Source organism: Micromonospora sp. NPDC018662 (assembly GCF_044391475.1).
GTDB lineage: Bacteria > Actinomycetota > Actinomycetes > Mycobacteriales > Micromonosporaceae > Micromonospora.
Map to the genome: position 1 here is coordinate 1 of NZ_JBISAC010000019.1, position 56,648 is coordinate 56,648.

51 protein-coding genes (1 of these 51 running past the window's edge) are annotated in these 56,648 nt (G+C 73.2%); 32 read left to right on the forward strand and 19 right to left on the reverse strand.

The annotated features are described in order from the left end of the window. Both ACH495_RS30840 and ACH495_RS30845 read right to left on the reverse strand, forming a co-directional pair. Positions 1-1,190, reverse strand: a 1,190-nt coding sequence (locus ACH495_RS30840; RefSeq protein ID WP_396861234.1) for a hypothetical protein, incomplete at its 3' end; no start/stop codon positions are given. A 235-nt stretch (positions 1,191-1,425) separates the two neighbouring features. Next, entirely contained in the window at positions 1,426-2,901 is a 1,476-nt protein-coding gene (locus ACH495_RS30845; protein ID WP_396861288.1) for an aminopeptidase P family protein, read from the reverse strand. 113 nt (positions 2,902-3,014) lie between these two features. Here ACH495_RS30845 and asnB point away from each other — a divergent pair, with 113 nt between their 5' ends. Next, a complete protein-coding gene (asnB, locus tag ACH495_RS30850) occupies positions 3,015-4,976 on the forward strand; it encodes an asparagine synthase (glutamine-hydrolyzing) (RefSeq protein WP_396861235.1) in 1,962 nt (653 codons plus the stop codon). 57 nt (positions 4,977-5,033) lie between these two features. On the opposite strand, the gene ACH495_RS30855 is transcribed toward asnB, so the two are convergent. After that, complete coding sequence (locus ACH495_RS30855) at positions 5,034-6,164, reverse strand: lytic polysaccharide monooxygenase (protein WP_396861236.1); 1,131 nt, start codon at positions 6,162-6,164, stop codon at positions 5,034-5,036. A gap of 329 nt (positions 6,165-6,493) precedes the next feature. Between ACH495_RS30855 and ACH495_RS30860 the strand changes: the two genes are divergently transcribed. Next, positions 6,494-7,423 (forward strand): carbohydrate kinase, encoded by a 930-nt coding sequence (locus tag ACH495_RS30860; RefSeq protein WP_396861237.1) that lies wholly within the window; start codon positions 6,494-6,496, stop codon positions 7,421-7,423. Between the two features lie 47 nt (positions 7,424-7,470). Here ACH495_RS30860 and ACH495_RS30865 read toward each other — a convergent pair whose 3' ends face one another. Beyond that, on the reverse strand, positions 7,471-8,709 hold the full coding sequence (locus ACH495_RS30865) for a multidrug effflux MFS transporter (RefSeq protein ID WP_396861238.1): 1,239 nt from the start codon (positions 8,707-8,709) through the stop codon (positions 7,471-7,473). Positions 8,710-8,789: 80 nt separating this feature from the next. Here ACH495_RS30865 and ACH495_RS30870 point away from each other — a divergent pair, with 80 nt between their 5' ends. Further along, complete coding sequence (locus ACH495_RS30870; RefSeq protein ID WP_396861239.1) at positions 8,790-9,281, forward strand: MarR family winged helix-turn-helix transcriptional regulator; 492 nt, start codon at positions 8,790-8,792, stop codon at positions 9,279-9,281. On the opposite strand, the gene ACH495_RS30875 is transcribed toward ACH495_RS30870, so the two are convergent. Then, positions 9,254-10,084, reverse strand: a complete 831-nt coding sequence (locus tag ACH495_RS30875; RefSeq protein ID WP_396861240.1) for an MBL fold metallo-hydrolase — start codon at positions 10,082-10,084, stop codon at positions 9,254-9,256. The two genes, ACH495_RS30870 and ACH495_RS30875, sit on opposite strands and share 28 nt — an antisense overlap. Then, positions 10,081-10,485, reverse strand: coding sequence for a thioesterase family protein (locus tag ACH495_RS30880; protein ID WP_396861241.1), 405 nt, complete (start codon positions 10,483-10,485; stop codon positions 10,081-10,083). Before ACH495_RS30880 ends, ACH495_RS30875 begins: the two co-directional genes overlap by 4 nt. A gap of 115 nt (positions 10,486-10,600) precedes the next feature. Between ACH495_RS30880 and ACH495_RS30885 the strand changes: the two genes are divergently transcribed. Then, positions 10,601-11,659: a phosphatase PAP2 family protein gene (locus tag ACH495_RS30885; RefSeq protein WP_396861242.1), complete on the forward strand. Its 1,059-nt coding sequence runs from the start codon at positions 10,601-10,603 to the stop codon at positions 11,657-11,659. A gap of 61 nt (positions 11,660-11,720) precedes the next feature. Here ACH495_RS30885 and ACH495_RS30890 read toward each other — a convergent pair whose 3' ends face one another. From ACH495_RS30890 to ACH495_RS30900, 3 genes are read right to left on the reverse strand one after another with little or no spacing between them, the layout of a single operon-like run. Then, the gene (locus ACH495_RS30890; protein ID WP_396861243.1) at positions 11,721-13,136 is read right to left on the reverse strand and encodes a PH domain-containing protein; all 1,416 of its coding nucleotides are present in this window, start codon (positions 13,134-13,136) and stop codon (positions 11,721-11,723) included. After that, positions 13,133-13,660: a PH domain-containing protein gene (locus ACH495_RS30895; RefSeq protein WP_396861244.1), complete on the reverse strand. Its 528-nt coding sequence runs from the start codon at positions 13,658-13,660 to the stop codon at positions 13,133-13,135. The genes ACH495_RS30890 and ACH495_RS30895 overlap by 4 nt, the downstream gene beginning before the upstream one ends. Before the next feature lie 52 nt (positions 13,661-13,712). Then, positions 13,713-13,940, reverse strand: coding sequence for a hypothetical protein (locus ACH495_RS30900; RefSeq protein WP_396861245.1), 228 nt, complete (start codon positions 13,938-13,940; stop codon positions 13,713-13,715). A gap of 242 nt (positions 13,941-14,182) precedes the next feature. Here ACH495_RS30900 and ACH495_RS30905 point away from each other — a divergent pair, with 242 nt between their 5' ends. The 7 genes from ACH495_RS30905 (at position 14,183) to ACH495_RS30935 (ending at position 21,220) form a co-directional block, all read left to right on the forward strand. Then, the gene (locus ACH495_RS30905; protein WP_396861246.1) at positions 14,183-15,286 is read left to right on the forward strand and encodes an AAA family ATPase; all 1,104 of its coding nucleotides are present in this window, start codon (positions 14,183-14,185) and stop codon (positions 15,284-15,286) included. Beyond that, entirely contained in the window at positions 15,265-16,224 is a 960-nt protein-coding gene (locus ACH495_RS30910) for a DUF58 domain-containing protein (protein ID WP_396861247.1), read from the forward strand. Before ACH495_RS30905 ends, ACH495_RS30910 begins: the two co-directional genes overlap by 22 nt. Then, positions 16,221-17,171, forward strand: coding sequence for a VWA domain-containing protein (locus ACH495_RS30915; RefSeq protein WP_396861248.1), 951 nt, complete (start codon positions 16,221-16,223; stop codon positions 17,169-17,171). The genes ACH495_RS30910 and ACH495_RS30915 overlap by 4 nt, the downstream gene beginning before the upstream one ends. Before the next feature lie 567 nt (positions 17,172-17,738). After that, on the forward strand, positions 17,739-18,443 hold the full coding sequence (gene fabG / locus ACH495_RS30920; RefSeq protein ID WP_396861289.1) for a 3-oxoacyl-ACP reductase FabG: 705 nt from the start codon (positions 17,739-17,741) through the stop codon (positions 18,441-18,443). Positions 18,444-18,470: 27 nt separating this feature from the next. Then, on the forward strand, positions 18,471-19,238 hold the full coding sequence (gene fabI, locus ACH495_RS30925; protein WP_396861249.1) for an enoyl-ACP reductase FabI: 768 nt from the start codon (positions 18,471-18,473) through the stop codon (positions 19,236-19,238). Positions 19,239-19,372: 134 nt separating this feature from the next. Then, entirely contained in the window at positions 19,373-20,404 is a 1,032-nt protein-coding gene (locus ACH495_RS30930) for a ferrochelatase (protein WP_396861250.1), read from the forward strand. A gap of 36 nt (positions 20,405-20,440) precedes the next feature. Further along, the gene (locus tag ACH495_RS30935; protein ID WP_396861251.1) at positions 20,441-21,220 is read left to right on the forward strand and encodes an HAD-IIA family hydrolase; all 780 of its coding nucleotides are present in this window, start codon (positions 20,441-20,443) and stop codon (positions 21,218-21,220) included. Positions 21,221-21,238: 18 nt separating this feature from the next. On the opposite strand, the gene ACH495_RS30940 is transcribed toward ACH495_RS30935, so the two are convergent. After that, positions 21,239-22,033 carry a hypothetical protein gene (locus ACH495_RS30940; protein WP_396861252.1) on the reverse strand — a complete coding sequence of 265 codons (795 nt, stop codon included), beginning with the start codon at positions 22,031-22,033 and terminating at the stop codon, positions 21,239-21,241. Positions 22,034-22,194: 161 nt separating this feature from the next. Here ACH495_RS30940 and ACH495_RS30945 point away from each other — a divergent pair, with 161 nt between their 5' ends. Further along, positions 22,195-23,007, forward strand: a complete 813-nt coding sequence (locus ACH495_RS30945; RefSeq protein WP_396861253.1) for a DUF3097 domain-containing protein — start codon at positions 22,195-22,197, stop codon at positions 23,005-23,007. Between the two features lie 215 nt (positions 23,008-23,222). On the opposite strand, the gene ACH495_RS30950 is transcribed toward ACH495_RS30945, so the two are convergent. After that, a complete protein-coding gene (locus ACH495_RS30950) occupies positions 23,223-24,533 on the reverse strand; it encodes a serine hydrolase domain-containing protein (protein WP_396861254.1) in 1,311 nt (436 codons plus the stop codon). An 89-nt stretch (positions 24,534-24,622) separates the two neighbouring features. Here ACH495_RS30950 and ACH495_RS30955 point away from each other — a divergent pair, with 89 nt between their 5' ends. The 5 genes from ACH495_RS30955 (at position 24,623) to ACH495_RS30975 (ending at position 30,175) form a co-directional block, all read left to right on the forward strand. Continuing rightward, positions 24,623-25,096: an NfeD family protein gene (locus ACH495_RS30955; protein ID WP_396861255.1), complete on the forward strand. Its 474-nt coding sequence runs from the start codon at positions 24,623-24,625 to the stop codon at positions 25,094-25,096. 4 nt (positions 25,097-25,100) lie between these two features. After that, positions 25,101-26,207, forward strand: coding sequence for an SPFH domain-containing protein (locus ACH495_RS30960; RefSeq protein WP_396861256.1), 1,107 nt, complete (start codon positions 25,101-25,103; stop codon positions 26,205-26,207). Between the two features lie 129 nt (positions 26,208-26,336). After that, entirely contained in the window at positions 26,337-27,131 is a 795-nt protein-coding gene (locus ACH495_RS30965; RefSeq protein WP_396861257.1) for a hypothetical protein, read from the forward strand. Between the two features lie 102 nt (positions 27,132-27,233). Then, positions 27,234-29,435 (forward strand): transglycosylase domain-containing protein, encoded by a 2,202-nt coding sequence (locus ACH495_RS30970; RefSeq protein ID WP_396861258.1) that lies wholly within the window; start codon positions 27,234-27,236, stop codon positions 29,433-29,435. Positions 29,436-29,617: 182 nt separating this feature from the next. After that, complete coding sequence (locus ACH495_RS30975) at positions 29,618-30,175, forward strand: dihydrofolate reductase family protein (RefSeq protein ID WP_396861259.1); 558 nt, start codon at positions 29,618-29,620, stop codon at positions 30,173-30,175. A gap of 18 nt (positions 30,176-30,193) precedes the next feature. Here ACH495_RS30975 and ACH495_RS30980 read toward each other — a convergent pair whose 3' ends face one another. Beyond that, positions 30,194-32,032 (reverse strand): thiamine pyrophosphate-requiring protein, encoded by a 1,839-nt coding sequence (locus ACH495_RS30980; protein ID WP_396861260.1) that lies wholly within the window; start codon positions 32,030-32,032, stop codon positions 30,194-30,196. A gap of 110 nt (positions 32,033-32,142) precedes the next feature. On the opposite strand from ACH495_RS30980, the gene ACH495_RS30985 reads away from it, so the two are divergent. Genes ACH495_RS30985 through ACH495_RS30995 form a run of 3 tightly spaced genes read left to right on the forward strand, consistent with a single transcriptional unit; the run spans position 32,143 to position 36,176 of the window. Continuing rightward, on the forward strand, positions 32,143-32,952 hold the full coding sequence (locus tag ACH495_RS30985) for a TrmH family RNA methyltransferase (protein WP_396861261.1): 810 nt from the start codon (positions 32,143-32,145) through the stop codon (positions 32,950-32,952). Positions 32,953-32,994: 42 nt separating this feature from the next. Then, complete coding sequence (gene argG / locus ACH495_RS30990; RefSeq protein ID WP_396861262.1) at positions 32,995-34,446, forward strand: argininosuccinate synthase; 1,452 nt, start codon at positions 32,995-32,997, stop codon at positions 34,444-34,446. 53 nt (positions 34,447-34,499) lie between these two features. Then, a complete protein-coding gene (locus ACH495_RS30995; protein WP_396861263.1) occupies positions 34,500-36,176 on the forward strand; it encodes a PucR family transcriptional regulator in 1,677 nt (558 codons plus the stop codon). Positions 36,177-36,256: 80 nt separating this feature from the next. On the opposite strand, the gene ACH495_RS31000 is transcribed toward ACH495_RS30995, so the two are convergent. After that, the gene (locus ACH495_RS31000) at positions 36,257-37,606 is read right to left on the reverse strand and encodes a hypothetical protein (RefSeq protein ID WP_396861264.1); all 1,350 of its coding nucleotides are present in this window, start codon (positions 37,604-37,606) and stop codon (positions 36,257-36,259) included. A 48-nt stretch (positions 37,607-37,654) separates the two neighbouring features. Between ACH495_RS31000 and murD the strand changes: the two genes are divergently transcribed. The 7 genes from murD to ACH495_RS31035 all read left to right on the forward strand — a co-directional run bounded on the left by murD (position 37,655) and on the right by ACH495_RS31035 (position 44,774). Further along, positions 37,655-39,004 (forward strand): UDP-N-acetylmuramoyl-L-alanine--D-glutamate ligase, encoded by a 1,350-nt coding sequence (gene murD, locus ACH495_RS31005; protein ID WP_396861265.1) that lies wholly within the window; start codon positions 37,655-37,657, stop codon positions 39,002-39,004. 9 nt (positions 39,005-39,013) lie between these two features. Next, a complete protein-coding gene (locus tag ACH495_RS31010; RefSeq protein ID WP_396861266.1) occupies positions 39,014-39,784 on the forward strand; it encodes a protein phosphatase 2C domain-containing protein in 771 nt (256 codons plus the stop codon). A 142-nt stretch (positions 39,785-39,926) separates the two neighbouring features. Then, positions 39,927-40,307, forward strand: a complete 381-nt coding sequence (locus tag ACH495_RS31015) for a hypothetical protein (protein ID WP_396861267.1) — start codon at positions 39,927-39,929, stop codon at positions 40,305-40,307. A 59-nt stretch (positions 40,308-40,366) separates the two neighbouring features. Then, on the forward strand, positions 40,367-41,380 hold the full coding sequence (locus ACH495_RS31020) for a UDP-N-acetylmuramate dehydrogenase (protein WP_396861268.1): 1,014 nt from the start codon (positions 40,367-40,369) through the stop codon (positions 41,378-41,380). Between the two features lie 203 nt (positions 41,381-41,583). Beyond that, on the forward strand, positions 41,584-41,925 hold the full coding sequence (locus ACH495_RS31025; protein WP_396861269.1) for a CATRA system-associated protein: 342 nt from the start codon (positions 41,584-41,586) through the stop codon (positions 41,923-41,925). Then, positions 41,922-43,376 (forward strand): CATRA conflict system CASPASE/TPR repeat-associated protein, encoded by a 1,455-nt coding sequence (locus ACH495_RS31030; RefSeq protein WP_396861270.1) that lies wholly within the window; start codon positions 41,922-41,924, stop codon positions 43,374-43,376. Before ACH495_RS31025 ends, ACH495_RS31030 begins: the two co-directional genes overlap by 4 nt. A 30-nt stretch (positions 43,377-43,406) precedes the next feature. Then, the gene (locus tag ACH495_RS31035) at positions 43,407-44,774 is read left to right on the forward strand and encodes a hypothetical protein (RefSeq protein WP_396861271.1); all 1,368 of its coding nucleotides are present in this window, start codon (positions 43,407-43,409) and stop codon (positions 44,772-44,774) included. Here the strand turns inward: ACH495_RS31035 and ACH495_RS31040 are convergent. The 3 genes from ACH495_RS31040 to ACH495_RS31050 are packed head-to-tail and all read right to left on the reverse strand — an operon-like array spanning position 44,767 to position 49,093. Next, positions 44,767-47,097 carry a hypothetical protein gene (locus ACH495_RS31040; protein WP_396861272.1) on the reverse strand — a complete coding sequence of 777 codons (2,331 nt, stop codon included), beginning with the start codon at positions 47,095-47,097 and terminating at the stop codon, positions 44,767-44,769. The genes ACH495_RS31035 and ACH495_RS31040 overlap by 8 nt on opposite strands. Continuing rightward, positions 47,094-48,251: a VWA domain-containing protein gene (locus ACH495_RS31045; RefSeq protein ID WP_396861273.1), complete on the reverse strand. Its 1,158-nt coding sequence runs from the start codon at positions 48,249-48,251 to the stop codon at positions 47,094-47,096. Before ACH495_RS31045 ends, ACH495_RS31040 begins: the two co-directional genes overlap by 4 nt. Next, positions 48,248-49,093 carry an AAA family ATPase gene (locus ACH495_RS31050; protein WP_396861274.1) on the reverse strand — a complete coding sequence of 282 codons (846 nt, stop codon included), beginning with the start codon at positions 49,091-49,093 and terminating at the stop codon, positions 48,248-48,250. Before ACH495_RS31050 ends, ACH495_RS31045 begins: the two co-directional genes overlap by 4 nt. Before the next feature lie 410 nt (positions 49,094-49,503). On the opposite strand from ACH495_RS31050, the gene ACH495_RS31055 reads away from it, so the two are divergent. Both ACH495_RS31055 and ACH495_RS31060 read left to right on the forward strand, forming a co-directional pair. Further along, positions 49,504-50,388: a hypothetical protein gene (locus ACH495_RS31055; RefSeq protein ID WP_396861275.1), complete on the forward strand. Its 885-nt coding sequence runs from the start codon at positions 49,504-49,506 to the stop codon at positions 50,386-50,388. Then, positions 50,385-51,380 (forward strand): hypothetical protein, encoded by a 996-nt coding sequence (locus ACH495_RS31060; protein WP_396861276.1) that lies wholly within the window; start codon positions 50,385-50,387, stop codon positions 51,378-51,380. Before ACH495_RS31055 ends, ACH495_RS31060 begins: the two co-directional genes overlap by 4 nt. A 30-nt stretch (positions 51,381-51,410) precedes the next feature. On the opposite strand, the gene ACH495_RS31065 is transcribed toward ACH495_RS31060, so the two are convergent. From ACH495_RS31065 to ACH495_RS31075, 3 genes are all read right to left on the reverse strand, one after another. Beyond that, the gene (locus ACH495_RS31065; protein WP_396861277.1) at positions 51,411-51,884 is read right to left on the reverse strand and encodes a DUF6114 domain-containing protein; all 474 of its coding nucleotides are present in this window, start codon (positions 51,882-51,884) and stop codon (positions 51,411-51,413) included. Positions 51,885-51,886: 2 nt separating this feature from the next. After that, a complete protein-coding gene (locus ACH495_RS31070) occupies positions 51,887-52,516 on the reverse strand; it encodes a DUF6230 family protein (protein ID WP_396861278.1) in 630 nt (209 codons plus the stop codon). Positions 52,517-52,692: 176 nt separating this feature from the next. Continuing rightward, a complete protein-coding gene (locus ACH495_RS31075; protein ID WP_396861290.1) occupies positions 52,693-53,436 on the reverse strand; it encodes a TetR/AcrR family transcriptional regulator in 744 nt (247 codons plus the stop codon). Between the two features lie 180 nt (positions 53,437-53,616). Between ACH495_RS31075 and ACH495_RS31080 the strand changes: the two genes are divergently transcribed. From ACH495_RS31080 to ACH495_RS31090, 3 genes are all read left to right on the forward strand, one after another. Beyond that, the gene (locus ACH495_RS31080) at positions 53,617-54,303 is read left to right on the forward strand and encodes a Tat pathway signal sequence domain protein (RefSeq protein ID WP_396861279.1); all 687 of its coding nucleotides are present in this window, start codon (positions 53,617-53,619) and stop codon (positions 54,301-54,303) included. A 182-nt stretch (positions 54,304-54,485) separates the two neighbouring features. Beyond that, positions 54,486-55,784 (forward strand): aspartate aminotransferase family protein, encoded by a 1,299-nt coding sequence (locus ACH495_RS31085; protein WP_396861291.1) that lies wholly within the window; start codon positions 54,486-54,488, stop codon positions 55,782-55,784. Beyond that, positions 55,781-56,648: the 5' portion of a CoA-acylating methylmalonate-semialdehyde dehydrogenase gene (locus tag ACH495_RS31090; RefSeq protein ID WP_396861280.1), read on the forward strand. 623 nt of this gene lie beyond the right edge of the window; 868 of the gene's 1,491 nt are visible here — the first part of the coding sequence; the start codon lies at positions 55,781-55,783; its stop codon lies beyond the right edge, outside the window. Before ACH495_RS31085 ends, ACH495_RS31090 begins: the two co-directional genes overlap by 4 nt.

Below are 56,648 nucleotides of genomic sequence, written 5' to 3' on the forward strand. Positions count from 1 at the left end.
TTGTCGAGGTCGAGGTCGGTGTTCTCGGCGTAGATGCCGCCGCCGTTCTCGCAGGCGGTGTTGCCGGTGATGTGGGTGAAGGAGACGGTGACGTATCCGCCGCTGCTGAACAGCCCGCCGCCGTTCTTCCCGGCGCGGTTGTCCGACAGCGAGGAGCCCTCACCCTCCTTGCCGTCCCACGCCCCGGCGATCTCCACGATGCCGCGGTCGCGGCCGGGACCGGTCGGCGTCGCGGTGCTGCCCGTACCGTGCCGCACGCCGACGTCGTTGCCGTTGGCGATGCCGCCGCCGCTGCCGCCGGCGGTGTTGTCGTCGACCTGGGACTTCTCGATCGTGAGGAGGCCCCGGTTGAAGACGCCGCCACCGTCGCCCTGCGCGTGGTTTCGCCGGACCGTGCTGTCGGTGAGCCACACCCGGCCGAAGTTGGCCACCGCGCCGCCGTCGTGCTCGGCGTTGTTGCGGGTGAGATCGACCCGCCAGAGGTGGGCCTTGCCGCCGCGCTCGACCAGCAGCGCGCCGCCGTCTCCCTCGCCCCGGTCTCCGTCCGCGTCCGCCCGGCCCGTCGTCGCCGGTCGACCCGGGTACGCGGACACCGAGGCGTTTCCACCGGAGACGGTCAGGTCCTTCAGGGTGAGGTGGCCGCCGTCGGCGACGCGGAAGATGCGGAAGGTGTCCTCGGCGTCGCGGGTGATGGTGGAGCCGTTGCCCTTGATGGTGACGTCCTGTTTGATCTCGGGCAGGCCGCCGCCGACCTTGCGGTCCTTGACGTCGAGTTCGTAGGTGCAGTTCTCGGCGAGCGTGAGGGTGCCGCCGTGGTCGCGGTTGGTCAGTTCGAGCGCGTCGACCAGGGCGTCGTCGTCGCAGGGGACCTCGCGGGCCTTGCCGTGGTCGCCCTCGCCGCCCCACTCACCCCTGTCTCGCCCCTCCCCGCCGGGCCCGTCCCCATCCTTCGGGTCGGCGGCGGGCGGGTGGTCGCCGGCCTCCCGCGGCGCGGCGGCGCGATTCTCCGCCACCCGTTCCGGATCGCCGGCCTTGTCGTCGTTGCGGGCGGCGAGGCCACCCAGCGCCGCCAGCCCGACGACGCCGGTCAGCCCGGCCACGCCGGTGGCGACCCAGAGCGCCCGCCGCCTGTTCGCCGGCGGGGCCACGATCGGCGCCCCGCCGTCGGGTGTCGTTACGTCGTTGGACATGCGCGCCTTCCACCCTTCGCTGTCTCCTCGAACGGGTCGTACCGCCATGGGCCGCACGAACGGCTACAAAACGGTTGCAGCCCCTGATCGACACCGTAGGAGAAGGATCCTCGCGAGGAGCGCGTATCCGAAGAAAGCCCGCATAAAGGGCGTTGAGGGATGGCTGTGACGCCGACGGCATCGGCCCCGCGACGCGGCAGGCGTCACGGGGCCGATGACACGAACGGTCGGTGGATCAGCCCGGCAGGCGCGGGCCCGCCTCGCGCTGCTCGGCCAGCCAGGTCTCCACCTCGTCCGAGCGGCGCGGCAGCCCGGCCGAGAGGTTCACCGGGCCGTCCGCGGTCACCAGGATGTCGTCCTCGATCCGGACGCCGATGCCGCGCAGCTCCTCGGGGACCAGCTCGTCCTCCGGCTGGAAGTAGAGGCCGGGCTCGACGGTGAGCACGTACCCCTCGCCGAGCGGCCCGTCGCGGTAGGTCTCCTTGCGCGCGTTCGCGCAGTCGTGCACGTCCAGGCCGAGCATGTGGCTGGTGCCGTGCAGCGTCCAGCGGCGGTAGACCGTCGAGGCCGGGTCCATCGCCTCGTCCACGCTCACCGGCAGCAGCCCGAGGTCCCTGAGGGCCTCGGCGAGCACCCGCATCGACGCCAGGTGGACGTCGCGGAACCCCACGCCCGGCTTGCACATGTCGATGCCGGCCTGCTGGGCGGCGTGCACCGCGTCGTAGACCTGGCGTTGCAGCGGCGTGAACCGGCCGTCGACCGGCAGTACCCGGGTGACGTCGGCGGTGTAGAGGTTGCGGTTCTCCACGCCCATGTCCATCAGCAGCAGGTCACCCGGCCGGGTGGCGCCGTGGTTGTGCACCCAGTGCAGGATCGTGGCGTGCTCGCCGGCCCCGACGATCGAGCCGTAGCCGACGTCGTTGCCGTCGTGGCGGGCCCGCAGCGCGAACAGCCCCTCCAGCAGTCGCTCGGAGATCGGCCGGTCGGCCGGCAGCGCCCGGGCCACGTCCTCGAAGCCGCGCACCGTGGCGTCGCACGCCTCCTGGAGCTGCGCGATCTCCCACTCGTCCTTGACCAGCTTCAACTCGGAGATCGCGATGGCCAGCTCCCGGTCGCGGCCCGGCTGGCCCTCGGCCCGCGTCCCGTCGTACCGGCGCACGGCGGCGTCCACCCGGGCGTCGAAGCCGCGCAGCACCCGGGTGCGCCCCGGGGCCAGCTCGGCCAGGGCGGCGTCCAGCTCGCTGAGATCGGCCGTCGGCAGGCCCAGCTCGGTCGACTTCTCGCGCAGCGTCGGCCGGCGGCCCACCCACAGCTCGCCGTGGCGACTGCGGAAGAACTCGTCGGTGGCCCGGGACGACCGCTGCCGCATGTAGAGCGTGGCCTCGCCGCCCGGCCGCAGCACGAGGACGCTGTCGGGCTCCAGGTCGCCGGTCAGGTACGCGAAGTCGCTGCCCGGCCGGAACCGGTGTTCGGTGTCGTTGGCGCGGACCTTCTCGGTGCCGGTGGGGATGACAAGCGTCTCGCCCGGGAACGCCTCGGCCAGCGCGGCCCGTCGTTTGGCGTGGTTGGGCACCTCCGGACGGGGCGTGACCGGCAGCTCGGTGTCCCGCCAGCCCTGCCGCATGAACGACAGGAACGCCTCCGGGAAGTCGGGGTCGTGCGACTCCGTGCCGTCCGCCGGTTTGCCCTGCTGCGTCCGCTCCTCGGCCATGATCTGCCCCTCCCTGAGCCCCATCGCTGGTCCCGACGGTACCGCGCACCCGGGAGCGGGGAGTGCCTGCGGTGCCGCGACGGCGCCTTCCGGCGCGTGGAAAGATGGCCGTCATGTGCGGACTCCTGGCCTTCTTCAGCGCGCGCGGCGACGCCGCCGCCCACCGCGACCACATCGCCGGCGCACTGGAGTGCCTGCACCACCGTGGCCCGGACGAGACCGGGGTCGAGGTGGTCGGCGACGCCTCCGGCCGGTACGCGGACGGCGTGTTCGCGCACAAGCGGCTGGCGATCATCGACGTGGCGCTCAGCCACGAGCCGCTGCCCTACGCGGGCGGTCGCTACCTGCTCACCTTCAACGGCGAGATCTACAACTACATCGAGCTGCGCGACGAGCTGATCCGGGACTACGGCGCCCAGTTCGCCACCAACGGCGACGGCGAGGTGATCGTCGCCGGCTACCACTACTGGGGTGAGCAGGTGCTCACCAAGCTGCGCGGCATGTTCGCGTTCGTGATCTGGGACCGGCAGGAGCGGCGGGCCTTCGGCGCGCGCGACTACTTCGGCATCAAGCCGCTGCACTACCTCCAGACCCAGGACGGCCTCTACCTGGCCTCCGAGAAGAAGGCGTTGCTGCCGTTCGCGCACGCCGCCTACCAGGGCGACGCGGGGATCGACACCGCCAACCTGAGCCACTACCTGACCCTGCAGTACGTCCCGGAGCCGGGCACGCTGCACAAGGGGATCAGCCGGATCGGGTCGGGGGAGTACCTCACCTGGAGCCCGGACGGCCGGATCGACGTGCGCCGCTGGTACCGCCCGGTGTTCCGCCCGGCCCCGGTCGCCGACGAGCAGAAGCTCTACCACGAGATCCGGGAGACGCTGCGGGAGAGCGTCCGGATGCACATGCGTTCGGACGTGCCGGTCGGTTCGTTCCTGTCCAGCGGCATCGACTCCACCGCCGTGGTGGCGCTGGCCCGCGAGTTCAACCCGAACATCCTCACCTTCACGGTCGGGTACGACGTGCCCGGCTACTCCGAGATCGACGTGGCCCAGGACTCGGCCCGGCACCTCGACGTGACCACCATCCCGACCAAGATCGGGCCGCAGGACATGATCGACGCGTTGCCGAAGATCGTCTGGCACCTGGACGACCCGGTCGCCGACCCGGCCCTGGTGCCGCTCTACTTCGTGGCGAAGAAGGCCGCCGAGCACGTCACCGTGGTGCTCTCCGGCGAGGGCGCGGACGAGTTCTTCGGCGGCTACACGATCTATCGGGAACCGCTCTCGCTCAGCTCGGTCAACGGTCTGCCGGACGGCGTGCAGAAGGGCCTGCGGGCCGTCTCCAAGGCCATCCCGCAGGGCGTCAAGGGCAAGAGCTTCCTGGAGCGCGGCACCACGCCGATCGAGCAGCGCTACTACGGCAACGCCCGGATGTTCACCGAGGAGGAGAAGCAGCACCTGCTGCGCCGCTACGACCCCTCGGTGCGCTACACCGACGTGACCGCGCCGATCTACGCCGAGTGCACCGAGCTGGACGACGTCACCAAGATGCAGTACGTCGACCTCTACACCTGGCTGCGCGGCGACATCCTGGTCAAGGCGGACCGGATCTCGATGGCGCACTCGCTGGAGGTCCGGGTGCCGTTCCTGGACCGGGAGGTGTTCAACGTCGCCGCCGGCATCCCGGTCGACCTGAAGCTCCCGCCGCGCTCCGAGGCCACCAAGTACGCCATGCGCCAGGCGTTGCAGGGCGTCGTGCCGCCGGCCATCGTCAACCGCAAGAAGCTGGGCTTCCCCACCCCGACCCGGGTCTGGCTGCGCGGCGAGATGTACGAGTGGGCCCGGCACGTGCTGGCCACCTCCGGCGCGGGCGACCTGATCGACCTGTCGTACGCGATGCGCCTGCTCGACGAGCACAAGCGGGAGGAGGCCGACCACTCCCGCAAGGTGTGGACCGTGCTGATCTTCTGCGTCTGGCACGCGATCTTCGTGGCGAAGACGCTCGACCCGGGCATCCAGCGCAACCAGTCGGCGCTGCTCACCAAGCCGGTCGTGGGCAGCATGGTCCGCTGATCCAGGCGTGTCGAAGGGCCCCCGGCGAGCTGCCGGGGGCCCTTCGCTACCGCGGTGTCACCGACCGGTGCAGGTGACCGTGGGCAGGGTGTTCTGGCCCGAGAAGTTCGCGGTGAAGCCGAACGTGGTGGTGCCCTCCGGCGCGACACTGCCGTTGTAGGCGGCGTTGGTGACCGTCACCGACGCCCCGCTGCCGCTCAGCGTGCCGTTCCACACCTGGTTGATGGTCTGGCCGCTGGGCCAGGTCCAGCTCGCGGTCCACCCGCTGTACGTCCGGGTGCTGTGGTTCATGATCATGACCTCGCCCTGGAAGCCACCGCCCCAGGCGCTGACCACCTTGTAGACCGCCATGCAGTTGCCGGCCGGCATGGTCGGCGTCGGCGTGGGGCTGGTCGGCGTCGGCGTCGGGGTGGTGGGCGTCGGCGTGGGGTTGGTGGGCGTCGGCGTCGGGTTCGTCGGCGTCGGGGTGGGGTTGCCGCCCGAGCCGATGCCGGTCACCTCGCCGTTGCCGCCGTCGAACGTCACGTCCGAGCAGCCGAAGAAGTTCTCCTGGCTGTCCGAGCGGACCCAGCGCGAGTAGATGATGTGCCGGCCGCTCTTGTTGGTCGGCAGCGTGCCGGTGAAGTAGTAGTGCCCGTCGTTGGTGCCGACCGCGCCGCTCTGCGGCGGGTTGGTCACCTGGAGGAACGGCTGCTCCTCCAGGTCGCTCCAGGCCAGCGGCCGGGTCGGGCTCCAGCTGTCCTTGGTGACGTAGAAGTAGAACGTGCCCGGGTGGTGCGCCCAGTTGCTGTAACGGAACTCCATCGACCGCCCGGCCGTCAGGTGCGTGACCGGCCAGTCGTTGCGGGCCGCGTCGTAGCCGCTGAAGTTCGGGTTGCCGCCGCTGCACAGCTTGCCGTCGGGGATGAACCCGGTGGTCCGGCCGCCCGCGTCGGAGCGCAGCACGCTGAACCAGTTGTAGAGCGAGTTCGCCCCGTTCTGGGCGACCGCCGACGCGCAGGCGGGGTTGTTCGGCTTGATCTCACCGGTGCCGGTGAGGCCGTCCTTCCAACACAGGTAGGTGCGGGCGCCCGGCGTCATCGCCGCGCCGTGCGCGGCGGCCGGGTCGGGCCCGCTGGCCAGGGCGAACGCGCCCACGGCCAGGGTGAGGGCCGCGGTGACGAGCGCGGCCGTACGGGATCGGTGCACGGGGATCTCCTGACTCGCGGAGCGGCCCGCCCTCGGCCCGCCCCGCTGCGACGAGCGGATGCGACGATCGCGGTGCCCGCGCCCGGCGGTCGGCGTGCGGCCGGGGCCGTCGGGGAACGCGCACTGCCTGCGGCCCGTGCCACGGACCGCGGATGCCCCTCGCGTCGGCTCGACCCGGCGGCGCGGCAGCCCACCGCGCCCTCCCGTCAGCGCAATCCCATCACGTCCGACCGTCGCACGCAATAGTCACCCGTCGATGGGCTGGGGTTCCGTCGCGCCGGGTCCCGGCATGCGCCAGGATCGGGGGAGGACAACCGGGAGGAGCCAGGATGGGGTACGCGGTGGTGCTCGGCGAGGCGCTCGTCGACCTGCTCGACGCCGAGCACGACGGGGCGCCCGTCTACCGGCAGGCGGTCGGCGGCGGGCCGCTCAACGTGTCGGTGGCGATCGCCCGGCTCGGCGGGGACGTGCAGTTCGTCGGGTCGCTCGGCGACGACGCGCTCGCCGGCCGGGTCCGTGCCTTCCTGACCGACGCCGGGGTGGGCGTGGCCGGGGCGGTGACGGTGTCGGCCCCGACCGCGCTGGCCGTGGCCACCTTCGCCGGCCCCGAGCCGGAGTTCCGCTTCTACGGCGAGCCGCGCTCGTACGCCCTGCTCGGCCCGGACGACCTCGACGTGGCCCTGGTCGAGGGCGCGGACGTGCTCTACTGCGGCTCGATCGTGCTGCTCGACCCGCCGGTGCTGGCCGCCGCGCGTCGGGCCTGGTCGATCGCCGGCGGGCTGCGCGTGTTCGACCCGAACGTGCGCCCGAGCCTGCTCACCGCGCCCGGCGCGCTGGACGGGCTGCGCGGGGTGGTCGGCGAGTTCGCCGCCGCGGCGCACCTGGTCAAGCTGAGCAGTGCGGACGCCCGGGTGCTCTACCCGGGCGAGCCGGTCGAGGGCGTCGCCGCGTACCTGCGGGAACTGGGCGCGACCACCGTCGTGGTCACGCTCGGCGCGGACGGCGCGCTGGTCGCCGCCGCCGACGACGTGGTACGCGTGCCCGCGCCGAAGGTCGACGCGGTCGACGCCACCGGCGCCGGTGACTCGGTGATGGGCGCGCTGGTGGCGGAGTTGCTCGCCGCCGGCGAGCCGGCCGACGCGCGCGGCTGGCGGGACCGGGTCGCGTTCGCGCTGCGGGTGGCTGCCGTCGTCTGCGAGTCCCCCGGTGGCGCCACCGCGATGCCCACCCGCGCCGCCGTCGCGGCCCGCTTCGCGTGAAAGGCGGGGGCCCCGCTTAACGCATTCGGTAGAGGAGGGGGCCCCGCCTAACCCGCAGCCGCCGCCCGGCGGCGGGTGAGGGTGAGGACGGCGGTCAGGGAGAGGGCGGCGGCGCCGGCCAGGACGGTGGCCATCGGGAGGGCGCTGCCCTCGCCGCCGAGCCCGACCAGGGGCGCGGCGAGCGCGCCGACCACCGACTGGAGGCCGCCCATCAGCGCGGCGGCGGTGCCGGCGTGCCGGGCGTGCGCGTCCAGCGCCAGCGCGGTGCTGTTCGGCATCACCATGCCCAGCGAGCCGACGAACGCGAACAACGCCACCGCGGTGACGGCGAGGCTGCCGGTGAGCGCGCCGGTCAGCACGCCGAGCGCGGCGGCCAGGCTGACCACGAGCGTGGTGACCAGCAGCCGGCGCGGGCTGAACCGGTCGAGCAGTCGGGCGTTCGCCTGACCGGTGGCCACCAGCGCGAGCGCGTTGACGCCGAAGACCACGCCGAACACGGCCGCCGAGACACCGAAGACGTCCTGGAACACGAACGACGACCCCGAGATGTACGCGAACAGGCCGGCGAACGCGAAGCCTTGGGTCAGCGCGTACCCGAGGTAGACCCGGTCGGCGGCCAGCGACCGCATGGTCCGCGCGGTGGCGGCGAGGCCGCCGGTGCTGCGGCGCTCGGGCGGCAGCGTCTCCGGCAGGCGCAGCGCGACCGCGACGGCGAGCAGCACCCCGATGACGGCCAGGGTGAGGAAGATCGTCCGCCAGGAGCCGAACCGGAGCACCAGGCTGCCGACGCTCGGCGCGGCCACCGGCGCCACCCCGAAGACCAGGGTGAGCCGGGAGAAGTACTTCGCGGCGTCCCGGCCGGAGTAGAGGTCGCGGACGATCGCGCGGGCCACCACGATGCCCATGCCGCCGGCCAGCCCCTGGGCGAACCGCGCGGCGGCCAGCAGCGGGGCGCTCGGCGCCGCGGCGCAGGCCAGCGCCAGCACGGCGTACGCGACGACGCCGACCAGGACCGGCCGGCGTCGCCCCCAGCGGTCGCTGAGCGGGCCGGTGACGAGTTGGCCCAGCGCCAGGCCGATCAGGCAGGTGGTCAGCGAGAGCTGGATGCCGGCCTGGTCGGCGCCCAGCTCGCGGGTCATCGCCGGGAACGCCGGCAGGTACATGTCCAGCGAGAGCGGGCCGACCGCGGTGAGCGTGCCGAGCAGCACCAGCAGGCTCACGCCACCGCCCCGCCCGGCGGGTCGGTCGACGGGTGGGCGCGCGGCGGTCCGCACGGTCTGGCGCACGAGAGGTCCCCCTGGATCCGGTGGTCCGAGTTACCTTATCTCTGTAGTCAGAACTATTGCGATGTGAAGCAGGTGACTCCGTGGCGACCGACGAGGAGATCGCGCGGTTCGGGGCGGGGCTCGGGGAGCTGCACCGGCTGCTGCGCCGCCGGACCGTCGCCCGCGCCGACCGGGAGCCACTGCCCGAGGCGCAGGTGGAGGTCCTCCTGCTGGTCCGGGCCACGCCCGGAATCAGCGGCAAGGAGGTGGCCCGGCGGCTCGGCACCGCGCCCAACACGGTCAGCACGCTGGTCCGCGACCTCACCGACGCCGGGCTGCTGGACCGCGACCGCGACCCCGCCGACCGCCGGGTGGTCCGGCTGCGCCTCACCGAGGCCGCCCGCCGGCGGATGGCCGACCACGAGGTCCACCGCGCCGCGCTGCTCACCGAGGCCCTCGCCGAGCTGGACCCCGCGGCCCGGACGGCCGTCCTGGCCGCCGCCGGGCACCTCGACGCGCTGCTCACCGCGCTGCGCGCCGCCCCGGACCGGGCCGGCGGACCAGCTCAGGCCGTGCCGTCGAGTTCGGCGTAGCCGCGCCGGGCCGCGATCAGGCCCGGCCGGGCGCCGAACGGCGACTCCGCCGCCACCCGCTCCGGCGGGGCGCTGCCGGTGTGACCGGCCCGGATCAGCCACGCCTGCCGGGCGAGCCGGGCGTGCTGCTCGCGCACGAACGCCACGTCGACCGGCTCACCGTGGCCCGGCACCACCACGGTGGCCGGCGTGGTCAGCCGCAGCAGGTCCGCCACCGCGTCCGGCCACTGCAACGGGTACGACTCCTCGAACGCCGGCGGCCCGCTCTGCTCCACCAGGTCGCCCGCCACCAGCACGTCCGCGTCCGGCACGTGCACCACCAGGTCGGCGTCGGTGTGCCCGTGCCCGGGATGGCGCAGCACCACCCGCCGCCCGCCGACGTCCAGCACCATCTCCTCGTGGACCTCGTGCGTCGGCGCCCGCAGCTCGGTGCGCGCCAGCTCCTCGGCCAGCGCCGGCTGCTCGCCGCGCATCTCCTCGTACGCCGCCCGGCGCAGCTCGTCGGGCTGGTCGCGCAACACCGCCACGGCCTGGGCGTGCGCGTACACCGCGGTGCCCGGCCTGGCGGCCAGCGTGGCGTTGCCGAAGCAGTGGTCGAAGTGGTGGTGGGTGTTGACGATCGTCCACGGGTGCGGCGTCACCGCCCGGGCGGCCGACGCCAGCTCCCGCGCCTGGCCGGCGGTGGAGAGCGTGTCCACCAGCAGCGCCGCGCCGTCACCGACCACCAGCACCACGTTGACCCGCAGCAGCGGCTCGCGCAGCAGGTGCACGCCGGCGGCGATCTCCGCGAAACGGACGGTCATGACGCGCGCACGGCCCGCTCGACGAAGCGCTGCCGGTCGACCAACGCCCGCTCCACCCGCCCCTGCGCGGCCACCGCGGGCCCGTCCGTGACTGTCACCTCGAAGACCAGCCGGCGGCCGTCCACCTTCACCAGCTCGGCATGGGCGGCCACGGTCCGCCCGACCGGGGTGGCCGTCCGGTGCTCCAACTCGACCCGGACCCCGACCGTGGTGGAGCCGGCCGGCAGCCGGGCCGCGACGGCCGCCACGGTCGCCGCCTCGGCCAGCGCCACCACCCGGGGCGTGGCGAGCACCGGCACGTCCCCCGAACCCACCGCCTCGGCGGTGTCCGCGGCGGTCACGGTCAGCTCGACCCGGGCGGTCAGGCCCGGCGTGAAGGGCGACTCCGACTGCTCCTGCATGCGGCCGAGCCTAGTGCAGCGTGGTCGGGGCCGTACCGCGTCCGGGTGGCCGCCCGCACCGGTCCCGGACGGTCGGCGTCGGCGGTCCCGTCGCCCGCCGTTAACCTTGTCGGCGATGGCCGTGCTGACAGACCCCCCGCCCCCCGCCCCCGCCGGACCGACCGCGTCCCCCGACGGCGGGCGCCGTCGGGTGATCGCGATGGCCGTCTGGGGTGTCGCCTTCGTGGCCGCCTGGCTCGCCATCGGCCTGCCCACCGACCCGGCGTACGCGTTCCTGTGGATCTGGGCCGGCACCGTCGCGTGGAACTCGAACCGGCCGTGGCGCAGCCACCTGCGCTTCGCCCGGGACTGGATCCCGGTGGTGCTGCTGCTCGCCGCGTACAACCTGTCCCGCGGGTTCGCCGACAACGGCGCGACCCCGCACGCCATGGAGCTGATCGTCGCCGACCGGTTCCTGACCGGATGGGCCACCGGCGGCGAGGTGCCGACCGTCTGGCTCCAGCAGCACCTCTACGACCCGAGCCAGGTGCGCTGGTGGGACGTGCTGGTGAGCTGGATCTACTTCTCGCACTTCGTGGCCACGCTGGCCGCCGCCGCGGTGCTCTGGATGCGCAACCGGCAGCGCTGGCTCGGGTACATGGCCCGGTGGGGTTTCCTGTGCGCGGCCGGGCTGGTCACCTACTTCGTCTACCCGGCCGCCCCGCCGTGGTGGGCGGCCCAGAACGGGCTGCTCACCGAGGTGGCCCGGATCTCCACCCGGGGCTGGAAGGAGATCGGCATGCACGGCGCGGGCAACCTGCTCAACGCCGGGCAGATCGCCTCCAACCCGGTGGCCGCCATGCCGTCGCTGCACACCGCGTTCGCGCTGTTCGTGGTGCTGTTCTTCCTGCGCTCGGTGCGCAAGCGGTGGTGGCCGCTGCTGCTGGCGTACCCGCTGGCCATGACGTTCACGCTGATGTACAGCGGCGAGCACTACCTGATCGACGTGCTGGTCGGCTGGGCGTACGTGGGCATGACGTTCCTGGTGGTCGGCCTGGCCGAGCGCTGGTGGCGGACGCGACGGGCCCGCCGGGATCCGACGCCGTCCGCCGTGACCGGCGTCACCGCGCCCCCCGCCGGGCCGGACGCCGAGGGCGCGGGCGACCGCGACGCGGTCCCCGCCGAACGCCGCTGACCCCCGGCGTGGTTAAGAAGGGGCCCCGCCTCTACCGAATGCGTTAAGCGGGGGCCCTTCCTTACGCGGAACGGTCGGAACGGCGCGCGGCCTGCGCCCGCGCGGTCAGCTCCGCGGCCAGCTCCCACGCGTCGGCCAGGTCCCGGTCGACCGCCGCCGCCCCGGCCCCGCCGGCGGTGTCGGCGTGCACGGTGGCCAGCCGCAGCCGCCGCTGCGCCGGCCCCTGGGTGACCCGCACGCTCTGGATCCGGGCGTACGGCACCAGCGTCACCGAGCGCGTCAACAGCCCGGAACGGGCCACGAAGACCCGCTCGTCGAGACCGGCGCCGACCACCGCCCGGCTCAGCGGGCGCAGCCAGCGGGCCCGGCGGGGCGGCGGGGTGTCGGGCAGCGCGTCCAGCCGTACGCCGGGCAGCACCTCCGCCACCACCCGCTCGCCGGTGCCGGCGTCGCCGACCGGCAGCAGCCGGTCCGGGCGGTTCCGGTCGTCCGGCTCGCCGGCCGAGTAGCCGGCCACCTCCAGCCGCAGCCGCAACCAGCCCTTGACCCGCCAGAGCAGCGGCCAGGTCACCCCGACGGTCTGCACCCGGTGCAGCGGCACGGTCTGCACCCGCGTCTCCAGCAGCCCGTTGTGCACCCGGAGCAGGTCGCCGTCGGCGTCCAGCCGGAAGCCCCAGTCGTCGAGCACCCGGCGGATCGGTTGCAGCAGCACCCCGGCCATCGCGGTCAGCGTGCTGGCCACCGCGATGAACGACCACGAACCCTCGGACAGGAACTGCCCCACCACGAACGCCAGGCCGAACGGCAGCAGGAACGCCTGCGGCGTGAGCAGTTGGCTGACCAGCAGATCCTGATTGCGTACCGCGTGCAGCCGCCGACCGGCCGGCGCGGGCGCGGGCGACGCGCCGACGGTGGCCGGCGTGGGCGCCGGGGCGCGGCCGGCCACGGAGAGCAGCCGCTGCCGCAACGCGGCGGCCTCGGCCACCCCGAGGTAGGCCAGCGGCGCCTCGGTCTTGCCGCCGCCGACCACCTCCAGCCGCAGCTCCGCCAGGCCGGTGAGCTGGGCCAGCAGCGGCCGGACCACCTCCACCGCCTGCAACCGCTCCAACGGGATGGCCCGGGTACGCCGCCACAGCAGCCCCTCGTGCACCCGCAGCTCCCGCCCCACCACGTGGTAGCCGGTGTTCCACCAACTCACCACGGACAGCACGGTGGCGCCGAGGACGAAGACCGCGACCAACGCGGCGAACCAGCCGAACCCGACCCGGGACAGGGTCGACCAGGAGAGCCCGGCGATCACCACGACCAGCGACTTCGCGCCGTGCAATGCGGGGCTCAACGGGTGCAGCCGCTGCCGTGGCTCCTCCCCGACCGGCGGTCCCCACGGCGCCGGCACCCACGCCCCGGGCGGCGGAACCGGCTGTTCCGCCCGGGGCGGCGGCGCGCCGGAACCCGGATCGCCGTCGCTGACCGTCACAGGCCCTCCGCCCGGTCCTCGCCCAGGGCGGTGAGCCGGTCGCGCAGCCGGGACGCCTCGGCCGGGCGCAGGCCGGGCACCCGGGCGTCGCTGGCCGCCGCGGCCGTGTGCAGTTGCACGGTGGCCAGGTCGAAGGCGCGCTCCAGCGGACCGGCGCTCACGTCGACGAACTGCATCCTCGAATACGGGACGATGGAGAGCCGCCGCACCAGCAGGCCGTGGCGCACCAGCAGGTCGTCGGCGCGCTCGGCGTACCCCCAGGCGCGGACCGCGCGCACGATGGTGATCGCCCGCCAGGCGGACAGCAGCAGCGCCACACCGACGGCGGCGCCGAGCAGCCAGTGCCCGGAGAGCGCCCAGGCCGTGCCCAGCACCACCAGCGACACGGCGAGACCGATGCCGAGCCGGATCAGCTCCACCCAGATCAGGTCGCGGGAGATCGGCTGCCAGCGGACCGTGTCCGGCCAGGGCTCCAACGGGCCGGACGGGGTCGCCGGCCGGCCGGCGAGGCCGTCGGCGCTCACCGGGGGGAACCGCCGCGTCCGCCGGCGGCGTGGGATCCGATCGTCTGCGCGCTCACGATTCGAGCGTAGGCGATCCGGGCAGCGGCACCACCTCGCGCAGGAAGCCGCGCGCGTCGAGGAAGTCACCCAGTGACGTGCGGTGCGCCGGGCAGGCCAGCCACGTCTTGCGCCGGTCGGGGGCGTGCAGGCGAGGGTTCCGCCAGCGCAACTGGAACACCGCGGGGGCACGACACCCCCGCGCCGAGCAGATCGGCGCTTCATCAGGGCGGGGAGTGGTCACCGGGGCGAGTCTAGGGCCGCACGCCGGGAAGTTTTAGCGCCGGGCGGCCACGGGGGGAGCCGCCCGGCGACGGGGTGAATCGTACACGCGCCGGACCCCTTGTTGTCCACCCGTGTTCAGCGTTTTCCGCCGGACTCCGACGGCGCGGCGAAAATCGTGCCTCTCCCGCCCTCGGCTCTCAGCGAGGCATGACAGTCTTGACACGCACCACACCGCGACGACGACCCAGCTGTGGAGGACCGGTGGCCCAGCCGACCACGCCCGACGTGCCGAACCCGACCGAGGCGATGCCGGACGCGCCGCCCCCGGTCGCCACCACCCCGGCGCAGGACGCCACGCTGCTGGAACGGGCGCTCTTCGAGATCAAACGGGTGATCGTCGGCCAGGACCGGATGGTCGAGCGGATGTTCGTCGCGTTGCTGGCCCGGGGGCACTGCCTGCTCGAAGGGGTCCCCGGCGTGGCGAAGACGCTCGCCGTGGAGACGCTCGCCCGGGTCGTCGGCGGGTCCTTCGCCCGGGTCCAGTTCACCCCCGACCTGGTGCCCGCCGACATCATGGGCACCCGGATCTACCGGCAGTCCAGCGAGAAGTTCGACGTCGAGCTGGGCCCGGTCTTCGTCAACTTCCTGCTCGCCGACGAGATCAACCGGGCGCCGGCCAAGGTGCAGTCGGCGCTGCTCGAGGTGATGAGCGAGCGGCAGGTCTCCATCGGCGGCGAGTCGCACCGGGTGCCCGACCCGTTCCTGGTGATGGCCACCCAGAACCCGATCGAGCAGGAGGGCGTCTATCCGCTGCCGGAGGCGCAGCGGGACCGGTTCCTCATGAAGATCGTGGTGGGTTACCCGACCGACGCCGAGGAACGGGAGATCGTCTACCGGATGGGCGTGGCCCCGCCCGAGCCGACCCGGGTGTTCGACACCCCCGACCTGATCGCGCTCCAACGCAAGGCCGACCAGGTCTTCGTGCACAACGCGCTGGTCGACTACGCGGTCCGGCTGGTGCTGGCCACCCGCGCCCCGGCCGAGCACGGCATGCCCGACGTGGCCCAGCTCATCCAGTACGGCGCCAGCCCGCGCGCCTCGCTCGGCCTGGTCCGGGCCACCCGCGCGTTGGCGCTGCTGCGCGGCCGGGACTACGCGCTGCCGCAGGACGTGCAGGACATCGCGCCGGACATCCTGCGCCACCGGCTGGTGCTCAGCTACGACGCGCTCGCCGACGACGTGCCGGCCGACCACATCGTGCACCGGGTGATGTCGACCATCCCGCTGCCCGCGGTGGCGCCCCGCCAGCAGGCCACACCGCCGCCGGCCGTGCCGCACAACGGGTGGCCCGGGCCGCGCCCGTGACCCCGCCCACCCGACTCCCGGTCACCGGCGAGCGCTCGGGCGCCGTGCTGGCCCGGCTCCAGCTCATGGTCACCCGCAAGCTGGACGGGTTGCTCCAGGGCGACTACGCCGGCCTGCTGCCCGGACCGGGGAGCGAGGCGGGGGAGTCCCGGGAGTACCGCCCCGGCGACGACGTGCGCCGGATGGACTGGCCGGTGACCGCTCGCACCACCATGCCGCACGTGCGGCGTACGGTCGCCGACCGCGAGCTGGAGACGTGGCTGGCGGTCGACCTGTCCGCCAGCCTGGACTTCGGCACCGGGCGGTGGCTCAAGCGGGACGTGGCGGTCGCCGCGGTGGCCGCGCTGGCCCACCTCACCGTGCGCGGCGGCAACCGGATCGGCGCGGTGGTCGGCACCGGCGCGACCGCCGGTGGGCCGGGGACGCTGCTGCGGCTGCCCGCCCGGTCCGGTCGCAAGGAGGCGCAGGGGCTGCTGCGCGCCGTCGCCGGCACCGAGATCCGGCCCGGGCGCAGTGACCTCGGCGCGCTGGTGGACGCGCTCAACCGGCCGCCCCGGCGGCGCGGCGTGGCGGTGGTGATCTCGGACTTCCTCTCGCCGCCGGCGCAGTGGGGCCGGCCGCTGCGTAAGCTGCGGGTCCGCCACGACGTGCTGGCCGTCGAGGTGGTCGACCCGCGGGAACTGGAACTGCCCGACGTGGGGGTGCTGCCGGTGGTCGATCCGGAGACCGGGGAGCTGCACGAGGTGCAGACCGCCGATCCGGGGCTGCGCCGCCGGTACGCCGAGGCGGCGGCCGCCCAGCGCGGGGCGATCGCCGCCGAGATGCGCGCCGCCGGCGCGGCCCACCTGCGCCTGCGTACCGACCGAGACTGGCTGCTGGACATGGTGCGTTTCGTCGCCGCGCAGCGGCACGCCCGTACCCGAGGGACGACCCGATGATCCGTTTTCTGCAACCGTGGTGGCTGCTGGCCGTGCTGCCGGTGCTCGCCCTCGCCGCCGCGTACGTCTGGCGGCAGCTGCACCGCCGGCAGTACGCGCTGCGCTTCACCAACGTCGACCTGCTGCGTACCGTCGCGCCCAAGGGCCTCGGCTGGCGGCGGCACGCGGCGGCGACCGCGTTCCTGCTCTGCCTGCTGGTGCTGGCCACCGGGCTGGCCCGGCCGGCGGTCGACACCCGGGAGCCGCTGGAACGGGCCACCGTGATGCTCGCCATCGACGTGTCGCTGTCCATGCAGGCCGACGACGTGGCGCCGAACCGGCTGGAGGCCGCGCAGGAGGCGGCCAAGCAGTTCGTCGGCGAGCTGCCGGAGAGCTACAACCTGGGGCTGGTCTCGTTCGCCAAGTCGGCGAACGTGCTGGTGCCGCCGACGAAGGACCGGGGGGCGGTGACCACCGCCATCGACGGGCTGGTGCTGGCCGAGGCGACCGCCACCGGGGAGGCGGTGTTCACCTGCCTGGAGGCGATCCGGTCGGTGCCGGCCGACGGCGCCGCCGGCATCCCGCCGGCCCGGATCGTGCTGCTCTCCGACGGCTACCGCACGTCGGGCCGTTCGGTGGAGGAGGCGGCCGCCGCGGCGCAGGCGGCCAACGTGCCGGTCTCCACCATCGCGTTCGGCACCGACTCGGGCCAGGTGGACATCGGCGGCCAGCTCCAACGGGTGCCGGTGGACCGCACCGCGCTGTCCCAGCTCGCGGAGACCACCCAGGGCTTCTTCTACGAGGCCGCGTCGGTGGCCGAGCTGAAGCAGGTCTACCAGGACATGGGCAGCTCGATCGGCTACCGCACGGAGCCGCGCGAGATCACCCAGTGGTACGCGGGGGTGGCGTTGCTGCTGGCGCTCTGCGCCGGGGCGCTGAGTCTGCTCTGGACGTCCCGCCTGATCTGAGCCGGGCCGGGCCGGCGGTGGTCAGTGACCGCCGCCGGCCAGCACGAACAGGACCGCCACCCAGACGGCGGCGAGGGTGAAGCCCAGCGGGGCGGCGTAACGGCTCATGGTTGTGCTCCGTGGCGACGGTCGGCCCGGTGAGGCGGGCCGCGAGGGGGACCGGGAAGGACGCACACGAAGTCGTGACCGGGTGCTCCGCCGCGCGGCAGGGCCACCCCCGGCGGCGGTCGCCGGGGAGCGGATGCGGTGCGGAGGGCGGGAAGCGGGTCAGCCGCGTCGACCGAGCCGTGGCTCAGCGGGGCTGACGGTGGGCCCGGCCACGACTGGGAGGATCGCTATCTCGCACAGCGATCACCTCCAGCGGTCGGTGGGGCCCGGAGCGCGGGCGCAGACCGGCCCGCAGACAGCGATCATCGTACACCGGGGGTGCGCGGACCGCGCGCTCGGTCGAACGGTGGACGCCCCGATGCGCCAACCTCGCCCGTGACCTGCGGGGGTTAGCGCTTACCTGTCGGTAACCCCTAGGCTCGCCACCGACCGGGAGATCAGGTGAGCAGAGGGGGACCCGTGGCCCGTACCGTGCTGGTGACCGGCGGAAACCGCGGAATCGGTCTGGCCATCGCGCAGGCCTTCGCCAAGCAGGGCGACCGCGTGGCGGTGACCCACCGGAGCGGGGACGCGCCGGAGGGGCTGTTCGGGGTGCGGTGCGACGTGACCGACGCCGCGTCGGTGGACGCCGCGTTCGCCGCGGTGGAGGCCGAGCTGGGCCCGGTCGAGGTGCTGGTCGCCAACGCCGGCATCACCGACGACACGCTGATCATGCGGATGTCCGACGAGCAGTTCACCCGGGTGCTCGACACCAACCTGACCGGCTCGTTCCGGGTCGCCAAGCGGGCCTCGACGAAGATGCTCCGGGCGAAGTGGGGTCGGATGATCTTCATTTCCTCGGTGGTCGGCCTGTACGGCGGCGCCGGCCAGGTCAACTACGCCGCGAGCAAGGCCGGCCTGGTCGGGGTGGCCCGCTCGATCACCCGTGAGCTGGGTGGCCGGAACATCACCGCGAACGTGGTGGCACCCGGCTTCATCGACACCGACATGACCGCGGCGCTGCCCGAGGAGCGCCGCACCGAATACCGCAAGGCCATCCCGGCCGGCCGGTTCGCCGAGCCGGAGGAGGTGGCCGCCGTGGTCACCTGGCTCGCCTCGGACGCGGCCGGCTACGTCTCCGGCGCCGTCATCCCGGTCGACGGCGGCCTGGGCATGGGCCACTGACTCACGAGAGCACGGAGGAACTGCGCAATGTCCGGACTCCTGGCCGGTAAGCGGCTGCTGGTCACCGGCGTCATCACCGACGCCTCGATCGCGTTCTCCGTGGCGAAGCTCGCCCAGGAGAACGGCGCCCAGGTCGTGCTCACCGGCTTCGGCCGCCTCTCCCTGGTGGAGCGGATCGCCAAGCGGCTGCCCGAGCCGGCGCCGGTGATCGAGCTGGACGTCAGCAACGACGAGCACCTGGCCGGCCTGGCCGACAAGGTGCGCGAGCACGTCGACGGCCTGGACGGCGTGGTGCACTCGATCGGGTTCGCGCCGCAGAGCTGCCTCGGCGGCGGATTCCTCGACGCGCCGTGGGCCGACGTGGCGACCGCGTTGCAGGTCTCCACGTTCTCCTACAAGTCTCTCGCCATGGCGGCGCTGCCGCTGATGTCCGCCGGCGGCGCCGTGGTGGGCCTCACCTTCGACGCCACCAAGGCCTGGCCGGTCTACGACTGGATGGGCGTGGCCAAGGCCGGGCTGGAGTCCGCCTCCCGCTACCTGGCGTTGCACCTGGGCAAGCAGGGCATCCGCAGCAACCTGGTCGCCGCCGGCCCGCTGCGCACCATGGCCGCCAAGTCGATCCCCGGGTTCGCCCAGTTCGAGGACGCCTGGTCCGAGCGCGCGCCGCTGGGCTGGGACCTCGCCGACCAGGAGCCGGCCGCCCGGGCCTGCCTGGCGCTGCTGTCCGACTGGTTCCCGGCCACCACCGGCGAGATCGTGCACGTCGACGGCGGCTACCACGCCATCGGCGCCTAGCGTGAAAGGCGGGGCCCCTTCTTAACGCATTCTGCATAAGAAGGGGCCCCTCCTAACATTCGGCGCCGGGGCGTTACCGCGCTGAGCAGGGGGCGTCGCACGGGCGTCACGGCGGGCGGGGAAGAATAGGGGCCATGGCGTACGACGCGTTGGTGCTGGTCTCCTTCGGTGGCCCGGAGCGGCCCGAGGACGTTCTTCCCTTCCTGCAGAACGTGACCCGGGGCCGGGGGGTGCCGCCGGAGCGGCTGGCCGAGGTCGCCGAGCACTACCTGCACTTCGGCGGCGTGTCCCCGATCAACCAGCAGTGCCGGGACCTGCTGGCGGCGATCCGGGCGGACTTCGCCGCCAACGGCGTCGACCTCCCGGTCTACTGGGGCAACCGCAACTGGGACCCGATGCTCGCCGACACGGTGGCGCAGATGCGCGACGACGGGGTCACCCGCGCGTTGGCGTTCGTCACCAGCGCGTACGGCGGCTACTCCTCCTGCCGGCAGTACCAGGAGGACATCGCCACCGCGCGGGCCGCGGTCGGCGCGGACGCGCCGCTGATCGAGAAGCTGCGTCAGTTCTGGGACCATCCCGGCTTCGTCGAGCCGCACGCCGACGCGGTCCGCGCCGCGCTGGCCCAGCTCGACCCGGCGAAGCGGGACAGCACCCGGCTGGTGTTCACCGCGCACTCGATCCCGGCCTCGGCGGCGGCCACCGCCGGCCCGCACGGCGGCCGGTACACCGCCCAGCTCGAGGAGACCGCCCGGCTGGTGCACGCCGCGGCCGCGCCCGACCTGCCGTACGACCTGGTCTGGCAGAGCCGGTCCGGCCCGCCGCAGGTGCCGTGGCTGGAACCGGACATCAACGACCACCTGACCAGCCTGGCCGAGCAGGGCGTGACCGGGGTGGTGGTGAGCCCGATCGGCTTCGTCTCCGACCACCTGGAGGTGGTGTGGGACCTGGACACCGAGGCGTTGGAGACGGCCAAGCAGCTCGGTCTGGACTTCGTCCGGGCCGGCACCCCGGGCACCGACCCGCGGTTCGTGGCGATGGTCCGCGAGCTGGTGGCCGAGCGCACCGCCGCCGACGGGGAGCGGTCGCGTCGCCGGCTGGGCGAGCTGCCGGCCTGGGACACCTGCCCGGCGCTGTGCTGCGTGCCCGCCGCCCGCCGGCCCTGAGCCCGATCGACCACCGACACCCCTGGGGACGACACGATGCATGACCGCAAGCCGGTGCAGAGCTGGCTCACCGACATGGACGGTGTGCTGGTGCACGAGGGGCAGCCGGTGCCCGGCGCCCCGGAGTTCGTGCGGAAGCTGCGCGCCTCCGGCAAGCCGTTCCTGGTGCTCACGAACAACTCCATCTACACCCCGCGCGATCTCCAGGCCCGGCTGGCCCGGATGGGGCTGGACGTGCCGGAGGAGGCGATCTGGTCGTCCGCGCTGGCGACCGCCCAGTTCCTGGCCGACCAGCGGCCGGGCGGGACGGCGTACGTGATCGGTGAGGCCGGCCTGACCACGGCGCTGCACGCGGTGGGGTACGTGCTCAGCGACTTCGCCCCGGACTACGTGGTGCTGGGGGAGACCCGCACCTACAGCTTCGAGGCGATCACCAAGGCGATCCGGCTGATCGACGACGGTGCGCGGTTCATCTGCACCAACCCGGACGCCACCGGCCCCTCGGTTGAGGGCGCGCTGCCGGCGGCCGGCTCGGTGGCCGCGATGATCTCCAAGGCGACGGGCGTGGAACCCTACTTCGTCGGCAAGCCCAACCCGATGATGATGCGCTCCGCGTTGAACACCATCGACGCCCACTCGGAGTCCACCGCGATGATCGGTGACCGGATGGACACCGACATCCTGTGCGGGCTGGAGGCGGGACTGGAGACGATCCTGGTGCTCACCGGCATCAGCACCCGGGCCGAGGCCGAGCGGTACCCGTACCGGCCGTCCCGGATCGTCGACTCGGTGGCCGACCTGATCGACGAGGTCTGAGCCGGGGCGCGGGCCCTGTCAGAGCCGCAGCGGGGCGTTGCAGGCGGCCACCAGGGCCTGCCGGCAGGCGGTGGTCAGCGGTCGCAGCGCCGCGTCCCGCTGCTGCGCCTCGTAGGTGTTCACCGCGCCGCCCGGAGCGCTCTCGCCGGCCAGGGCGAGCACCCGGTCCAGCACGGCGGCGCGGGCGAACAGGCGGCGGGACCGCGGGTCGAAGCCGGGCGGCAGGTCGGTGGCGCCGTCGGGGCGGCGCAGGGCCGCGAGCGCGCCGGCCAGCTCGGGCCGCCACTGGGCGACGTCCAGCCGGGTCAGGGCCGCGGTCGTCTCGGCCAGCGCGGTGGCCAGTTCGGCCTCGGCCTCCGCCGCGCCCGGCGCGGTCAGGGACGCCTTCGGCGCGTCCGGCGGCAGTGCGTGGACCCGCCACAGCACCGTCTCCCAGGTCATCCCGGAGCCGGAGGTGTGCGTGCGGACCTCGGGCACCAGCCCGAGCCCGCTGGCCACCACCGCCTCGCCGGCCAGCAGCGCCGCCCCGGCGAACGCGCCGGGGCCGGGCAGCCCGCGCGGGTCGCCCGGCGCGGGCAGGACCAGGCGGATCTCGTCCGGGGAGTGCTTGGCCAGGCTGGGCAGCGCCTCCCGCAGCGACACGTCGGTCCAGGTGCCGGGCGCGTCCGCGACGAGGTGCTCCTCGTCGCCGGCGATGGCGTCGGCGACCTCGTCGAACGGCACCAGGCCGGCGCGCCAGGCGCGTACCCAGGCGACGAACCGGCTCGACCGGCGCGCAGCCAGCGTGGCCGCGCCCGTTGCGGGGGAGGACATGCGGAAAGGGTACGTGGTAGCCGCCGCTGCTGTCTCGGCTGCCGCTCCGGTGGTGTGGCCTGCCCCCAACTACCCCGTTCGCACCGTTTCGTGCCGTCGGGCGGTGCCCGGACCGGCGCGTCGGCGGGCGACACACCGGCCCGGTGGCTAGCGTGATCGCCATGGCGGGGCGATACGACGGGGACGTGCTGGCGGGCGACTGGCGGAGGCGGAAGGTGACCCCCGAGGTCGACGCCGAGCCCGACCTGGTGGTCGAGGACGCCGACTCCGGGTTCTGCGGCGCGGTGGTCGGCTTCGACTCCGGCGCCGTGGTGCTGGAGGACCGGCACGGGCGGCGACGCAACTTCCCGCTGCGGCCCGCCGCGTTCCTGCTCGACGGCCAGCCGGTGACGCTGCGCCGCCCGGCGCGCGCCCCGGTCCCGGCCGCCCGGCGCCGCACCGCCTCCGGCTCGGTCGCCGTGGACGGCGTACGGGCGCAGGTCGCCAAGGCCAGCCGGATCTGGGTGGAGGGCGTGCACGACGCCGCGCTGGTGGAGCGGATCTGGGGCGACGACCTGCGGATCGAGGGCGTGGTGGTGGAGCCGCTCGACGGCATCGACGCGCTCGCCGACGAGGTGCGCGCGTTCGCGCCCGGCCCGGCCCGGCGGCTCGGGGTGCTGGTCGACCATCTCGTCCCCGGCTCCAAGGAGAGCCGGATCGTGGCCCGGGTGACCTCGCCGCACGTGCTGGTCACCGGTCACCCCTACGTCGACGTGTGGCAGGCGGTGCGGCCGGCGGCGCTGGGCATCGCGGCGTGGCCGGTGGTGCCGCCCGGACAGCCCTGGAAGGAGGGCGTCTGCGCCGCGCTCGGGGTGGCCGAGCCGGCCGACATGTGGCGGCGGATCCTGTCCCGGGTGGACAGTTTCGCGGACGTGGAGACGCCGCTGATCAACGCGATGGAGCGGTTGATCGATTTCGTCACCTCGCCCGGGTGAGGGGTTGCGGTTGAGGGCCGGGGGCGACCGTGCCCGGCTCCGGGCGGTCAGGCTTGATCCCTGCGCCGGTCACGGTCGCCCCCGGCCCGTCGGGTGCCGTGTCCGCGGCTCGGTTCCGCAGTCGTGGGTGAGGTCTTGCGGGGCGCTACGAAGTTGATGGCGTGGACGGGTCACCCCTGACCCGTCCACGCCCTCAAGTTGGTAGGCGCCCGGGGTCAGGGGGTCTGGTCGGGGGTGCGGGTGAGGACGAAGGTGGCGATGTCGAGCGCGACCGCCGCACCGGCGGAGTCGCGGACGACGGTGAGGATCTCTCCGTCCTGCGTGCCGGACCGGCCCCGCCAGCGGTCCGGGCCCTCCGGGGTGAAGCGGAGCGGCGGACCACCCATCGGCCCGCCCACCAGGTCACCGGCCGGGTTGGCGCGGAACTCGTACTCGAGGCCCATCCACCACCAGCGGCCGGCCAGCTCGGCCGCTTCGGCGGTGGGGGGAGCGGCCGGCCGCCACGGAGCGGGCAGGGACGGCTCGGCGTCGAGCACCCGGGTGAGCACGTCCCGGGCCATCCCCACGACGTGGTGCCCGCGCAGCCCGTACGCGTTGGCGAAGTCCACCACCGCGGTCCGGGTGGGACGGTGCACGACCAGGCCGGCGACGAAGCCGGGCATCGAGCCGCCGTGGCCCACGTACACCCGGTCGCCGACCCGGTAGAGCTCCACGCCGAGGCCGTGGCCGGCGGTCCACGAGTCCAGGTCGCTGATCGCCACCGGGACGCACATCTCGGTCAGCGTCGCCGGGTCGAGCAGCGCCGGGTCCGGGTCGGCGAGGAACGCCGCCCAGCGGGCCAGGTCCTCGACGGTCGACCAGAGCTGCCCGGCCGGCGCCATCGCCCCGGTGTCGGTCAGCGGCTCCTCCCGCAGCGTCTGGTGCCAGGGGTGTACGACGTAGCCGCGGGCGTACGGCTCGACCGGGTGGACGGTGGTGCGACGCATGCCGAGCGGGGCCAGCAGCCGTTCGGTCAGCAACACGCGCCATGGCGTGCCGGTGATCCGTTCCAGCGCGCCGCCGAGCAGCCCGTACGCCAGGTTGGAGTAGTGGTAGACCCGGTGCGGCGGGTAAGCGATCTTGTCCGGCGTCAGCCCGGCGAGCAGCGTGTCCAGGTCGGTGCCCTCGGTGCGCTCCCACCATTCGCCGTCCGGCTCGCGTTGCAGCCCACTGGCGTGCCCGAGCAGGTGGCGCACGGTGAGCGCGCCCACCGGGGTGCCGGGCAGGTGTTCGTCGAGCGGGTCGTCCAGGGCCAGCCGCCCGGCGTCGCGCTGCTGCATCACCAGCACCGCGGTCATGGTCTTGGTGATCGAGCCGATCCGGTACTGCAGGTCGGCGTGGGGGTGGGGCTGCCCGCCGGCGACCGCCAGGTGGGCCAGCTCGCCGTCACGGATCACGCCGAGGGCGACCGACGGCCCGCGCCCGTCCGCCTGGGCGCGGGCGACCAGCAGGTCCACCTGGCGTGCGGTCTCCGGCAGCAGAGCCATGTCGTCCTCCTCGTCGCCGGTACGGCCGGCCCAGCGTAGCGATCATGACAGTTCGATGACACGTGCCTTGACGTGTCACGATTGGTCACGTGGACGCCGTGTTCTGGATCGTTCTGGGTGTGGTATTAGCGGTCGCCGAGATCTTCACGACGACGCTCTTCCTGATCATGTTCGGGGTCGGGGCGTTCGCCGCGGCCGGCGCCGCCGCGCTCGGCGCGCCGGTGGCGCTCCAGGCGGTGATCTTCGCGGTGGTGTCGGCGCTGTCCCTGGCGCTGGCCCGGCCGGCGATCCGCCGGAACGCCCGGTCCGCGTTGGAGGCCGGCGAGCAGCCGTTCGGCGTCGAGGCCATCGAGGGGTCCAGCGCGGTGGTCCTGGAGCCGGTGGACGCCGACCGGGGCATGGTCAAGATCGATGGCGAGCTGTGGACGGCCCGTTCGTTCGACGCGACGCAGACGTACGCCGTCGGCCAGCGGGTGCAGGTGATAAAGGTCCGGGGCGCGACCGCCCTGGTCTGGCAGGACGACATTTCCGCCCCGGGCGAGCTGCCCGAAGCGAGAGGGTGAAGATATGGAGTTTGCAGCGATCCTATTGATCGCCGTGGCGCTGATCGTGGTGGTCACGCTGGCCAAGGCGGTGCGGATCGTGCCGCAGCAGCGCCAGGACGTGGTGGAGCGGCTCGGCAAGTACAAGCGCACCCTGAGCCCCGGCCTGAACCTGCTGGTGCCGTTCGTCGACGCGGTGCGCACCAAGGTCGACATGCGCGAGCAGGTGGTCAGCTTCCCGCCGCAGCCGGTGATCACCTCGGACAACCTGGTCGTCTCGATCGACACGGTGCTCTACTTCAAGGTGGTCGACTCGGTCCGGGCCACCTACGAGATCTCCAACTTCCTCCAGGCGATCGAGCAGCTCACCGTCACCACGCTGCGGAACGTGATCGGCTCGCTGGACCTGGAGCGCGCGCTGACCAGCCGCGAGGAGATCAACAGGCACCTGTCCGGCGTGCTGGACGAGACCACCGGCCGCTGGGGCATCAAGGTGACCCGGGTCGAGATCAAGGCGATCGAGCCGCCGCCGAGCATCCGCGACTCGATGGAGAAGCAGATGCGCGCCGAGCGGGACCGCCGGGCCGCCATCCTCAACGCCGAGGGGCACAAGCAGTCCCAGATCCTCACCGCCGAGGGTGAGAAGCAGGCCGCGGTGCTGCGCGCCGACGGTGACCGGCAGGCCCGGATCCTGCAGGCGGAGGGCCAGGCCAAGGCCATCCGGACCGTCTTCGACGCGATCCACACCGCCAACCCGAGCCAGAAGGTGCTCGCCTACCAATACCTGCAGGCGCTGCCGCAGATCGCCAACGGCACGGCCAACAAGGTGTGGATCGTCCCGACCGAGTTGACCCGGGCCCTGGAGGGCATGGGCGGCGCGCTGGGCGGGCTGGCGAACATGGTCGGCGACCAGCCGTCGCCGGAGGCCGCCCGGACCGCCAGCGAGGTCGAGCGGGAGGCCGCCGAGGCGGCCCAGGCCGCGGCCGTCGCCGCCCAGGAGATCCACGACGAGGTGCGCGTGGCCGAGGCGCAGGCCACCGGCGGCACCACCGCGAAGGGCCTGCCGGCCCCGGAGCCGGTGGCGCCGGACTCCCTGCTCAACGACCCGGCGGACCAGCGCGAACGGGGCTGACCGGCAAATCCGAGAATCGCTCATCCGGCGCCCCGGCGCCTGCCACCATCGGTCTGAAGGACGGGTGGTGACCAGGGCCGGGGCGCCGTTGCGCATCCCGGGCCACCCGTGGCGCGAGCGAGGTGACGCATGAAGGAACCGGCGAACCGGCTCTTCTCCCGTACCCCGGTCCCCGGCGCGCACGACCCCGGCGGACCGCTCGGCTCCCGGCGAACCGGAGGGGGTTTCGGGGTCCTGCCGTTCGTCTCCGAACCGGGGCCGGGGGCCCCGGCCACGGACGCGAGCTGGGCCTGGTCCGTCCGGCGGTTCGCCCGCGCGGCGGTCTGGCTGCTCCCGGCGTACGCGGTCCTCTACGGCGTGGTGGCGATGGCCAGCGACGGCGGGGTGGGCAACGACCCCTACCCGGCCGACGGCCGGCCGCTCTACCTGGTCGGCTGGGTGGCGTCGGTCTGGCTCGGGCTGCTCGCCCTGCTCGCGCTCACCGGCCTGCTCGCCGCCACCCGCTGCCGCCGGGTCGCGCTGGCCGGGTTGCTGGCCAGCATCGGCGGCATGGTGCTGATGCTGCCGTTCGCCGGGCTGGCCGAGCAGACGCCGGTGTTCGGGCTGACCGCGCGCGGCATCGTGCTGTTCGGGGCCACCTGCTACAGCGTGGGCTGGTTCCTCACCGGCTGGTCGGTGGCCCGGTCCGGGATGTTCTCCTACGGCGACGGGACCATGTTGATGATCGCCGCGCCGCTGCTCGGCCTCGGCGGGGCGCTGATCGGCTCGTTGCAGACGTTCGGCGCGATCTTCGTGCTGGTGGCCGGCATCGGCATCGGCTACCGCAGCGGTCGCCTGGTGCCCGAGACCATCGCCCGTGACGCGGCCACCGCCAGCGTCGCCGCCCCACCCGCGTCACCGGACGGCCCGCTTGCCGCCGGATGACCGGTTCCCGGGTGCCGCCGGAGCTGGACAGTCGCCGTGAGGTAACTGACAGTTGCCTGACGGGGTGGCCGGTAGGCGGCTTTCGTGGCAATCCTTGGCGTCATGCCGTCTCCCCGGTCGCCGCTGTCGCGGCTGTTCACCGTGCTGCTCGCCGGCCTGCTCGCCGGGCTCGTCCTGGCGCTCGCCGCGCTCCCGACCGGCCTGCTCGGCGGGTTCGTCGCCAAGGCGAGCCTCGGGGCGTACGCGGAGCTGCCCGACGCGCTGCGCACGCCCGCGCAGCCGCAGCGCTCCTACCTCTACGCCAACGACGGCACGACGCTGATCACCACGTTCTACGACGTGAACCGCACCGACGTGCCGCTGGCCGAGATCGCGCCGGTGATGCGCCAGGCGATCATCTCGGCCGAGGACCGGCGGTTCTACTCGCACGGCGGCGCCGACCTGCGCGGGATCGCCCGCGCGCTGGTCGCCAACGTCAAGGGCGGCGGCACCGAGCAGGGCGGCTCCACGCTGACCATGCAGTACGTCCGCAACGTGCTCAAGACCGACCCGACCCGCACCGCCGAGGAGCGGCAGGCCGCCACCGAGCAGACCGTCGGGCGCAAGCTCCAGGAGATCCGGTACGCGAACGCGCTGGAGCAGTCGCTGTCCAAGGACGAGATCCTCAACCGCTACCTCAACATCGCGTACTTCGGCTCCGGCGCGTACGGCGTCGCCGCCGCGAGCCAGCGCTACTTCGGCAAGGCGCCGGCCGACCTGACGCTCGGCGAGGCGGCGCTGCTCGCCGGCCTGGTCCAGTCGCCCGACGAGTACAGCCCGATCGACGGTGACAAGGACGCGGCGCTGGCCCGCCGGGCGTACGTGCTCGACTCGATGGCCGAGACCGGCGCGATCACCGCCACGCAGGCGGCGGCGGCCAAGGCCGAGCCGCTGAGGCTGCGCCCGACCGCCCAGCCCAACGGCTGCACCGCGACCGCGCAGGGCCACGACGACTGGGGCTTCTTCTGCGACTACCTGCGCCAGTGGTGGCTCACCCAGCCGGCGTTCGGCGACACCGCCGACGAGCGCGAGCAGGCGCTGCGCCGCGGCGGCTACCGGGTGGTCACCACGCTCGACCCCAAGATCCAGCAGACCGCGCAGGCGCAGGCCACCAAGGTCTACGGGTACGACGACAAGCGCGCGCTGCCGATCGCGGCGGTCGAGCCGGGCACCGGCCGGGTGCTCGCCATGGCGGTCAACCGGCACTACAGCCTGGCCGACAACCCGGGCGGGCAGGCCAACCACCCGAACACGGTCAACCCGCTGATCTCCGGCGGCGCGAGCGTGGACGGCTACCAGGCCGGTTCGACGTTCAAGCTGTTCACCATGCTGGCCGCGCTGGAGGCCGGCAAGCCGCTCGCCACCGGCTTCGACGCGCCGGCCAAGCTGCCCACCCGGTACGCCTCCGACGCCGAGGGCAACTGCGACGGCACGTGGTGCCCGGCCAACGCCAACCCGGAGTGGATGGACGGCTACCGGATGATGTGGGACGGCTTCGGCCGCTCCGTCAACACGTACTTCGTCTGGCTGGCCGAGCAGGTCGGCGAGGACAAGGTGGTGGAGATGGCGCAGCGCCTGGGCATCACGTTCCGGGCCGACTCCGACGCCGCGTTCGCCCGGAACGACGCCGCCAACTGGGGCGCGTTCACGCTCGGCGTGGCCGCCACCACCCCGCTCGACCTGGCCAACGCGTACGCGACGGTGGCCGCCGAGGGCACCTACTGCACGCCGTTGCCGGTCGTGTCGGTCACCGCGCCCGACGGGGACGCGGTCGACGTGGGACAGCCGAACTGCAAGAAGGTGCTCGAACCCGACGTGGCCCGGGCGGCCACCGACGCGGCCCGCTGCCCGGTGGGCCAGCAGTCGGCGTACGGGCAGTGCAACGGCGGCACCGCCACCGGTGTCGACGGCATCGTCGGCCGGCCGGTGGCCGGCAAGACGGGCAGCTCGGAGCGGAACGCCACCGAGACGTTCGTCGGGTTCACCCCGCAGGTGGCGGTGGCCGGCATCGCGGCCAACCCGGACGACGCGACCGACCTGGTCGGCTCCGCGGTGCAGACGAAGGTGATCGACGCGGTGGCCCGGACCATCAAGGCGGCGGTCGCCGGCCAGCCGGTGAAGGACTTCACCGCGCCGAGCCGCGAACTGGCCGGCAACCCGCAGCGCCCGCAGCCGCGCCCGCAACCCGAGCAGCCCACCCCGCCTCGCGAGGACAACCGCAACCTCCCCGCCGACCTCCTCCGCTGGCTCCAGAACCGCAACTGACCCCGCCACCCCCACCCCCGCACTGATTCACGGAAAGCGGGCCCATCCGCACTCCGATGGCCACGCTTTCCGTGAATCAGCGCAAACGGGAGGCGGTGGGGTGTCGGGATTCGGGTGGCGGCTCCGACCCGACGGGGAGGGCGGGCCGCTCGGGCGCGTCCGGTGACGCGGAGGAGCACAGCATGGGCAAGGTCGTCTACTGGGTACACGTGTCGGTCGACGGTTTCATCGAGGGGCCGAAGGGCGAGTTCGACTGGCCGGCGATGGGGGCGGAGCTGTCCGCGTACTCGATCGGGTTGTCCGAGCGGGCCGCGGCGTTCGTCTACGGACGGCGGGTGTGGGAGCTGATGGCCTCCTACTGGCCGCGCGTCGAGTCGATCTCGGACCACCCGCACGACCTGGCGTTCGCGCCGATCTGGCGGCGTACCCCGAAGGTGGTCGTGTCCCGCACGCTCGCCGACGCCGAACACGGCGCCCGGGTCGTCGGCGGCGACCTGGCGGCGGAGCTGGCCGAGCTGCGCGCCGCGCACGACGGTGACCTGCTGGTCACCGGCGGGACCGGCGCGGCGACGGCGCTGGCCGCGCACGGGCTGGTCGACGAGTACCAGGTCATCGTGCACCCGGTGGTGCTCGGCGGCGGGAAACAGGTGCTGCCCGACCTCGCCCGCCAGGAACTCCGGCTGGTCGAGACGCGCCCGTTCGACGGTCGCGCGGTGCTGCTGCGCTACGAGCGGGCGTGACGGACGGGGCCCGGTCGGTCAGCGACCGCGCCGGCGCGGCCGGTAGGTGGCCACCGTGGCGGGCACGCCGCGACGCAGGATGCCGGCCCGGTCGCTGTCCCCGCGCAGCAGCGCGGCGGCCGTCTTGCGGGCCTGCTCGGCGGTGAAGTGCGGCGGCAGCATCAGCTCGGCCGGGTCGACCACCGCGTTGACCACCACCGGCCGGTCGGCGTCGAGCACCCGTGGCCACAGGCCGGGCACCTGCTCGGGCGCGTCGACCAGCTCGCCGCCGAGCCCCAGCACCTCCGCCCACCTGTGGTACGCCACGTCCGGCAGGTCCTGGCTGTCCGGGAACCTCGGCGTGCCCTCGCCGGAACGCTGCTCCCAGCTCACGAACGACAGGTCCCGGTTGTTGAGCACCAGCACCACGAAGCGCGGGTCGGCCCACTCCCGCCAGTACTTCGCCACCGTGATCAGCTCGTTGACGCCGTTCATCTGCATCGCCCCGTCGCCGAGCAGCGCGATCACCGGGCGGTCCGGGTGGGCGAACTTCGCCGCCAGCGCGTACGGCAGGCCGCCGCCCATGGACAGCAGCGTGCCGGAGAGGCTGGCCAGCATGCCGGGGCGGACCCGCAGGTGCCGGGCGTACCAGGCGGTGGCGGTGCCGCAGTCCACGGCGAGCATGGCGTCGTCGGGGAGCGCGTCGTCGAGCGCGACGAACAGCGACTGCGGGTTCACCGGGTCGGCGGGCTGCGCGGCCACCTCGCGCTGCGCGGCCCGCCACTTGCCGGTGGCGTCGGCGATGGTGGCCCGCCAGGCGGTCGGCGCCGGGCCGGGGCCCAGCTCGTCCAGGAGGGCGCGCAGCGTCGGGCCGGCGTCGCCGGTCAGGTTCACCTCGGTCGGGTAGCGCAACCCCATCCGGGTGCCGTCCCTGTCGATCTGCACCGCCCGGGCCTGGCCCTCCGGCGGATAGAACTCCGAGTACGGCATCTGGCTGCCGACGATCAGCAGCCGGTCGCACTCCTGCATGAGCTGCCAGCTCGGGCGCGTGCCGAGCAGACCGATCGCGCCGGTGACCCAGGGCTGTCGGTGGTCCACGGCGGCGAAGCCGAGCAGCGCGGTGGTCACCCCGGCGCCGAGCCGGTCGGCGATCCGGCGTACCTCGTTCTCGGCGCCGAGCGCGCCCTGCCCGACCAGCATCGCCACCCGCTCGCCGCCGCGCAGCACCTCCGCCGCCCGGCGGACGTCGGCGGCCGGCGGCACGGTCGGCGGGCTGCTCGGCACCGCGCTGGTGTGGTAATAGCCGTGCGCGTGCGGCGGGTGCGGCACCGCCGGTTCGTCCTGCACGTCGGCGGGGAGGACCAGGGCGGTCACGGTACGCCGCGCGAGGGCCGTGCGGCAGGCCCGGTCCACCAGGTGCCGGGTCTGGGAGGGGTCGTCGAGCTGGGCCAGGAAGTCGCCGGCCACGTCCTTGTAGAGCGAGAGCAGGTCCACCTCCTGGTAGTAGCCGCCGCCCTCGGCGGGCAGCGCGGTGTGCCCGAGCAGCGCCACCACCGGCTGGTGGTCGAGCTTGGCGTCGTAGAGGCCGTTGAGCGCGTGGATGGCGCCCGGGCCGCTGGTGACCACCACGCAGCCGAGCGGGCCGCCGCCGTACTTGACGTGCGCGCCGGCCGCGAAACCGGCGGTCTCCTCGTGGCGTACCTGGATGAACCGGGCGCGTCCCTCGGCGCGTTGCAGCGCCGAGGTCATGCCGTTGATGCCGTCCCCGGGATAGCCGTAGTAGCGGTGCACGCCCCACTCGGCGAGCCGGGCCACGATCTGGTCGGCGACGGTGGCGTCGCGGGGCAGCGCGCCGTCGTCGGGGTGGTCCGCGCCCATCGTGGTGGTCCCTCCGTCGGTGTCCGCTTCCCCGGCTCCGTTCCCCGCCTCGGGCGGCGGAAACCCGACCCGCGCCGGGGTGGGCCGGGACACCAGGCAGAATCCGTGAGGTGCCCGTCCACGAGATCACCGACCCCGACGACGACCGGATCGCCGACTACCGCGCGTTGACCGACGTGGAGCTGCGGACCCGCTGGGAGCCCCCGCACGGGTTGTTCATCGCCGAGGGGGAGCTGGTGCTGCGGCGGGCGCTGCGGGCCGGCTACCCGGCCCGGTCGTACCTGGTCGAGTCGAAGCGGGCGGACCAGCTCGCCGACCTCGACACCGGCGACGTCCCGGTGTACGCCGCCACCGCCGAGGTGCTCCGGCGGACCACCGGCTTCCACGTGCACCGGGGGGTGCTCGCGTCGTTCCACCGCCGGCCGTTGCCGCCGGCCGCCGAGGTGCTGGCCGCTGCCCGGCGGGTGGTGATCCTGGAGGACGTCAACAACCACACCAACCTGGGCGCGATCTTCCGGGCCGTGGCGGCGCTCGGGGTGGACGCCGTGCTGCTGTCGCCGACCTGCGCCGATCCGCTCTACCGACGCAGCGTCCGGGTCAGCATGGGCGAGGTGTTCGCGGTGCCGTACGCGAAGCTGGAGCGCTGGCCGACGGGCCTGGACGAGGTGCGGGCGGCGGGTTTCACGGTGCTGGCGCTGACGCCGGCGCCGGACGCGGTGCCGATCCAGCGGCTCACCGACGACCAGCGGGCCCGGGCGGCGCTGCTGCTGGGCGCGGAGGGGGCCGGGCTGACCCCGGCGGCGATGGCCGCCAGCGACGTCCGCGTGGTGATCCCGATGCGCCGGGGCGTGGATTCGCTGAATGTCGCCGCCGCCACGGCGGTGGCCTGCTGGGAACTGGGGCGCGACGACCCGATGTGACTGTCGCTTGCATGACCATGCGGCTTGGTGCATAATCTTCCTGTGTCCAAGGTTCTCACCTCCCTGCCCACCGGTGAACGTGTCGGCATCGCCTTCTCCGGCGGCCTCGACACCTCGGTCGCGGTCGCGTGGATGCGCGACAAGGGCGCCGTGCCCTGCGCCTACACCGCCGACATCGGCCAGTACGACGAGCCCGACATCGCCTCGGTGCCCGGCCGCGCGCTGAGCTACGGCGCCGAGATCGCCCGGCTCGTCGACTGCCGCGCCGCCCTGGTCGAGGAAGGTCTCGCGGCGCTGACCTGCGGGGCCTTCCACATCCGCTCGGGCGGGCGGGCCTACTTCAACACCACGCCGCTCGGCCGGGCCGTCACCGGCACGCTGCTGGTGCGGGCGATGGTCGCCGACGACGTCCAGATCTGGGGCGACGGCTCGACGTTCAAGGGCAACGACATCGAGCGGTTCTACCGGTACGGCCTGCTGGCCAACCCGCAGCTCCGCATCTACAAGCCGTGGCTGGACACCGACTTCGTCACCGAGCTGGGTGGGCGCAAGGAGATGTCGGAGTGGCTGCTCGACCGCGACCTGCCCTACCGGGACAGCACCGAGAAGGCCTACTCCACCGACGCCAACATCTGGGGCGCCACCCACGAGGCGAAGACGCTCGAACACCTCGACACCGGCATCGAGACGGTCAGCCCGATCATGGGCGTCCGGTTCTGGGACCCGGCGGTCGAGATCCCCACCGAGGACGTCACGATCGGCTTCGACCAGGGCCGCCCGGTGACGATCAACGGCAAGGAGTTCGGCAGCCCGGTCGACCTGGTGCTGGAGGCCAACGCCATCGGCGGCCGGCACGGCCTGGGCATGTCCGACCAGATCGAGAACCGGATCATCGAGGCGAAGAGCCGGGGCATCTACGAGGCGCCCGGCATGGCGCTGCTGCACGCCGCGTACGAGCGGCTGGTCAACGCCATCCACAACGAGGACACGCTGGCGAACTACCACACCGAGGGCCGCCGCCTCGGCCGGCTGATGTACGAGGGCCGCTGGCTCGACCCGCAGGCGCTGATGCTGCGCGAGTCGTTGCAGCGTTGGGTCGGCACCGCGGTCACCGGCGAGGTGACGCTGCGGCTGCGCCGGGGCGAGGACTACTCGATCCTGGACACCACCGGCCCGGCGTTCAGCTACCACCCGGACAAGCTGTCGATGGAGCGGACCGAGGACTCGGCGTTCGGCCCGTCGGACCGGATCGGCCAGCTCACCATGCGTAACCTGGACATCGCCGACTCGCGGGCCAAGCTGGAGCAGTACGCCTCGCTCGGCATGGTCGGCGGCACCGCCCCGCAGCGGATGGTCGGCGCCGCGCAGGCCGCCTCGACCGGCCTGATCGGCGCGATGCCCGAGGGCGGCGCGGAGGCCATCGCCTCCCGGGGCGTCCCCTCGGCGGAGGACGAGTGGCTCGACCGCGCCGCGATGGAGTTCGGCGTCGACTGAACGGGCCGCCGGTCCGGGGCGGGACTTCGGCATCGGTGGTGACGCAGGGTAGCGTGTCGCCCGTGTTCCCTACCGTGCGTGAGGTGCTCGCCCTGGTGCCGGTGCGCCACGGCGCGCCGCGGCTGGTCGCCGGCGACGCCGGGCTGGACCGCCCGGTGCGGTGGGTGCACGTCACCGAGGTGCCGGACATCGCCACCCTGCTCGGCGGCGGCGAACTGGTGCTCACCACCGGCATCGGCCTGCCCGCCGACGACGCCGGGCTGCGCGCGTTCGTCGGCGACCTGGCCGACGTCGGCGTCTCCGGGCTGGTCGTCGAGCTGGGCCGCCGCTACGTCGGCGGCGTGCCCCGGGTGATGGCGGCCGCCGCCGAACGGCGCGGGCTGCCCCTGGTCGAGCTGCGCCGGGCCACCCCGTTCGTGCGGATCACCGAGGCGGTGCACGCGCTGATCGTGGACGCCCAGCTCACCGAGCTGCGGGCCACCGAGGAGATCCACCAGCGGTTCACCGAGCTGTCCGTGGAGGGCGCCGAGCCGGCCGAGGTGCTGCGGCAGGCCGCCGAGCTGGCCGGCTGCCCGGTGGTGCTGGAGAACCTGTCCCGGCAGGTGCTCGCGTACGACCCGGCGGGGGAGAACGCGGAGCTGCTGCTGGACGGCTGGGAGCAGCACTCCCGCCGGATCCGGCCGGCCGGGCGCACCGCGTACGACCCGGACAGCGGCTGGCTGGTCACCACCGTCGGCGCGCGCGGGCAGGACTGGGGTCGGCTGCTGTTGCGCTGGCCGGCCACCGAGGCCGCCCCGCCCACCCGGCTCACCATCCTGATCGAGCGGGCCGCCTCCACGCTCGCCCTGGGCCGGCTCATCCGCCGCGACGCCGAGGGTCTGGAACGGCAGATCCACCGGACGCTGCTGACCGCGCTCATCGACCACTCCCGCCCGGTGGACGAGGTGGCGCTGCGCGCCAAGGCGCTCGGCGTCACCCTGGACCGCCGGCACCTGGTCGGCGTGGTGGTCCGGCACCGCAGCGACGACCCGGCCGGCGAGCTGGAAGCCGTCGGCCCGGAGGCCGGCCCGGCCCGGCTCCGCGACCTCGCCGAGGCGGTCGGCCAGGCCGTGCGCGAGGCCAAGCTGACGGCGCTGACCAGCGCCGTCGACGACCACGCGGTGGGCGCGCTGCTGGCGCTGCCCGACCCGGGCGCCGAGGAGAAGGCGCTCGCCGCGTTCGCCGCCGCGTTGCGTCGGGTACGCCTCGACGCCGCCCCGGCCCGACCGTCGGCCCCCCGCCCGGCGGTCGTCGTCGCGGCCGGCTCCGGCGTGGGCAGCCTGCGCGAGGCGCGCCGGTCACTGGTCGAGGCGCGGCAGGTCGCCGAGGCGGCCCGGCGGGACCCGCGCGACCTGCCCTGCTTCCGGCTGCCCCACGTCGGGCTGGCCGGCCTGCTGCACCTGCTGCGGGACGAGCCCCGGTTGCAGACGTTCGTCGAGCGGGAACTCGGCCCGCTGCTGGCGTACGACGCCCAGCATCCCCGGGAACAACTGCTCGGCACGTTGCGGGCGTACCTGGAACAGGGCCGCAACAAGTCGGCGGGCGCCGTGGCGGCCCACCTGTCCCGGCCGGCCTTCTACGAGCGGCTGGCCCGGATCGGCCGCATCCTCGACGCCGACCTCGACTCGGTCGAGCAGTGCCTCTCCCTGCACGTAGCCCTGCTGGCCCTGGACGCCGTCCGCACCCCCTAGCCCCGAGTTGATCAAGGAGTTTGCGTCAGAAATTCGCGCCGCGATGACGCAAACTCCTTGATCAACGGCAATTGAGGGGGTCAGGTGAGGGACTGGAGGGTTTTGGCGTAGGGGGCGGGGACGTGGTTCGGGCCGGCGGGGGTGAAGACGTCGGAGGTCGCGGCGGCCTGCCAGGCGGCGTCCGGCAGCGCCGCCACCAGGGCGCGGACCACCGGGGCGTCCCGCCACTGGTCCTGCTGCGCGAGCAGGCCCAGCGCGACCACCGACTCCTCCACCTCGCCGACGCACTCGAACGGCTTGTGCCCGTCCACGCCGAGCAGCTCCCGGTAGCCGGGGACCTGGGACTCGTCGGCCAGCAGGTCACCGCCGAAGATGCCGGTGAGCCGCTCGCGGGGCATGAACGGGGCCATGGCCAGGAAGACGAAGCGGCACTTCGGGCAGTCCCGGCACCAGCGCTCGCTCGCGTCGTGCAGCTTGAACGCGGCGTTGCAACTGGTCACCACCGCGTCGTACCGGTCGATCTCGGCGAACAGCCGGGCGATGTGCAGCTCGGACAGGGACCGCAGCAGCGAGAAGTACGGCTCGGTGAGCCCGGCGTGCTCGGCCAGCGCGGCCCGCAGCAACCCTTCCGCCTCGACGCCCTTGGACCACTGGTGGTTGATCTCGTGGCCCTGCCAGACCAGGTTCGGATCGGACGCGGAGCGCTCGTTCGACATCACCACCGGCCCGAGGTCGTGCAGCACGGCGGTGGCGACCGCGATCAGCGAGTTGATCGCGGTGACCGGGATGTGCCCGTTGCGGGCCCCGGCCCGGTTCAGCTCGAACAGCACCGGGTCGAGTCGCCGCCGGGCGGCGAGCGGCACCAGCCCGGACGCCTCGTTCACCGACACGATCACGTGGTTCGGGTTGACCGAGAACGGCACCGGGTCCAGGCCGGCCCGACGCAGCGCCTCCAGCGTGACGATGGAGTCCTTGCCGCCGCCCACCGCCGACAGCGGACGCCGGTCGGAGTTGTCCCACGGCTCGGCCGCCTCGACGGAACCGGCCGGCACCTCCGGGCGCAACGCGAGCACGTGCGGCAACGCGTTGCGGTACGCGTACTCGGCGAGGCCCTTGGTGTAGACGGCGGTGACCAGCTCGACGGCGGCGGCGCCCAGCGGCGCCGGCAGCACCAGCCGGGGTGGCGCGGCGGCCTTGTAGTAGCTGACACCGGCGACCACGTGCAGCAGCTCCAGGACGCGGGCCAGCCGCGCCGCGGTGGCGTCGGAGACCGGCTCCGCGGGCAGCGGGAGCGTGATCACCTCGGTGAACCGCTGGTCGCCGTCGGGGCCGGTCAGGGCGTAGTCGAACAGGACCTCACCGGTGGCGAAGTCGATCGAGTACGACGGGAAGGTGAAGGCGTCCATCCGTCCGAGCTGTCCGTTAAGCACAGGTCATACTAGTCCGGACCCACCGGGACGTGAGCAAGGAGATTCGACGTGCGCCTGTCTGACCTGCGCGGACGCTCTGTGGCGATCTGGGGTACGGGGCGTGAGGGCATGGCCGCCGCCCGAGCGGTCGCCGCGCACGGTCCGGCCGGTCTCGTCGCGGTGGACGACCGGGCCAACTTCCTGTCGCTGCCCTGGGAGGGGCCGTTGGCGGAGGCCGCCCCGCTGGTCACCGGCGAGCAGGGCCTGGCCGCCCTCACCGCCGCCGACGTGGTGGTCCGTTCGCCCGGCGTGCCGCAGACCCACCCGTGGATGGTCGAACTGCGCCGCCGGGGCATCCCGGTGACCCAGGGCACCGCGCTGTGGATGGCCGACCACGCCGACCGGACCATCGGGGTGACCGGTAGCAAGGGCAAAAGCACCACCTCCAGCCTGATCAGCCACCTGCTGGTCGCCGTCGGCCGGCCGAACGTGTTCGGCGGCAACATCGGCGTGCCGACGCTGGAACTGCCCGACGCGCCGCTCTACGTGCTGGAGCTCTCCAGCTACCAGTGCAGCGACCTGACCGACTCGCCGCGGATCTCCGTGGTCACCGCGCTGTTCCCGGAGCACCTGGACGCGCACGGCGGGGAGCGGGAGTACTACCGGGACAAGCTGAACCTGCTGGCGCACGGCCCGCACGCGGTGGTGGTCAACGGCGCGGATCCCCGGCTGGCCGCGGAACTCGGCGACCGGGCGGCGATCCGCGCCGGCTCGCCGGACACCACCCACGTGGCGACCGGCCCGGACGGCACGCAGTGGTTCCACCTGCGGGACACGCCGCTCTTCCCGCGCGCGGTGCTGCCGCTGGTCGGCCGGCACAACGAGGGCAACCTCTGCGTCGCGCTCGCCGTGCTCGACGTGCTCGGCGTGGACGTGGCGGCGGACAAGGACACGCTGGCCGTCGCGGTCGCGGAGTTCCAGGGACTCGCCCACCGGCTCACCGAGATCCCCGACCCGTCCGGGCTCACCTTCGTCGACGACACGCTCGCCACCAGCCCGTACGCGGCCATGCACGCCATCGACGCGTACGACGGGCGGCCGCTGACCGTGATCCTGGGCGGCAACGACCGGGGGGTGGACTACACGCCGCTCCGCGACCACCTGGCCGAGCGGGAGATCACCGTGATCGGCATCCCGGACAGCGGACCGCGGATCGTCGGGGCGCTGGCCGGGCTGCCGGGCGTGCGGTGCGAGATCGTCGACGACCTGTCCGACGCGGTGCGCCGGGCCCGGAAGATCACCCCGGCCGGCGGAGTCGTGCTGTTGTCGCCGGCCGCGCCCAGCTACGGCCGGTTCCGCAACTACGAGCACCGCTCGGAGGCGTTCCGCGAGGCCATCGCGGAGACCACGGCCGGCTGACCGGGCCGCGTGGCCGTGGACTTCGCCTTCGCCACCACGCCCGGATCGGACCGACCCAACGAGGACCACGTCGTGGTGTCGCCCGACTGGGCGATCGTGCTGGACGGCGTCACCCAGCCGCCCGGCCTCGACACCGGCTGCGTGCACGGGCCGGCCTGGCTGGTGCGGGAGTTGGGCGACTGCCTGGTGGGTGCGTTGACGGCCGGCCCGGTGACGCCGCTCGACCAGGTCCTGTCCGCCGCCATCGAGCGGCTGCGCGGTCGCCACGGTGGTCGCTGCGACCTGTCCAACCCGTACAGTCCGTCGTCGACGGTCGCCGTCGTCCGGGCCACGGGTGACCAGGTGGACTATCTGGTGCTGTGCGACTCGTCGGTGGTGTTCGAGAACGCGGACGGCGTCACGGTCGTCCACGACGACCGCACCGACACCCTGCCGGCGTACGACCGGCACACGGTGGCCCGGCTCCGCAACCGGCCGGGGGGCTTCTGGGTGGCGTCGACCGATCCGGCGGCGGCGGCCGAGGCGGTGACCGGCCGGGCGGCCCGGTCCGGGCTGCGCCGGCTGATGCTCTGCACCGACGGCGTGTCCCGGCTGACCGAGTTCTTCGCGCTCAGCTGGGCGACGGTGTTCGGGATCGCCGAGCGGTCCGGTCCGCGCGCCGTCATCGACACCGTCCGCCGGCACGAGACCGGCCGCCCGGAACTGCTGGTACGGCCCGGGCGGGGCCCGGTCAAACAGCACGACGACGCGACGCTGGTCGTGCTGCTTCCCCACGCCTGATCCGGCTGCCGGACCGGACGCCACACGGTGACGGGATTCCGACGGTGCTCTTGCCCACCCGGGCGGGCGACGGTTCAATACTGCCGTTCTCACCCGCACCGATTCCACGAACGGGCGGCCGGTTCGACGGGATGTGCCAGTTGTGATCGAGGAAACGGGCGGTCCGACGTCCTCCGACGACCTGTACCGGACGGCGGCCATGGACGCCAAGATGTTGCAGGACCGGATCCTGACGGCGGCCGGGCGCGGCATCGACGTCAGCGACGGACGCGCGCCGGCGCAGGCGCTCGCCGAGGCTCTCCTCGCCGTGGTGCCCGACCATCTGGCGCAGACCTCGAACGAGCACGACGTGGAGTTGTTCCTCGAGGTCAACGGCCGGCCCCCGGCGGACCCCGCCACCTGGCCGGTGACCATCCTGGCCGGCCTCGCCCTCCGCCGGATTCCGGCGGCCGACCGGCACGCGATGTGCGAGCGCGCGGTGCAGATCGCGGCCCGGCGGCTCCGGTCGTCGGCCGGGTCCTGACCGACGGCCCGCCCCGAGGAAGCCGCGGCCGCCGTCGACCCGGTCAGTAGGCTGGCACGGTGACAACCACGTTTGCTGACCTGACCACGATGCGGATCGGTGGTCCGATCGGTCGCCTGTACGTCCCGGAGACCACCGGAGAGGTGCTCGAGCTGCTGCGCCGGGCCACCGCCGCCGGTGATCCGCTGCTGGTCATGGGCGGTGGATCGAACCTGGTGGTGGGGGACGTGGGCTGGGACGGGACGGTCGTCAAGATGGCGACCTCGGAGTTCCGCATCGACGGGGAGCTGGTGACCGCCGCCGCCGGCGTCGGGTGGGACCGCCTGGTCGAGGCCACCGTCGACGCGGGGCTCGCCGGCCTGGAGGCCCTGTCCGGCATCCCCGGCCTGGTGGGCGGCACGCCCGTGCAGAACGTCGGGGCGTTCGGCACGGTGACCTCGGACGTGCTCGACTCGCTGTCCGTCTACGACCGGCAGACCGGCGAGCTGGAACGGTGGACGCCGGAACGCTGCGGCTTCGGCAGCCACCGGCAGTCCGTCTTCAAGCACAGCGACCGGTGGGTCGTGGTGGAGGTGACGTACCGCCTGCGCCGCAGCGACCAGTCGCGGCCGATCGAGTACGCGGAGCTCGCCAAGCGGCTGGGCATCGAGGTCGGCGGCACCGCCGCGCCGGCGGACGTCCGCGAGGCCGTGCTCGCGCTGCGGCGCAGCCGTGCCATGGTCCTCGATCCGGACGACCACGACACCTGGAGCGTCGGGTCGTTCTTCATCAACCCGGTCCTCGCCGAGGTGCCGGAGCAGGCCCGGGAGTGCCCCCGCTATCCGGACGTCAAGGGCACCAAGCTGCCGGCGGCCTGGCTGATCGAGCGGGCCGGCTTTCCCCGGGGCTACGGTCACGACTGGGGCAACGGCACGGTGGCGCTGTCCAGCCGGCACGCGCTCGCGGTGACCAATCGGGGTGGGGCCACCACGTCCGAGGTGATGAAGTTCGCGGCGCACATCCGCGCCGGCGTCGAGGCGCGTTTCGGTATCCGGCTGGGGCCGGAATGCGATCTCGTCAACTGTTCCTTCTGAGTCCCTTTCTCAGCGTGTCGGTTAGCCGACAAACAACGGGGACCGGCGCCGGATGGCCGCAGTGATTGCGGTCGAACTGGTCGAAGGGCTGAACGTCCGGCTTTTCACGAGCGGATCGGATGACCGCCCGGCAACCGTTCCGGCGTCGGTACGCCGCTGACGGGCGACTTCCCCGGCGGCGTCCTCGCCTATGGTGACTGTCGATGAACGAGACCGGTGCTCCTGACCCCGCCGCCATCCTGCAATTCGCCATCGACGCGTTGGACGACATTCGCGAGGCGATACTGTCGCCAGAGAAATGGGATCGGTTCGGCAACTACCTGGTGCTGATGAATGAGGCGCTGGATCGGCGCGACCTGGCCGCCGTCAATCGGTGTCGACAGCAGATCGAGGCGCTCGAGACCCTGCTGGGCACGGCGAAACTCCCCAAGGAGCCCGAAGAGCGGCAGCCGGTGCCGCTCCGGGAGCAGGGCGATCATCTGAGCGACCGACTTCGCCGGATGAAGGGGGACGGGTCGGGGCCGGACGACCGCCGAGGCCGATGAGGCTGCACGCGTACGCGCTCAACGCGTACACCTTCTTCGACGGCGTCCGGGACACCGGTATCGCGTCGCGGATCATTGCGGCCTGCCGCAGGCTCGGCATGGAGGAGCCCGACCGCGTGCCGCTCGTGCACGCCGACGGCCTACGGTTCCGGCAACTCCTCACCGCCCCAGGCGACGGCACGTGGCAGGCGTTGCGGTACGCCACCGCCCGCCTCGACGCGTTCCTGGTCTGCCTGGCGCCCGTCGATGGCAGCGAGGACTGGCGGGAGCTCGACCGGAGGTGGCGGAAGGCGGTGGGCGCGGCGACCGGCGAGGACTGCACCGGTCGGGTGCGGCTGTTCTACGCGCTGTACGACGGCGACGGTGACGCCGACCGGCTCGCCGCCGCGGCGGACGCCGCGCTGCCGGCCGGCGCGACGATCCGTGGGGAGGAGCCGACCGAGCCGGTGCCCGGCACCTATCTGTGGGAGGTCCCGTCCCCCGACCCGGATCGCCTGGAACGCGTCCTCGTGCTGCTCGCGCCCACCGCTATCAAGTCGCTGAGCGACTCCTGGGTGTGGCCGGACGGCGACGCGCGACTCCGGCCGCTGCCCGGCTACCTCTGGGAGATGGCCAAGGTCCGCCACGAGGCCCGCCGGTTCGCGGAGCGCCGCTCGCAGGACCGACAGGCCCGGTTGTACGACCTCGCGTCACGCGTCGAGGACAGCGAGCGGACCGACCCCGAACCGACCGACGCCCGCGAGGAGCGGCTGCGGAAACTCCGGCGGGAGACGGCGTTGGGCGCCGCCGACGAGGCCGACCTGCGCATCATGTCCCGGACGGTCACGGCCGAGGAACACAACGCCCGGCTCTGGCTGCGCGAGTGGGCGGGCACGCTCACGGTGCCGGACCGTCACGCCTGGGCCGAGGGCCTGGCCGGGCCGGTGGCCGCGGACCTGGCGTACGTGGCCTGGCTGCTGACCGAGATCGACGACGCGGCGGACACGGCGCGGAACACCGTGGCCTACGCGGAGCCGATGGCGCAGATCGGCGCCGCCGACCTGGAACGGCGGCTGCGCGCCCTCGCCGAACGCAACGAGTTCCTGACCGCGCTGCACACGTCGGTGCTCGCCGCCGTCGGCCTGCTGCTGGCGGCGTCCCAGTCCCTCAGCTACGACTGGCCGATGTACGCGTCGCTGCGGGCGCCGTTCATCGTCTCGGTGGCCGCCGGCGGGCTGCTCCTGTTGCTCGCCGCAGCGCTCCGGTCGACCCGCCGGTTCCTGGTCGGCCTGGCCGCCGGCGGCTTCGCCGCGTCGGTGACCTGGTTCGTGGTGACCTGGTTGGTCCGGTGGCAGACCGCGCATCCGCCCACCGCATCGGTCACCCGCGGGTGGTCGGCCGCCGCCGCGGTGGTGGCGCTCGCCGGCTGGCTGGGCCGACGGGCGATCAGGTCCCGACGTGAACGGCGATGACCCACCCCGACCACGACCGTAGGAGGATCCGTGACCGTGATGAGTGCCGAGCGCCTGGAGGAGCTCTGCCTGGCCCTTCGTCGACGCCAGATCGAGTGCGACGACGATCTGGTGGCCGCCATCGAGGCTGACGTCGAGGCGTACAAACGGGATCCGGCGCCCCAGTTGCCGCCGAAGGACGTCGCCGAGCTGCTGCCGTTGATGGGGTGGCTGATGTACGAGGCGACCTGGTTGGCCGTGCAACGGATTCCGAACGGGTTCACCGAGACCGGGGGTGACGCCCTGGCGAGGGCGCGGGAGAATCACGAGCGGGTGCTGCGGATCGCGAACGCGGCCCGCGACCTGCCGTGGCCGGAGTTCTCCCCACGGGCGTTGGGCGCGCTGCGCTCGCTCGCGCTGGCGGAGTCGAAGGCGGACACGGAGGAGTCCTACGTCCGTGCCCAAGCCGTTCACGGGGAGGCCCGCGAGCGTCACGGGAGCCATCTCACCTACCACCGGGAGAACCCCGAGGTCTCCCGCGCCTACGACGAGATGCTGGTCCAGCTGGCGTTGGCCGAGACCGGCACCGCCTGCCGGATCGCCGAGCGGGTGATCGATCGGTGGGCCGAGGAGTTCGCGGTCGCCGACGCCGGGGCGGACCGGCAGCGCCGTGAGGAACGCATCCAGATCATCTTCAGCGACCTGGCCGAGGGCGCTGCCCGGGGTGAGCAGGCGCTCGCGGCGGTCGAACGCGTCGCGAAGCTCGGTTTCGTCGACGAGCCGACGAAGGAGAAGCTGGCGCTACACGCCAGCTTCGTGAACCCCGGGATCATGACCGCCCGGGCCATCCAGCTGATGCTGGGGTTGTACCCGGAGATGCAACGGCTCGGCTACTTCCCGCTCGGCGACGACGACTCCTGGGACGACAGCCGGAAGGCGCTGTGCGCGCGCTTCGACAGCGCCTACGAGTACATCGAGAAGCCCGTCCTCAACAGCAGGAACGAGCCGCAGGAGCCGCGCGACGACCTTCAGCTCGCCGTCGTGCAGATCCGGCTGGCCGCCGCGTTGCTGATGCCGGGCCGTCGTCTGCACACCAGGCTGACGTTCGCCCCGTGCCTGGCGCACGAGGTGCTCGACGACGACGCGGTGGAGGCCATGTCCGCCTGGTTGACGGAGACGGTCGTCGACCGGAACGGCCAGGCGAAGCAGCGCAGCACCCTCCGCGGGTTCGGTGGGGCGATCATGCCCAACTTCTTCGACGGCGTCGAGGAGTGCCGCGCGGCGTTCGGCGGCGGGCCCGGCTACCGCGCCTGGCGTGCGCGCTGGTTCATCCTGGACAAGTACGCCGCCGAGCCGGGCCGCGCCGAGCGGTTGTCGGCCGTGCTGGGGCAGCCGGTGCGGCGGACCCGTCCTATCTGACGTAGGCGTTGAACAGCGCCCAGTTGGCGACCGACTCGCTCGGCAGGAAGTGGAGCTGAGCGAGCCGGAGCGCGTGGTCGAGCCGGATCCCGGACCCGGACTGCCGGATGAGCCCGACGAGGTGAGCGGCCATCCGGCTGGTCGGGAGCTTCGCCACCTCCTCGATCGCGGCGGCGACGCAGCGCCCACCGCCGGTCAGCACGGCCACGACGAGGCCGACCGGCTCGATGTCCTCCACGTTGGTCACCGCGCCCACCCGGCACGACACCAACAGGGCCGACGTGGGCCAGCGCAGGGCCAACGCGTACGCCGCGGACAACTGGCCGTTGGTGTCCCTCTCCTCCGGGAGGAGCAGGTGCTGATCCAGGCCGTGGCCCTCCCCGTGTGCCTTGATGTGGATCAGTCCGCACTCCGTGCCGTGCCGGAGCGCCACGCTGATCCGCGGGTACGCGTCCGACGTGGTCTGCCGTCCGTCCAGGGAGCAGAGGCTCAGGGGGACCCTGCCCTCGACGGACTCCAGGTCCCAGGCCTCCCGGTCCAGGAGGACCGAGGGGCCGCCTTCGGCCGGCGACACCAATCGGACCAGCGCCGGGCCGGTGACCACCGGCGGCGGAGACTCGGAGAGGCACGTCAGTACCGGAGTGTGGGTCAGTACGGCCCGGTGTACCAGCCGGGTTCCTCCCCGGTCGAGCATGAGCGCCGCCCAGGGCACCAGGCACAGATCCTGGTGTGCCGAGATCACCAGCTCCAGCGGGTCGTCGGTGACCGCGTCGAGCCGGCGGCGGAGTTCAACCGGTAGCAGGTCGACGGCCAGTCGATACCAGTCCGGCGCACCCAGGTCGAGGTCGAATGGCACCTCCGGGTCCCGGGCCCGTCGGCTCGCGACATAGTCGGTGAGCTGGTCGCCGGGGTCGAAGCGCGCGAAGAGGACGCCCTCGCCCGGTGCGATCAGGGAGCGGAACCAGTTCGTCCCGGTGGTGAGGCTCTCCGGGAGTGCGGCGAAGTCGAGCGCGTACCGCGCGCCCACCGCCCGGCGCAAAGCGGTCAGATCCGTCGGGGTGGGCAGCGTCATCTCGGCGAGGATCGGGTTGACCCGCTTCTCGATCCGGCGGTGCAGCGTGGCGAGCGTGCCGTCCTGCGTCTCGCGCTGCTCGGGCAGCTTGTCCGCATCCGCCGTCTCATCGAGCGCGGCGACCCGTTCGGCGCGGAGGACTTCGTCGATCAGGCCTTCGAGTTGGGTGGGTAACAACGACGCCTCGGCACGCATCTGCGCGGCCAGCCCGGTCTGCTTGGCCGCCAGGCACACGCGCAGCCCCACCTCGGCGGCTTCCGGACCGCGCAGGGTGTCGGCCAGCAGCGCGATGTCGCCGTAGATCCGCCGGAACGCCGTCGACAGCGGCGTGCGGGCCCGGGAGATCACTCCCCACCGTCCGCGGATCCGTTCGGCCGTCTTCAGTGCCTCCGCCGCGAGGGTGACCGCGCGGTCGTTGCCGTCCTCCGTGAGCGCCAGCAGTTCGGCAAGCGTGAGGGCCAGCGAGAGTTCGTAGACGTCGTGCCGGGTGTCGGCGATCCGCAACTTCCGCAGGTGCTCCGACGCTTGCGTCATCCGGGTGACGGCTCTGTCGGTGGCGTCTTTGTCGGTGTCGGCGGTCGCGTGATCCGCCAGCGCCAGGATGAACCCGTAGCGATGCCGGGTCGAGTAGGACCTGGCCTCGGAGGACTCCCAGTAGGCGGACAGCTCGCCGAGCGCGCTGTGCACCTCCGCGGCCTGGCCCAACTCGAGCAGGCAGGCGCCGGCTTCGAACTGGATGTCGCCGGCGCGTGGCTCCGCGCCGGAGCCGAACAACGCCTCCGGGCTCAGGGCCACGGCCATGGGCAGCGCGTCCGCCGGCCGGCCGGCGGCCCGGAGGCTGCGGATGAGCCGGTAGGTGACAGTCACCTCGGCCCACCGGTCGCGCACCGGCCCGCCGGCCGGGCGGAGCTCGTCCAACGCCTTCTCGTACAACCAGTCGATGGCGGGTGTCGAGGGCAGCGGGTGGCCGAGGAATTCGCAGAACCTCAGGATGGTGGCGGCGTTCGCGTAGCCGTCCCTGCGGAAGGCCCAGTCCCGGTCGATCTGCCCCGCCCACTGGCGCCGGGTGTGCGCCTCGACCAGATAGCGCTCGACCGCGGTCCGCAACAGCGCTTCCTCGGTCTCGAACAACTGTGCCTTGTGGTCGTCCTTCCGGACGATGACCAACGCCTGTTCGGCGTCGTGGGCGAGCTGCAACATGGTGTCGCGAACCAGGGCGCGACGCACCGCGGGGGGAAGGGTCCGGGTCATGTCGGGACACTCCACTTCCGGTACTCACGATGACGCCGGCAGTGCGGCTCGCAGGCCGGGCACGCCAGCAGCGCGGCGAGGGAGCGCAGAGCCGTCGCGTCGGCCGTGGGGACCAGTTGGACGTACGGAAGGCTGTCCTTGAGCGCCGGCGCGTGCGGAACGAACCAGGGCTCGCCGGACCTCGGATGCCCCCAGATCACCCGGTGGGCCAGCCGGGACAGCCGACTGACCTGTGCCACCAGGGGCGCCGGATCGGCGTTTTCCCACCCGTCCGAGACGATCACCAGGTTGGCCGATCGCACCACGCGGTGCCCTCCCCACACCTGACCGAAGGCGGTGACGGTGCTACCGAGCCGGGTACCGGCGTCCCAGTCCGTGCGGCGGGCGGCCAGCGCGTCCATCGCCGCCTGGGGGTCGCGCGACCGCAGTTCGCGCGTGATCCGGTCGAGCCGGGTGCCGATGGTGAACACCTCGGTCGTCAGCGGGGCGGCGGCGACCGCGGCGTATCCGAACCGCAGCAGCAGGCCGCGGTGCGCCCGCATGGAATGACTGAGGTCGAGCAGCAGGACCAGGCGGCGTCGCGCGTGGAGACGGCGGCGGTACCACAGACGGGTCGGCTCACCGGCGGTGCGCATCATCGTCCGTGCGGTGCGGGACACGTCGACGTGCCGCCGCCCACCGGCGGTGCGGCGCATCGTACGGCGCAACGGAACCGCCGTGGTGAACGCGTCGACGAACGCCTCCATCTCGGCGAGGTCGCCGGCGCTCAGCCGCCACGGCGACGGCGCCGCCAACCGTTCCGCCGAACCGGCGCGGGAGCGGTCCGCTCCGGGATCGCCACCGTCCTCGGCCGTCTGCTCGCCCGTCGCCTCCCCGATCAACTCCGAGCCGAGCGGTACGGACACCGACGGTTCGGTGGACGCGGCGGGACGGAGCCAGGCGGCGAACACGGCGTCGAAGATCGGCAGGTCCTCGCGCCGGGAACACAAGGTCAGCCGTGTCGCCCAGTAGATCGCGTCGAGGTCGAGCCGCTGGTACGCGCCGAGCGCGCGCAGCGCGGTCGACACTCGTGCCACGTCGACACGGAGACCGGCGGTGCGTAGCCGCCCGGCGAAGTCGACCAGCTCGACGACCGGGTCGACGGCGACGGTCACCTGACCGCCCGCAGGACGCCCCGGGCCCGCTCCTCGTCCTCGCGCTGCTTCACCAGCACGCCGAGCGCGTCGTCGGCGGCATCGGCGACGGTACGCCGGCCGAGAGCGACCGCCGCGCGGGCGAAGGCGATCGACTCGGCGACGCCGGGCGGCCGGATCAGCGGCAGTTTCCGTAACTGCGTCATGGCGCTCGCGATCTGCTCGGCCAACGGGGTGCCGGCCACCTCCGGCACATTGCGCCGGATGATCTCCGCTTCGGTGTCCGCGGTCGGATGATCGACCCAGTGGTAGACGCACCGTCGTTTGAGGGCGCCGTGCACTTCGCGGGTGCCGTTGGAGGTGAGAATGACGAAGGGCGGCTCGTCGATGGTGATCGTCCGATAGTCGGGAATGGTGAGGGTGTCGCCCTCCAGGACTTCGAGCAGGAATGCTTCGAACTCGTCGTCGGCCCGGTCGATCTCGTCGATGAGCAGCACCGATGGTCGTTCCTCCACGGCCTGGAGGATCGGCCGGGGGATCAGGAACTCCTTCCGGTAGATCGACTCGCCGTCCGGCGTGCCGCGCAGGTGCAGCAGTTGCCGAGTGAAATCCCACTCGTAGAGGGCCTGGGAGCGGTCGATGCCGCTGTGACACTGCAACCGGATCGGCTTGACGTTCAGCATCTTGGCGATCTTTCGGGCCAGCACCGTCTTTCCCACGCCGGGATCGCCCTCGAGGAACAGCGGCAGCTTGAGTTGCTTCGCGAGGAAGATCGCGGCCGAGAGCCCGGGCTCGGCCAGGTAGTTCAACGTCGCGAGTTCCTCGGCGATCCGTTCCGGAGTGGAAAAGGAAGCGTTCGGCATCGGTCGAGATTCGATCAACACCGTACCTCTGTCGATCCTATGAACGGCTGATCCGACGTTACTGATCGTTGGATCGGGTTCGTCCGCACCGGATCTGTCCGGTGTGACGGTGATCGGTGTTGCCAGTCGGCGGTGGACGTCGAACCGAACCGCGTGGCGCGGTCCGTCGTTTCGGCAGATCTGTCCTGACCGGCCATGATGCGCGGATCTGGGCGGCATTGCCGGCGACCGACGAGCGTCATTCTCGTCTACAGTGCGAGGCGCGGTCAGCACGCTCGGACCCGAACGCACGAGTTCCGTGAAGGAGAAGCATGGCCAGATTCGCTGCTGTCGCCCTTCCGACTTGCGAACCGAACTTCCGTCCGCAGGCGGCGGCCGACGAGATCCGCACCTGGATTTCGTCCCCGCCGATGCGTGCGCTGGTCGAGGAGTACGGCGGCGTCCTGCCGTCGGTCGACGTCGGTGCGCTGCTCGAGTGGCTCGATGCGTTCTCCGACCGGCACTGGAACTTCCGCAAGCGGGGCAACGTCGAGCGCGACCAGGTGACGGCGCCGACGTTCGAGCCGGGCCGGGCGGCGCTCGTGCTCGCCGCGGCGACCGCCCTGCGTCTGGTCGAGCCGGCCGACCCGCCCCGCGCGACCTACGACCACCTCTTGGTCCTGGGCGGCCTCGGGCGGGCCTGCCTGCAACGCACCGAGTACGCCGCCCGGCTGGTCCGCGACGGCGTCGTCTCGGTCGGCGCGGTGGCGGCGCTCGGCAGCTACCGGCCGTTGACCGAGGCGGAGACGACGCTGCCCGGCCTGGCCGACAGCCGGTTCGAGATGGACGCGATGGACGTCGGGGTGCGCGACGCGTTCGGGCTCGCGGAGCCCGCGGTGTGTGAGTCGTCCGACGAGATCGGGACGCACCGGTCCTGGCAGGTTCGCACCTACCGGGCCGATGGTTGTCCTCCGGTGCAGGTGCTTGCCGCGCCCTCCAGCGAGCCGGAGCAGCGGCGGGCGAACACCCCGGACACCTACGATTTCTGGACCCGCCGCTCCAGCCTGCGGCCGACCGACCGGATCCTCGTCGTCACCTCCCCGATCTACGTGCCGTTCCAGCACAGCGACGCCATCCGCATGCTGGCGGCCCGGTACGGCTGTGGGATCGACACGATCGGGTTCGACCCGGCGCGGTCCACGGTGCCACCCGCCGACGGTGCTGCCAACCCCGACCGCTACCTCCAGGAGATCCGATCCGGGATCCTGTCGATGCAGCGGCTGCACCAGGCCCTGGCCGGGAGCCTGGCCGCGTGACGACGGCGGTCTTCGCCGCGGTGCCGCTGCCCGCCACCGGCCCGCCGGCCGGCCGCGTGGTCGGGTCCGCCGCCGGGTCGGCGTCGCCGGACCGGGCCGGCATCGTCGAGGGGATCGCCTCCTGGGTGGACTCGCCGGCCATGACCGCGCTGCTGGACGAGTTCGGCGGTGGGTCCCGGCCGGGTCCGCTCGGTGACCGTCTGGACGCGCTGGAGGAGTTCTCCGCCCGGTGGGACCACCGGAAGGGGCTGCTGGAACGGCATCAGGTGGTGGGGGAGAGCTTCGCGGCCCCCGTCGACGCGCGCATCCGGTCGGCGGCGCGGTCGCTGGGGTTGGCCGGCCGCGTGATGCCGCGTAGCCGGTCGTTCGACCACATCCTGGTGCTCGGCGGTGGCGTACGCACCATGATGGCCCGTGCGCACCTGGCCGCCACGATCCTGCGCCGGGGGGTGCGCGCCGGCTCGGTCGCCGGGCTGGGCAGCCTGCGGCCGATCCCCGAGCAGAACGTGATCGCCGGCGGGCTCGGGCTGGGTGACGTCGCGACCGAAGGCGACGCGGTCGACGAGGCGCTGCGGTACGCGTTCGGCGCGGCACCGGCCACCGAGCGGCGCTCCGGCACCACCGAGGCCGGCCAACCCTGGTGGGTCCGGTCCCACCCGGACGTGGACCCGCCGGTGCACGTGCTGGCCGCACCGTCGACCCGGCCGGGCGAGCGGGCCAACACGGCGGACACGTTGCTCGGCTGGGCGGAACTGGTCCGGTCCGCGTCGGTCGGCACCCGACTGCTGGTGGTCACGACCGACATCTTCGTACCGTTCCAGCACTGCGACGCGGTCCGGCTGCTGGGCCTGCGGTACGGCTGTGAGGTGGAGACGGTGGGCTTCGACAGCACCGCGAACCGCTGGGTCCCGCCGCCGGCGACCTCCGCGATCCTGCAGGAGGTCCGCTCCGCCATCCGGTCCATGCAGGCGTTGTACCGGGCGGTCGCCTGACCGTCGTGTGGACCGGTTCGACCGTCGCGGTCAGCCCCGGTCCAGCGGGATGACCTCCGTCGTCTCCGGGGTGTCGTCGGCCGGCTCGCGGGGCGCGGGCGGCGGCGCGGTGGGCTCGGGCCGCCGCTGCTTGTCCGGCGTCCAGGCGAACGCGAGCGCGCCGCCGACCAGCGCCAGCAGCATGCCGATCAGGAATCCACCCAGGTTCGAGGTGAGCCAGGAGACCAGGCCGAGCAGCAGCGACAGCAGCGCGTAGAAGACCCGTTGCTGCGGGGTGGCGACGAGCAGCGCCCCGCAGAGCACGAGGATCGCCGGGACCAGGTAGGCGGCCAGTCCCTGCGGCCCGACGTGCAGCAGCACCCCGAGCGGCGCGCGCAGCGTCACCAGCATCTCGACGCCGCCGAGCGCGACGAGCAGGCCGGCGGTGAACGGCCGGGCCCGCCGCCAGCGGCGCCAGCGCCCGCCGGGGCGGGCGGCCGGCGCCGCGTGCTGTCCGACGGTCATCGTCAGCATCCGTCGGAGCTGAAGCCCATGTGCAGGTTGGGCAGCGTGAAGACCGCGGCGGTGGTGGCGTAGTTGTTCTGCCGCAGGTTGGTGATGGTCACCGAGTCGGCCTGCTGCGCGAACACGCCGGGGTTGCCCTTCACGCCGGGGACCTGGTCGACGGTGCTGGCGTCCTGCCCCACGTTGATGTTGCGGAACGAGGCGTTGCCGGCGACCTCGTCGCCGTCGACGACGAGCGTGCGGGCGGTGACCGGCTTGCCGGAGCCGCCGGCGGTGATCCGCAGGTTGATGCCGCCCAGGCTGATGCTCTGGCAGAGGTTGGTCAGTTCGGCCTTGTCGATGGCCGACACGATCACCACCACCTGGCCGCCGGTGTCGCCCTGGTTGGGGCTGTCCGGGATCATCTGGTCGAGCGTGGCGAACTGCTCGAACCCGGTGCCCTCGAGTTTGTCGGCGGTGACGGTGAACGGCATGCCGGAGATGGCGAACTGCGCGCCGAGCACGCCCTGCGCGGTCAGCACGACCATGCCGGCGGCGCCGGCCGCGACGGCGCCGAGCGTGACGGCGAAGCGGCGCCAGCGTACGCCGCTGCTCGGTGGGTCGGGCTCGATCGGTGCGGTCTGCTCCGACATGGCGGCTTCCTTTCGAGATCAATTCATTCGCGCCGATGTGAATTGGCTTCGCAGGATTTCGCGCCCGGGGCGCAGGCCGAAGTTACCGCTGGGTAAAGTGGCGGTCAACAGAGAGTTCGCCGGCATGTGCCAAATGTGGCCAAAGTGAAAAACCGCAGCGGTTTTTGATCGCCCGTTCAGTCGGACGCACACGGCGCGGTCGCGCTCGGACCGTCGTCCGGGCGGGTGCGCCGGGTGGCCCGGCGTGCGCCCTCGGGGCCGAGGAACGGCGCGGTGGCCGCGTACGTGAGCACCGGCAGCAGCAGCGGCAACTCCTCGGCCCGGCCCTGCGCCACCCGGGCGCGGATGGTGGCGTGGATGCCGCCGACCACCGTGGACACCAGCACGTCGCGGTCCACCCCGGCGACCGCCGGGCCGGGCCCGGCGTCGGCGAAGAACCGCTGGAAGCTGTGCAGCAGCGCGTCGCGTTCCCGGCGGGCGTCCGGGCCGGCGGCATCCACCTCGACCAATGCCATCCGGGCGAAGGCGGGCACGCTGGCCAGCACGTCGAGCAGGGTGCGCAGCGCCGCCCGGACGGCGTCCGGCCAGGCCGGCCCGGCCCCGGCGTAGGCGCCCTCCATGAGCTGCGAGACCACCGCGATGCCGTGCCGGTAGGTGGCGAGGAACGCGTCCTGCTTGCCGCTGAACAGGGCGTAGAAGGCCGGCCGGGTGACGCCGGCGGCATGGCAGATGTCGGTGACCCGGGCGTTGTCGTACCCCCGGCTGGCGACCTCGCGGACCAGCCCGTCGAAGAGGCGGTCGCGCTGGGTCGCCGCCACCTCCTCGGCCGGCAACCGGCGTGGGCCGCGCTTGATGGCGCGGTCCGGGTCGCGGCCGTGCCGGGCACCCGGCAGGGGCGCCGGCGGGGGCGGGCTCTGCATGGTCAAGATGTCGGCCTTCCGTGACGCGTTGACTTTACGACCCTCTGAGGTTTATAACTTTCGACACGCTCAGTTCACAGCCCGTCACCACTGGTGATCACCACGGAAGGGCTCGAACGGCCGTCATTATCGCCGTCCGGCTCCACCACCACCCCCGTCCCACCGCCGGAAGGAACCACCATGCCCAGGTACGGACGCATCGGCGCGGGCCTCGCCGCCCTGGCGCTGCTGACCGGTCTGGTCGGCGCCACCCCCGCCACCGCCGCCCCCTCCACCTCGCTGGCCAGCGCCGTGCTGACCTACCCGACCGCGGCCGGCACCGCCGTGTCGGTAAACGACGTCATCCAGGCCAGCCTGAAGACCGGCACCAGCGCGACGTTCTACTCCTCGGCCAGCGGCACCACCGGCGTCAAGTGCGCCGCGTCCACGTTCAGCGCCAAGGTGCTGAGCAACCCGACCGCTCCCGGCACCGCCACCGAGAGCCTCACCGCGCAGTCGTTCACGAGTTGCACCAGCAACATCTTCGGCACCACCGGGGTGCAGAGCGTGACCGTCAACAACCTGCCGTACACCACGTCGGTCACCAGCGGCGGCGTGGTCACCATCGCCGGCACCTCGACCGCGCCGATCCAGAGCACCGTGGTGCTGAACTCGCTGCTCGGCCCGATCACCTGCGTCTACCGGACCAGCACCAACACGCTCACCGGCGTGGCGGCCAACGCCACGAACTCGATCGCGTTCACCAACCAGACCCTGACCAAGTTCTCCGGCCCATCGCTCTGCTTCGGCACCGCGTACTTCACCGCGACGTACTCGCCGGTGCGCGACACCAGCAAGACCGGCAGCCCCGCGGTCTACGTCAACTGACCACCCGGCGCACGGGCCGGTGTCCGGCGGTTCGCCGGGCGCCGGCCCCCGCCGTGCGCCGGCCACCCATCGGGTACGTGGTGTCAGGTGGGCGGGGTCGCCGCGCGACACAGTGCCAGTTGTCCCGGCCCTGGCACGGTGGCAGCGTGCGGGAACCAGACCCGCCGCTGAAGGGTGCGCCGATGACCGACGACCTGCTGGCCCGGCACCGGGCCGTGCTCCCGTCCTGGATGCCGCTCTACTACGCCGAACCACTCGAACTGGTCGCCGGCTCCGGCCGCCGGGTGACCGACGCGACCGGCCGCAGCTACCTGGACTTCTTCGGCGGCGTGCTGACCAACATGATCGGCTACGACATCCCGGAGATCCGCGAGGCGGTGGAGCGGCAACTGCGCACCGGCCTGGTGCACAGCTCCACGCTCTATCTGATCCGGCAGCAGGTCGAGTTGGCCGAGAAGATCGCCCGGCGCTCCGGCATCCCGGACGCCCGCGTCTTCTTCACCAACTCCGGCACCGAGGCCAACGAGGCGGCGCTGCTGGTCGCCACCAACCACCGCCGGTCGCACCAGATCCTGGCGGTGCGCAACAGCTACCACGGCCGGTCGTACGCGACCATGGGCGTCACCGGCAACCGCGGCTGGTCGGCCAGCGCGCTCAACCCGTTGCAGGTGGCCTGGCTGCACTCCGGTGAGCGGCTGCGCGGCCTGCTGGCCCGGCTCGACGCCGACGACCGGGTCGACGCCGCCGTCGAGGACCTGCGCGAGGTGCTCGCCACCCAGACGGCCGGCGACGTGGCCTGCCTGATCGCCGAGCCGATCCAGGGCGTCGGCGGCTTCACCCACGGCCCGGACGGGCTGTTCGCGGCCTGGAAGAAGGTGCTCGACGAGCACGGCATCCTGCTGGTCAGCGACGAGGTGCAGACCGGCTGGGGGCGCACCGGCGAGCACTTCTGGGGCTACCAGGCGCACGGCGTCACCCCGGACCTGCTCACCTTCGCCAAGGGCATCGGCAACGGCTTCGCGCTGGGCGGCGTGGTCGGCCGGGCCGAGGTGCTGGAGGCGGTGCCGGCGATCAGTTTCTCCACGTTCGGCGGCAACCCGGTCTCCACCGCCGCCGGCAACGCGGTGCTCGACTACCTGCTCGACCACGACCTCCAGGCCAACGCGGCGCGGGTCGGCGCGATCCTCGCCGACGGCCTGCGGGCCGCCACCGCCGACCTGGACCCGGTCGCCGAGGTGCGCGGCAAGGGTCTGATGCTGGCCGTCGAGTTCGTCCGCCCCGGCACCGTCGAGCCGGACCCGGAGCTGACCGCCCGGGTCTTCGAGGCGTGCCGCGCCGGTGGCCTGCTGGTCGGCAAGGGCGGCCTGCACGGCAACGTGATCCGGATGGGCCCACCCCTGACCCTGACCGAGGACGAGGCCCGCGAGGGCCTGGCCATCCTGGTCGACGCGATCCGCTCGTCCGTCGGGACGGCGGCGTGAGCGTCATCGGGCACTACGTCGACGGCAAGCGGACCACCGGGGACTCCGAGCGGCGCGGGGACGTCTTCGACCCGGCCACCGGCCGGCGTACCGGTCGGGTGGCGCTCGCCGGCGCCGCCGACGTGGCCGGCGCGGTGGAGGCCGCCGAGCGCGCGGTCCGCGGCTGGCGGGACGCCTCGCTGGCCCGGCGCACCGCGGTGCTGTTCGCCGTCCGGGAGCTGGTGCACGCCCGTCGGGACCGGCTCGCCGAGGCGATCACCGCCGAGCACGGCAAGGTGCTCGCGGACGCCGCCGGCGAGGTGCAGCGCGGCCTGGAAGTGATCGAGTACGCCTGCGGCATCGCCTCGGCGCTGCGCGGCGGGTTCAGCGAGAACGTCTCCACCGAGGTCGACTCGTACAGCCTGCGGCAGCCGCTGGGCGTGGTCGCGGTGATCTCCCCGTTCAACTTCCCGGTGATGGTGCCGCTCTGGTTCGTGCCGGTGGCGATCGCCTGCGGCAACGCGGTGGTGCTCAAGCCGAGCGAGAAGGACCCGAGCGCGGCGCTGCTGCTGGCCGAGTGGTTCACCGAGGCGGGCCTGCCCGACGGCGTTTTGAACGTGGTCAACGGCGACAAGGAGGCGGTCGACGCGCTGCTCGACCATCCCGGCGTCCGCGCCGTGTCGTTCGTCGGCTCCACCCCGGTCGCCCGGTACGTGCACCAACGCGGCGCGCTGGCCGGCAAGCGGGTGCAGGCGCTGGGCGGGGCGAAGAACCACATGGTGGTGCTCCCCGACGCCGACCTGGACCTGGCCGCCGACGCCGCGGTCAACGCCGGTTTCGGCTCGGCGGGGGAGCGGTGCATGGCGATCTCCGCGCTGGTCGCGG

What these genes read in the sequence shown, in the direction of transcription:
- ACH495_RS31050 (WP_396861274.1), bottom strand. Translation starts at nt 49,093, where the DNA reads ATGCCGAACGCTTCCTTTTCCACTCCGGAACGGATCGCCGAGGAACTC.
- ACH495_RS31025 (WP_396861269.1), top strand. Translation starts at nt 41,584, where the DNA reads ATGAACGAGACCGGTGCTCCTGACCCCGCCGCCATCCTGCAATTCGCC.
- asnB (WP_396861235.1), top strand. Translation starts at nt 3,015, where the DNA reads ATGTGCGGACTCCTGGCCTTCTTCAGCGCGCGCGGCGACGCCGCCGCC.
- ACH495_RS30970 (WP_396861258.1), top strand. Translation starts at nt 27,234, where the DNA reads ATGCCGTCTCCCCGGTCGCCGCTGTCGCGGCTGTTCACCGTGCTGCTC.
- ACH495_RS31055 (WP_396861275.1), top strand. Translation starts at nt 49,504, where the DNA reads ATGCGTGCGCTGGTCGAGGAGTACGGCGGCGTCCTGCCGTCGGTCGAC.
- ACH495_RS30845 (WP_396861288.1), bottom strand. Translation starts at nt 2,901, where the DNA reads ATGGCCGAGGAGCGGACGCAGCAGGGCAAACCGGCGGACGGCACGGAG.
- ACH495_RS31070 (WP_396861278.1), bottom strand. Translation starts at nt 52,516, where the DNA reads ATGTCGGAGCAGACCGCACCGATCGAGCCCGACCCACCGAGCAGCGGC.
- ACH495_RS30885 (WP_396861242.1), top strand. Translation starts at nt 10,601, where the DNA reads ATGGCCGTGCTGACAGACCCCCCGCCCCCCGCCCCCGCCGGACCGACC.
- ACH495_RS30860 (WP_396861237.1), top strand. Translation starts at nt 6,494, where the DNA reads ATGGGGTACGCGGTGGTGCTCGGCGAGGCGCTCGTCGACCTGCTCGAC.
- ACH495_RS31080 (WP_396861279.1), top strand. Translation starts at nt 53,617, where the DNA reads ATGCCCAGGTACGGACGCATCGGCGCGGGCCTCGCCGCCCTGGCGCTG.
- ACH495_RS30930 (WP_396861250.1), top strand. Translation starts at nt 19,373, where the DNA reads ATGGCGTACGACGCGTTGGTGCTGGTCTCCTTCGGTGGCCCGGAGCGG.
- ACH495_RS30965 (WP_396861257.1), top strand. Translation starts at nt 26,337, where the DNA reads ATGAAGGAACCGGCGAACCGGCTCTTCTCCCGTACCCCGGTCCCCGGC.
- ACH495_RS30960 (WP_396861256.1), top strand. Translation starts at nt 25,101, where the DNA reads ATGGAGTTTGCAGCGATCCTATTGATCGCCGTGGCGCTGATCGTGGTG.
- ACH495_RS31065 (WP_396861277.1), bottom strand. Translation starts at nt 51,884, where the DNA reads ATGACCGTCGGACAGCACGCGGCGCCGGCCGCCCGCCCCGGCGGGCGC.
- ACH495_RS30935 (WP_396861251.1), top strand. Translation starts at nt 20,441, where the DNA reads ATGCATGACCGCAAGCCGGTGCAGAGCTGGCTCACCGACATGGACGGT.
- ACH495_RS31040 (WP_396861272.1), bottom strand. Translation starts at nt 47,097, where the DNA reads ATGACCCGGACCCTTCCCCCCGCGGTGCGTCGCGCCCTGGTTCGCGAC.
- ACH495_RS30980 (WP_396861260.1), bottom strand. Translation starts at nt 32,032, where the DNA reads ATGGGCGCGGACCACCCCGACGACGGCGCGCTGCCCCGCGACGCCACC.
- ACH495_RS30950 (WP_396861254.1), bottom strand. Translation starts at nt 24,533, where the DNA reads ATGGCTCTGCTGCCGGAGACCGCACGCCAGGTGGACCTGCTGGTCGCC.
- ACH495_RS30940 (WP_396861252.1), bottom strand. Translation starts at nt 22,033, where the DNA reads ATGTCCTCCCCCGCAACGGGCGCGGCCACGCTGGCTGCGCGCCGGTCG.
- ACH495_RS30880 (WP_396861241.1), bottom strand. Translation starts at nt 10,485, where the DNA reads ATGCAGGAGCAGTCGGAGTCGCCCTTCACGCCGGGCCTGACCGCCCGG.
- ACH495_RS31085 (WP_396861291.1), top strand. Translation starts at nt 54,486, where the DNA reads ATGACCGACGACCTGCTGGCCCGGCACCGGGCCGTGCTCCCGTCCTGG.
- ACH495_RS30975 (WP_396861259.1), top strand. Translation starts at nt 29,618, where the DNA reads ATGGGCAAGGTCGTCTACTGGGTACACGTGTCGGTCGACGGTTTCATC.
- ACH495_RS31075 (WP_396861290.1), bottom strand. Translation starts at nt 53,436, where the DNA reads ATGCAGAGCCCGCCCCCGCCGGCGCCCCTGCCGGGTGCCCGGCACGGC.
- ACH495_RS30875 (WP_396861240.1), bottom strand. Translation starts at nt 10,084, where the DNA reads ATGACCGTCCGTTTCGCGGAGATCGCCGCCGGCGTGCACCTGCTGCGC.
- fabI (WP_396861249.1), top strand. Translation starts at nt 18,471, where the DNA reads ATGTCCGGACTCCTGGCCGGTAAGCGGCTGCTGGTCACCGGCGTCATC.
- ACH495_RS31030 (WP_396861270.1), top strand. Translation starts at nt 41,922, where the DNA reads ATGAGGCTGCACGCGTACGCGCTCAACGCGTACACCTTCTTCGACGGC.
- ACH495_RS30945 (WP_396861253.1), top strand. Translation starts at nt 22,195, where the DNA reads ATGGCGGGGCGATACGACGGGGACGTGCTGGCGGGCGACTGGCGGAGG.
- ACH495_RS30915 (WP_396861248.1), top strand. Translation starts at nt 16,221, where the DNA reads ATGATCCGTTTTCTGCAACCGTGGTGGCTGCTGGCCGTGCTGCCGGTG.